Here is a 46,134-nt window from a genome sequence, read left to right on the forward strand (position 1 = left end):
CCGCCGGTGAAGACCACCGTGCGGGGCTCGGATGTACCATTAATAGTGAGATCCAATGCCACCTCGCCGCTGAAGCTTTCCGAAGCGGTAAGGCCGAAGCTTAGTGTGGTAGAGCCCTCGTCGCCGTTTTCGACCACCGGACCAGCATCTGTTATGCCAACCAGTACCTGAGGTGTGGCCTCTTCGGTCGAGGACACCTGGAGATAGTCGTAAGAAATGTCGAAAGTATCAGGCGACTGACCGCCGGTGGATGTTTGTATAAAGCCTACGCTGACGCCCTGAGCTTCATCCTTAATTGCTGAAGCCAACGGATCAGTCAGCGTTATTTCTCCCGAAGCACCGTCAATTATATTGGTATTATTCAACGTCAATACAGAGCGAGTGAGTGCCTTAACTTCGCCGGATGTAGTATCTACGACTATTTCAAGCATCAGCTTCACTGAAGCTATGTCGCTGTAGACAACACCACTCGGTAAGGCAAAGGTCGCGCCTGGAACAGCAGGTGTTGCTCCCTCTACCTGTTTATTTTCATGGGCGAGCTGGAAAGCAGCGGTACCGTTCGCACCGAAAATCCATTTCACTAGATTGTCTTCCGAAAGACTGACCGCAACACCACCAGCCTGGTAGTTAAGTGGTGCCTGCAGGCCCTCTTGCTGATCATCGAAGTCCGGCATAGCAAAACTTGTCTCAACGATAAAGCCACCAGGATTCTTCACCCCTACCGCATATGCATCCTTCTGAGAATTGTTGTTGGTATAGTGATCACCTGTATCGGCTACAATATTGAGTGTGCCATTCTCGACACTTGCTGTACCGCTCTCGACAGCTCCAGCAGAATTACTCTCATTTGCCCGGCCCATTAACCCCGTCAGGCCAGCCTCATAAGGACTCGCGGTGTCTTCTTCAAAGTCAAGCAAGAAGGTTTCGCCAGCCGCTAAAATCATGCCATTAGCAGCATCGTATGGGAAAAGGTCGTCATCATTATTAACGCCGTCTTCATCCAGGTCGTCCGGATTGGGCACAGAGCCCTCATCGTCTTCGGTCACACTACCCGTTGCTGTGGCCGCCGATGCATCAATTTCAAACAACCCTGTGCTATTGACTGCAACCAAAGTGACTGAAATTTCGCTAGTACCATTAGCCACATCGTCATTAGGCACATCAACCGACAGGATGGCGGTGCCGTCGCTGAAGTTCAACGTATCCGTCACGGTCGCGCCATCGATGCTCAGGGTCAATTCCACCTCGCCACTAAAGCCATCTGAAGCGGTGAGGCCGAAGTTCAGTGTCGTGAAGCCATCGTCTCCATTCTCGATGATGTCAGGAGCATTAACGATAGCCAGAGTAGTGGTGGGATCCGTTGGCTCTGAAATGAGATCCGGCGAGGTCACGTTGAGATAATCCCAACTAGCCATGAACGACTCTATGGGATCGTTGTAATCAGTTGAAGTGACCCCGACTGCCGTTGTTGAGTTCGGATCAGTAAGATTACTTAGCACTGCGGGTGGCAACACCTCAGGGGACGCCGTTGCGAAACCTTCGGTTGCCTCGGCACGCAAGCCCCCCAGAACATTTTCGTTAGTATCGAAGAAAGTAACGATAGGAGTCACAGTACCGGCTGTCTTGTTGACGACTAGCGTCAGTTCTACAGAGGCAATATCATTCAGGGTTGTTGAGGCATTACTCAGCATACTCGCAAGCGGAATGACTGTATCAATGGCGCTTTTCGACCAGATTTGCACCCCGTTACCGCCATTACCACCGAACACTAGCTTGACGAGCTCATTATTGCCCTGACTGCCAAGACCGAAGACTATGCCTTGCTGGGCATAGTTCGGGACAATATCAGTTGGTAACTCTTGGGCTGCGAGCGCGGCAGGGAAGGGATTATCAAAGCGCGAGGTAATGTTTATCGTCTCTAACGCTGGATCGCCCAGTGCCACATACTTGATAAAGTCATTCGCACTCGGGGCAGCCGCTTGTGAAATGTCGCCATTGGATGTCCAGACGACCAGTTCGCCCCCCTCCACAGTCGTGAAGACCGTATCATCTACAACGTCACCCAGCGTGCCATCAAAACCGCCTTCCTCAAGTGGCGATCCGGGATTCTCGAAATCAAGTTCGAGAATGACTCCATCGCTCGAGTAATTCACATAAACCGAACTAGCCGTTGCGCTGTTGCCATTGTTATCGCTATCGAGTACTGCATTGGCGGCGACTGAAGCGGTGATTGTCCCGGTTTGCCAGCCGCTCTCAGGGGCGTCAAAGGTATAGGTGGCAATGCCACTGGCGCTATCATAAGCCACCAGCGAAGGAGTAACTAACGCACCAGCGGCAGAGGAAACAGTGACATCGGTAGCACCGATCTGTGTGCCAGAAATGTTGCCATCGTCAGTGTACTGGACAGTGACAATAACCTGTCCATCGCTCGATTCCGGCGCTTCAATCGAAAGAATGCTGGCAATCGGTATACCGCTGTCGACTGCCTGATAAATAGCTATGGCGTTGAAGCCCGGCTCGCCGTTATCCGCATTGACATCAATAACGATCTTGCCATCTGTCACTATAACGTTTTTGGTAAGAACGGTTGGCTTGTCGGCTCCTCCCGCTGCTGTAAAGGCATCGAAGTTCTCGGCAAACAACTCGCCTTGTATCGTATAGTCCCCCTGGCGCTGGCCGGCCTGGGTTTGATAAAGCTCAGCAAAATGCAGCTCCACCACATATAAACCATTGGGCACTTCATAGGTTGCTGTGTATGAGCCAGCGGCAGAGTCACGATAGGTGTGGTAGGCAGAACCATCCAGATCGACCCCACCACTGTTGCTACCGGTTGCTCCGGCTTTACCATCAATATTGCTGCCTGTTTTTGTACTCGGCGAGTAATACGCGGGGTCATCCGCCTCAAGATCGATACCCAGGATCGGATCATTGGTGATGGCACCTCCATAAGTATTTTTATCATCACCTTCGAGACTATTATCGATAGTGTTGCTGGTTGGTCCAACGTTTATCGCTCTTTGTAACGCTCCCTTGACGAGCTGTTCAAGGTTCCGGGCAATAATGACATCCGTTTCAAAAGCAGCGATACCAAGGCCTGCAGTATCAGTAAAGCTACCTGCAGCAACACCAACCTTGAAAGCACCATTTTCCCAAGCATTAGAACCTGCCGGCGGAGAAATGGTGTACTGGATAGTAGCGGTCTTGCCATCATTGCTGAGTGTAATAGCATCGTTATCAGCCAGGGAGACGGCACCAGGCTCATAACCGGTAAAAATCAGCTCATCACCATTGATAGAATCAACATTAATTCCAGCGTTATCGGTAACCACTACTGTGGCCAAGATGTCACTGTCGTTATCGAAAGGTTGATCGATCATTATCGACACGACTTCCGGTGGTGTTACATCTTCAGGTGGCACATAGGTTCCACCAACTTGCCAGACCACCAAACCGCTGATTTTGGCCTGGTTGATCGAGGCATCGAAGCCAATGTTGAGAACACCATCAGTGACGGTAACGGCGTAGGTCTTGATCACTTCGGTTGCTGCGCTACCAACATCGCCAATAATGTCATAGTCATCTTCCACCAGCGCATCTTCAATGCTGATGTCAAAGACACGCGCTCCGGTACCACTGCTGTTTTCCACACCATGGTAAATTTCGGCGAAGTACATATCGATCAGGTATTCACCGTTCTCGACCGGAATCGAGTAGCCCCATTCGCCGGCATCTTCTGCCGAGCGCTCAGACTGATGCAGCTCATCGGGGACACTGCCGTCGATGTCGACTACGTTGACATAATCTTTGGAGGTGACACCGCTAACCCAGCCATTAACCTCAGCGTTGGTCATGTCTGAGAGGAAATCAATTGTCTGGTCACGTACGGTGACGTTGTTAATATCGGGGCCCCCCGAGCTGATCGCAGCAACCGCGGTCAACGCAGGTACAGTGGTAATGCGCGTCCCGTTGGCGGTGGACGTGAAGCTGAATACTGACTCGCCAGTACTGGGATCGAAGTCGTCAAAACCTTCACCACTAAAAGTGATTGCTGTTTCGTTATTGATAGTAATGATCGCGGATCCAGCTTGATAGGTTACGTCGCTGGCATCGAACGAAGCACCCTGAACAACGACTTCATCGTCGGGTGTGAAGTCGGTGATTTCAGTACCGTTTATAGTATCGAGCGTACCTTGGAAGCTGTCGGCTCCACCGCCCCCTGTAAACGTATTATTGCCACTCCCGGCGATCATCACGTTGTCGCCGCCATTACCAGTGGCATGAAAATCTGCCATGGTGCCGGAGCCATCGAAGTTCTCGACGCTGTCATCCAGCGGCGACAGTACGGTATCGGTTCCGGTATAGATAATAGTGTCAATACCATTAGAGCCTTCGGCCCCCACACCGCCAGCCGAATCTGCCTCAATCTCATTACCGAAGCCATTTATTTTGAGGTTTTCGAAGTTAACCGGTGCAAGAGGCGCACCTTCACTGGTTTCAGCTAGGAAGCCAAAAGCAGCTCCAGAGGGGGCCTGGGAATCACCATCGCTGATGGTATGATTACCTGTCAGGACGTCACGTAAAACACCCTCAGGCAGCGTAAAACCATTCAGAGGCAGTTCGGTAAAGGCATCCTCGCTATTGAAACGGTAGCCCGCGTAGAGGGCGAAGCCGTCAGCCATATCAATCTCTAGGTATAATTCAACCTGCGTCACAGCAGTATCTGTGAGTGCTGGCACCGCCACTTGAGCCAACGCCTGATAATTGTTGTCGTTGATTTCATAACCAACTTCAAAGCCAGCTCCTCCGTTTACCTCTCCAAACACAAGGCGTACGAAGTTGGCCTGAGTACCATCGCCAAACATGAGCCCGGTCAGTTGGCCATCTGCAACACCGCCATTATCGGCAACCCAGTTGAGCACCTGTGTTGTTGCCACCAGACGCTGAACATCACTGCTGGGATTGACACCTACATGCATAGCATCACGAACGCTATTTGCAGGACCGACCACACTGCCCGGCACAACCTCCTTGATTTGGAACAGCGCGGCATTGGCACCGGGAATGATATTACCGCCGATATCATAAAGGCCGGGAAGCCCCTGATCCGGGTTGGCATCCTGGTTCGGCGTCGCACCATCAAGTGCTGCGCCCATCAAACCAGTATCACCAATGGTGCCGGGATAGGGAGCCTCGGTAGGCTGAAAATTCATGACGATGGCTTCGCCTGGCGTCAGCGCGAGACCATTTGCAGCGCTGTACTCAAATGGATCATGAATATGGTTAATGCCGTCAAGATCATGATCAGTCGGATCAGCGGCTTCACTGCCGGCGAGAGGAACAGCGCCATTATTGGGCTGTAGGATTTCGATTTTGGTACCACTTCCGCTGTAAACAGTTGCCCAAACAGAACCACGAAACGCTGCCTGGTTATCCCATGCAGATAGGTCATCGCCAATAGAAGCCAGCCCAAGAGGACTACCTGACAACGTCAATGTGATCCTCTCAGCAGCTTTTACCCCGCCGCTACCGCTTGCGGTTTGCATGACGCCATTCTCATCCCGCCCCATCACGATGAGGTTGCCACCGCCCAACTGTACTGCCATAAGAGCGCCGGACATCTTCGTCTCACCATCATCAAAAACGGTCGACGTATATTCGGTCAAGCCATTGATCGACCCTGTACCTGAGTCAATTGCGCCATCGTTATATCCTCCTTCGAGATAGTTGCCTTCGATAGCGTTAAGTGTGGCCACCACGTCATCAATATCTGCCGGCACCCCAGCGGTTCCGAGTACATCGGATCCTCCGATACTCGGCGGCGTCTGGGTATAGTCGCTAGTCAGGTACGCCTCACCATTTTCGGTAATGTAATACAGCTCTCCAGGAACTAAGCTAATAACGCGGCTTGTAAGATCCCCAGAAGACACGCCGTTAGACTCATCCTCAACGGTAACCAGCCAGTCGATAACACTGTCGTAGTGCTCTTCAGATACCAGCAGGAAAGCGTCCTCAACCCCATTTTTGGGCGTAAAGAGGAGCCCAGCTTCACCGCCACTGGCACGTGTCGGGTTCGGGTGGCCGCCGTAAACCAGGGTTAAAGGATCGTCAAAGTCAGGATGCGCCATTACGTAGGTGGCGGCGCCCGCCTGACCAGCGGAAAGAACCCGGCCAGCGAGATCGTCTGATCGAGTGATTTCGTGAAACTGATCGAGGTTTTTAGGATTCCAAGCTTCAGTATTGATGCTGTCACTACCACTACCATCACCGTTATTAAGATTGGTAGCTATATAGTTTTCATCTTGTTCAGCATCGATATTGCCACCATTATCCCCCGCCTCCCCAACAGGGCGACCGCCCCAGCTATTATTAGCGCCGTTATCATAAGTCCAGACGCGTCCATCTTCGGTAACTTCTACATCATAGGCATTACGATACCCCGCAGAATAAATCTGCACTGGGCCGTTAGGGTCTATTTTTCCCCCGTTGAAGCCATCATTACCACCAAAGGGGTCAGTGAGCGCTTCTTCGCTCGGGGAGCGTGAGGGGTCGTTTAAGGTAGGAATGTCATAGACGTAATTGCGGCCATCATCGTTTTTGATCTCCATGGATTTAAGTTGATCAAGATCGACCTCTAAAATCGCCGCACTATAGGCCGTTTCCTGCTGTCCAGAAAAATTATTCGAAGGTGCACCAGCATTGGCATTCCCCCCGTTAGCAACGATGAGCCTCTCACTTAGTAAACGACCGTTATCGTCAAACTCTTGTATGACTTCCAAACCATTAAGAGAGTGATTCTCTTCGGAACGAGCAAGTCCCCGGACAAGATCTAGTGCTTCCCATCCATCTACTGTCTGCGTTAGGCGCGTAATGATGCCAGAGTTTGTATCGAGACCTGTGTCAGAGCCACTACTCCCAGCACCAATGCGATTATCACTAGATGTCACATAGATATTGACTGCCGGCTTTCCATTAATTATGACCGGGTCACCGTTTTCATCATATTGCGGGGTTACATCAATACCCGTAACTTGACGATTGTTAGATCCCCCCTCGGTACCATCATCGTTATGGTTAGGTAATTCCTTTACTAAAAAAACAGTTTCAGCTTCAACAACATAGAAACTTGCCGTACTGTCACTATCTGCTGTATTAGGATCTCCAAATGCTACGGTTAAAACCTTGACATCACCACTCTGCTCAGTGATATAGAGGCGACCATCTGCCCCCCACACCAGTGCGGTAGGTTGGGACAAGGTAATTTTTCCGTTGAGATCTAAACTGCTTTGAGAAAAATTATTCGTAACCATGATGGGAGGATCCTTTTAACTGATTATTTTAAAACAGCTTTCGGGCAACAAATTAACTAAAAATTACTAAAACAGAACGCAAGCCCTACTTCGCATCATGAACTTTAATCTGCAAGCAATTTTCAGCTTCATTAGTTTTATCAACAATGCTAAAGCTACGCGGCAACAAACGCTGCTGCATAGCTTCCACGCAAAGCCACGCACTGGTTAAAAAATAGTTCGGATAAAAAAAACATCAACAGACTTATTATAAAAATCAGGCCAACTAACCAAGAAAACAAAGTTTAGGTTTTATTTTTTACTGTTACCAAGCAAAAGAAACATTAAAAATAATACATTTTCCGTTTAAAAAATGACGCCAACTAATGCTTTTTTACAGTAGAAACCTAACTATCAAGGACTAAAAACATACCATTCCAGGCCACATCCAGAAGCTAATGCACTGATTTCTTATTAACAAAATCAATCAAGAAAGCTTCCCTTACTTTATTTTAAACAACTGAATAACCGAGGAAATACATTTGACCACCTCGTTTGAACAAAGCATTGTTTAAGCGAGTGTATGCATTAGCCCTTTTAAATGACTGGGAACTTATTCGTGCAAGAAAAAATCAAGTGGTGGAAATCGTCTCTAATAAAATCGTAAGTTGGTAGCTATAGTTTTCGTGACGTACAGCTATCCAGCCGTGCCACTCAGCAGCAAAGACGACCAAATAAACGATAAGCATTTAAAGGCAGTCACTGTATTTCATCCGCTGGTATAGAAGGCGGTCTCAATAATCAAGCGCACACGACGTGACTTCCACTCCAGTTCGATCTACATCGTCCAGGCGTGATGGATGTCAATGGCATCTAATTAGCAGATAGAGTTTGGCGTCCCTGGCGGGAGTCAAATCAACCGCCCGCCCTGCCTAACACGCCAACGCCCCGCACAAAGGCGGGGCGTTGGCCATACGCTGTAGAATGGTTAGTTAATGCTTAAGCGTCGCGAAATTGTATTGCGGTTCGATCCAGTTAGTGGAATCAAAGCACCATGGCAGCAACCCAGCCGAACACAATCAACGGGATGTTGTAGTGCAGAAAGGTAGGCACCACGCTATCCCAGATATGGTCATGCTGCCCATCGGCGTTAAGGCCTGCGGTGGGGCCTAGGGTGGAGTCTGAAGCGGGTGAGCCTGCGTCGCCCAGGGCGGCGGCCGTGCCTACCAATGCCACTGTCGCCATAGGCGAAAAGCCAAAGCTCAGTGCCAAAGGCACATAGAGCGAAGCAATAATGGGAATGGTCGAAAACGAAGAGCCAATGCCCATGGTGATAAAGAGACCGACCAGCAGCATAATCAATGCGGCCAGCCCTTTGTTGTCACCGATAAGCTCGGCAGAGCTCGCCACCAGCCCTTCCACCTCACCACTGGCCTGCATCACACTGGCAAAACCTGCCGCTGAAATCATGATAAAGCCGACCAGGGCCATCATGCGCATCCCCTCGGTAAAGATACCGTCCTGCTCGTGCCAGCGGAAAACGCCACTCATGGAGAGCAAGGCAAACCCAAAGATGCCGCCAAGTACCATAGAGCCCGTCATCAGTTGCACGGTGACCGTACCTACCAGGGAAATAACCAACATGGCCTTTTGCCACCCGGCTAGAGAAAGCGCGGCCTCTTGGGGCGATTTGTCACCATGGGCCAGCTCACGGTCTTCGTAGTCACGCCCCTTGCGATAACTCCAAAACACCGCCACCGCCAACCCTAATGCCATTCCACCAATGGGAATCGCCATCGCCAGTGGCACCATTTGACGGGTCACTTCCAACCCCAGCGCCGCGCCGCTTTCGTTGAGGTTCGCGAGCAGTATGTCATTCAGAAATATCGCCCCAAACCCCACGGGCAATAACATATACGGCGCCGTGATACCGAAGGTAATCACGCAAGCCACCAGTCGCCGGTCAAGCTTCAGATGATTCATCAGCTTTAGCAGCGGCGGCACCAGCACTGGAATAAAAGCAATATGGACAGGAATCAAGTTCTGCGAGCTGACTGCCGCGGCTAAAAGCGCCGCCAGCAGTGTATAGGTGACCGTTCGGCGGCTACCCCCGGACTCGTCTAACTGGAAACGTCCAATCGCCCGGCTGGCCAGCAGCTCGGTGATACCTGAACGGGATAAAGCAACGGCAAACGCCCCTAACACTGCATAAGAGAGCGCGATGGTGGCGCCATTACCCAACCCCTCATTAAAGGCGTCAAGGATCTCACCAATAGGCATACCCGCATATAACCCACCTACCAGCGTGGCGACGATAAGGGCAAACACAACTGAAACGCGAGCAAGACTCAAGCCGACCATCACTAGGATAGCCAGAACGATAGCATTCATGAAAAACCTACTTTGTTGTTAGATGGTAATAATGCGTTCCCTATGGCCTAGCGCCACAGGGAACGCATGAAACGCCTTAAAACTGGCTTGGCAACGTATGCGGATGCGCCAGCGGGCTTAACGTGCGCTCACGTATTAGTTCGCTAGCGGCTTCGATATCGGGCGCGAAGAAGCGATCCTGCTTGTAGTGGCTAACGCGCGCACGTAGCAGTTGCCTGGCTTGCTCTAGCGGCTGGGTAGTGGTCAAGCCCTGGCGCATGTCCAACCCTTGGCACGCCCCCAGCCATTCGATGGCTAAAATGCCGCACACATTCTCCGCCATTTCCCACAACCGCTTACCGGCGGCAGGCGCCATTGAGACATGGTCTTCCTGATTAGCCGAGGTAGGCAGGCTGTCGACACTATGGGGGTGCGCCAAGGCTTTATTTTCACTCGCCAGCGCCGCGGCGGTGACCTGGGCAATCATAAACCCGGAATTGACCCCTCCGTTCTCGACCAGGAATGGCGGTAGCTGCGACATGTGCTTGTCCATCATCAAAGAGACACGACGCTCGGCCAGAGAACCGATCTCGGCGATGGCTAACGCCAGGTTGTCAGCGGCCATGGCTACCGGTTCAGCATGAAAATTACCGCCGGAAATAATGTCATCCTGCTCGGCAAATACCAGCGGGTTATCAGAGACCGCGTTGATTTCCGCCGCGAGCACCTCGGCTGTCTGACGAATCTGGGTTAATACCGCACCCATCACCTGTGGCTGGCAGCGCAACGAGTAGGGATCCTGGACTTTATCGCAGTTAGCATGGGAGTCACCGATGGCACTCTTTTCGCCGAGGAGATGGCGGTAAGCGGCGGCCGCGTCAATCTGGCCGCGCTGGCCACGCACTTCATGAATCCGAGCGTCAAAGGGTGAACGTGACCCCAAAGTGGCTTCTACGGTTAGCGAACCGCATACCGTCGCCGCCGCAAACAGGTCTTCGGCGTCGAATAGCCCCCGCAGGGCATAGGCGGTCGATACCTGCGTGCCATTAAGCAGCGCCAGACCCTCTTTGGGTGCCAGCGTGATTGGCGCCAGGCCAGCGATTTCCAACGCCTTTTCGGCGGAGATCCACTCGCCTTTGTAGCGGGCTTTGCCCTCGCCTAGCAGCACAACGCTCATATGTGCCAGGGGCGCCAAATCACCGGATGCCCCCACCGATCCTTTAAGTGGAATATGTGGGTAAACCTCGGCATTGATCAGTGCCACCAGGGCATCCAATACCTCACGGCGGATGCCGGAGAAGCCTCTCGCCAGGCTATTGACCTTAAGCACCATAATCAAACGCACCAGGGCGTCGTCTATCGCCCTTCCCACACCAGTGGCATGAGAGAGCACCAGGGAACTCTGTAACGATTCAAGATCTTCGTTGGCAATGCGGGTCTGGGCCAATAAGCCGAACCCCGTATTAATGCCATAGACCGTGCGGTTTTCACTGACGACCCGGTTCACGCAATCGACGCTTCGCTGGATATCTGCATTGGCGCTTTCCGGTAACGTGACAGGCACATGCGCTTCGTGGATCTGGCGGGCCTGGGCAAGGGTCATTTTGCCAGGCTGAATTTCTAGATGTTTCATTTATTCGCCTTTAGAGACAGGAAGGTGGTCACCCCACCTTCTCAACTGTTGTATTTGTGCGGGCTTTACTGATTAAGCATCGGCAAATCAAGACCGTTTTCGCTGGCGCACTGTTTAGCAATGTCATAACCAGCATCGGCATGGCGCATCACGCCAGTGCCCGGGTCGTTGCGCAGCACACGGCCTAAGCGGGCGTGGGCATCATCGCTGCCGTCACACACGATCACCACACCAGAATGCTGGGAGTAGCCCATGCCAACCCCACCGCCATGATGTAACGACACCCATGTGGCACCGCCTGCGGTGTTTAGCAGCGCGTTGAGTAACGGCCAGTCGGAAACGGCGTCAGAACCATCCATCATCGCCTCGGTTTCGCGGTTGGGGCTGGCAACGGAACCCGAATCGAGATGGTCGCGGCCAATAACGATCGGTGCTTTTAGCTCGCCGTTCTTCACCATTTCGTTGAAGGCTTGCCCCAGGCGGGCACGGTCTTTAAGCCCCACCCAGCAAATGCGTGCTGGCAGCCCTTGGAAGCTAATCCGCTCGCGCGCCATGTCGAGCCAGTTGTGCAAGTGCGGGTCATCGGGAATGAGTTCTTTGACCTTCTGGTCGGTCTTATAAATGTCCTCAGGATCCCCGGAGAGCGCCACCCAGCGGAAGGGGCCGATGCCCTGGCAAAAGAGAGGACGAATATAGGCAGGCACAAAACCCGGAAAATCAAAGGCGTTAGCAACCCCTTCTTCCATTGCCATCTGCCGAATGTTATTGCCGTAATCAAACGTGGGCACGCCCATTTTCTGGAAGTCGAGCATCGCTTGCACATGCACCGCCATCGATTGCTTGGCCGCCGTCACGGTGGCTTCAGGCTCAGACTTGCCCCGCGCCACGTACTCTTCCCATGTCCAGCCGGAAGGCAGGTAGCCATGCAATGGGTCGTGGGCACTAGTCTGATCCGTGACCATATCTGGTTTGATACCGCGTTTAATCAGTTCCGGCAGCACATCGGCGGCGTTACCACACAGGCCGATAGAGATAGCCTTACCTTCGGTGGTATAGCGCTCAATACGCGCCAGGGCGTCATCAAGGTTGTCAGCCTGTTCATCCAGGTAGCGGGTACGCAAGCGGAAGTCGAGGCTCGCCTGCCGACACTCAATATTCAGTGAACAGGCACCGGCCAACGTAGCCGCCAGCGGCTGAGCGCCGCCCATACCACCCAGCCCGGCGGTCAGAATCCAACGCCCCTTAAGCTCACCGTCATAGTGCTGGCGACCCGCCTCAACAAAGGTTTCGTAGGTACCTTGCACAATGCCCTGGGAGCCGATATAGATCCAAGAACCCGCCGTCATCTGGCCGTACATCATCAAGCCTTTGCGATCCAGTTCGTTGAAGTGCTCCCAGTTAGCCCAGGCGGGTACCAAGTTGGAGTTAGCGATCAATACCCGGGGCGCATCCTTATGGGTTTCAAAAACACCGACGGGTTTACCAGACTGCACTAGTAGCGTCTGGGTATCTTCCAAGCGCTGTAACGTTTCGACGATTTTGTCGTAGCACGCCCAGTCACGGGCAGCGCGGCCGATGCCGCCGTACACCACTAAATCCTCGGGGCTTTCGGCTACATCCGGATGAAGGTTGTTCATCAGCATGCGAAGCGGCGCTTCGGTCAGCCAGCTTTTGCAGCTGAGCTCGGTGCCGGTCGGCGCAATGATCTTACGTGAAGCATCGTGACGTTTATCGTTGGTTGGCATGGCGTCATTCCTTGTGTTTCTGTTCGTTATTCGTTGGTCTAGAGCGGTGCCCTGGTCAGTCATTCAGGGTTAACTTTCTAAATTCAGTTATCTAAGGTCAGCAAATGCACAAGACGAGCCGCCGCTCTGGCGGTACGGCTGTCGATATCCAGGCTGGGGTTGAGCTCTGCCAAGTCCGCCAGGCGAAGCTTGCCGCTGTCACGCACTGCTTCAATCAGCGGCTCAATCAAGGCAAGCGAAACACCGCGTGCGGCAGGCGCACTGACGCCAGGGGCTTCGGCAGCAGGGAGCACATCCAGGTCAATGGTTAGGTAAAGGTGGTCGCATTTGGCGATGAAGCGCTGCATGTCTCTAACGATAGAATCAAGGCGTAGCGCATCGATCTCGCGATCTTCCCGAACCAGTGTTCCGAGCGCGGTGGCGCGGGTAAATAAGGCGCGCGTATTAGCAGCGCGGCTTACCCCCAGGCAGGCATAGCGAAACGACCAATCCCACTCTTGGCACTTATCGGCCATCTGGGCGAAGGGGGTGCCTGAGGAGCGAATATGCGCTGGATCGCGCAAATCAAAGTGCGCGTCCAGGTTTATGATGCCAATCCGCGGTGGCGCCGTTTTTGGCATAAAAAACTGCGCCAGACCCAGCCAGCTGGCATAGGCCACTTCATGCCCGCCACCCAGCACAATGGGCAGATGGCCAGCGGTTAATAATGACGTCAGCCGATCAGCAAGCGTCTGTTGCGCTGCCTCTAACCCATCATCAACACAGCGCACATTGCCAGCATCGTAAGCAGGCGCTGTGCGATGCCAAGCCAACGGCGCCAGCGCACGGCGTAACGCATTAGGGCCTTCAGCAGCGCCGGTGCGTCCCTGATTGCGCGCAACACCTGCATCACTTTCGAAGCCCAGCAGTGCACACCCCGGCACGGCGTTATTGGCTAACGGCTCAATACGCTGGTGCCAACGGTCACTATCGGGTTCAGGATCAGTGCGCCCCTGCCAGAGCGACATATCAATGGGCGTATCAGCGGCCATGGGTCAACTCCCCCTGATAGACGCGCTGCCGTAGGCGGCCTGGCTGCACCGCGTATGCCAGCTCAGCGGGTGTCTCAATATCCCAGATACACAAATCAGCCACCGCGCCTTCGTGAAGCTGCCCCTGCCCTTTCAGCCCTAGCGCGGCAGCTCCATTGGCGGTCATCCCCGCCAACGCTTCCTGGGGCGTCATGCGGAACAGCGTACAAGCCAGGTTGAGCATTAACGTGGGCATAAATATCGGCGAGCTGCCTGGGTTAGCGTCGGTAGCCACAGCCATCGGCACACCCGCTTCGCGCAGCCCCGCAATGGGCGGCTGCTGCGTTTCACGCAGGGTGTGGAAAGCACCGGGGAGAATGACGGCCACGCTGCCTGCTTCGCGCATGGCAGCAATACCGGCGTCATCGAGATACTCAATGTGGTCAGCTGACAATGCGCCGTGGCGGGCTGCCATCGCGGCCCCCCCCAAGTTTGAGAGCTGCTCGGCATGCGCTTTGATGGGTAAACCATGAGCTTGGGCGGCTTTGAAAACCCGCTCACACTGCGCTACTGAAAAGGCGATTTTTTCACAAAAGACATCGACGGCATCGGCCAGCCCCTCGGCCGCTGCGGCAGGAATCATTTCATTGCAGACCAGCTCGATATAGCCGTCGCTATCGTTCTGATACTCCGGCGGCAAGGCATGGGCACCTAACAGTGTCGTAAACACGCGTACTGGCAACTCTTCACCTAGACGCCGGGCCACCCGCAGCATTTTCAGTTCATTAGCCACGTCTAACCCATAGCCCGACTTGATCTCGACCGTAGTGACGCCTTCCTCAACCAGCGCTTTAAGACGTGGCAAAGCGGCATTGAAGAGCGTTTGTTCACTCGCTTCCCGCGTCGCCAAAACGGTACTCAGAATGCCCCCGCCACGGCGGGCAATGTCTTCATAGCTTGCGCCTTCCAAACGCGCCTCGAACTCGTCCGCGCGGGCGCCGCCAAAAACCAAGTGCGTATGGCAATCCACCAGACCGGGCGTCATCACGCCGCCCCGCCCCATATCATGACAACCCTCGGCCTGTGACTCATCGAAGCCACCCATGGGCGTCATGGTGACAACACGCTCACCTTGAGTAATGACAGCCATGGACTCAGGCAACGTTTTCAGACCATCGAAGACACTGATATCGCGCCAAATGTAGCGTCGTTTGTTATTAGCCATGGAGGTCTCCTTGGAGCAAACATAATGTATATACAATTAAGCCCATGCCGGATTACTTCGTCAAGCCATGAAATATGCAAATAAGCAGCTGCAAAGTTCAAAAGAAACATCTAAAAATAAGAACAATAACTTAAAAACAATCACTTAAATTAAATAACCATCAAACAGGAGATCATATCACGCCCACCACACTAGACTAATGTCTATTGCCAAGTGCTATGCGCAAATGCTGTATGAGGTTAGCTTATTGTATATACATAAAAGAAACCCAAATCACCGGAACGATAACCACACAATTAGAGGCCTCCCCATGCAGCCCATAAACCCGCCCACCAAGCAGCGAACTAGCGCTGCCACTATCTTTAAACTGTTTGTGCCTAGCGCTCTGGGCATCCTGATCTTCTTTGTTCCCATCGAAATAGCGGGGCGGAGCACTATCCTGCTCGATCATATGGTCACCGGACTGCGCTCGTTGATGGGGGAATACAGCGGCATTTATGCGTTAGTAATGATCGTCGCGGGCGCTGCCTACCCTCTGTACAAAGGCTATTGGCGGCGAACAGTAACCGAAAGCATTTTTACCGTGCTGAAAATCATTGGCGTCGTTGTTGCCGTCATGGCGTTAACGGGTTGGGGTCCTGCGTTTCTGCACGAACCGGACATGTTGCCCTTCCTGTTCGAGAAACTGGTGATTCCGGTAGGTTTGATTGTGCCAATCGGCGCTATTTTCCTGGCACTGTTGATCAGCTATGGGTTGCTGGAATTGATTGGCGTACTGGTTCAGCCGGTCATGCGGCCCATTTGGCGAACCCCTGGGCGCTCGGCAATCGATGCCGTGGCTTCGTTTGTAGGTAGTTACTCGATCGGGCTATTGATTACCAACCGGGTTTATCAAGCGGGGCAGTATTCCGCCCGGGAAGCCGCCATCATTGCCACTGGTTTTTCCACGGTGTCGGCAACATTCATGATCATCGTGGCCCGTACGCTGGACCTGATGAGCATTTGGAATTTGTACTTCTGGCTCACCCTGGTGATTACGTTCATCGTCACGGCTATCACGGTGCGGCTGCCGCCTCTGGCAAACATGGATGACCATAAGCGTGACGGAGAACCGGAGGCCATCGCGGGGAAACGCTTGAGCACTGCCTGGCAAGCAGGCACGGAGATTGCCGCCAACGCGCCCAGCCTTCATCGCAGCGTAGCGCTCAACTTTAAAGAAGGGTTGATAATGGCCATCAGCATCTTACCCTCGATCATGTCGGTAGGCCTGCTCGGGCTTCTCATCGCCAAATACACGCCTTTATTTGAATGGTTGGGATGGTTGTTTTACCCCTTTGTCGCCATTTGGGGGCTGGATGACGCTGCGGCGCTAGCGCAAGCATCTGCTTCCGGGTTGGCAGAAATGTTCTTACCGGCGCTACTGATGGCCGAGGCCGAATTCGTCGCCCGTTTCGCTGCAGGCGTGGTGTCAGTCTCCGCCGTGCTGTTCTTTTCTGCTTCCATACCCTGCATTCTTTCGACCAGCATTCCGCTTTCAGTAGGCCGCATGCTAATCGTATGGTTTATTCGCGTTGCCTTGAGCTTGCTACTTGCGGTGCCCTCAGGCTACCTGGTGCAGTCACTGACCAGTTGAATCCCAGTCCAGTTGAATACCCCCATTAACGAGATGCCACGAGGTCGAACAAATCGGCCTCGCTGGTCTCTTGCTTAACTTCAATTTAAGTGCTTTTACTTTGCAGGGAGGAGCGTAATTTATAGCGGTCTCCAGGATGGATCAGGCGGGCATAACTTATCAAATGCTCTTCCGACCAGGTACGCCGCACCATGCTCAAGCAAGGCGTCTGGGTATCGATACTTAGCCATTTGGCGGTTTGTTCATCCACGAGCACCGCTTCAACAATGTGTTCCATATCCGTCATGGGACAAGCGGCGACCAGCACCTCGTTAGGCGTATGGCGTGAAAAATCGGTATCAAGATAATCCGGCACCCAGCGTGGGTTAACGTAGCGGTTCTCAAGCTGAATCGGAATGTCATTCTCATAGTGCACCAAGAGGGTATGAAACACCCGGCTCCCAAGCCTCACGCCTAACCGCAGTGCAACTTCATCGTCTGCTTCAATCGCCTCTTGGGTGATGACTTTATTGCTGTACCGATGCCCACGCGAAAGCACTTCTTCGGCAATGTTGTATACCTCCACCAAAGAGGACTCAACCTTACGGTCGGTAACGAAGGTGCCGACACCGGGTTGACGCACGAGGTATCCCTGCTGCACTAAATCTCTAATGGCTTTATTGGCCGTCATTCGGCTCACGCCAAAGTCTTTCGCCAGCCGCTCTTCCGTAGGTATCTGATGATTCAGTTGCCAATCACCGCACTGAATCTTATCCAACAGATGTTGACGGATCTGCTGGTAGAGAGGAGGACTAGTCATGAAACTCCTTTGCAATGAAGAGCGTTTGTCTATACAGACATCTTACTAGCCTTGGTTAACAAAGCACACTGCCGCCAGGTCAACGCCATTGACCAATCATGTGTGTAGCGCAAACGCCACCCACGGCTGCTTGTGCTGCATCACAATGAAGCTGGTTCATTTCGCTATCCTGTACGTGTTCTCGCGGTCTGGAGGAAATCGTTGATAGCTTCGAGTCATTCATTTATTTTGAATGGGGGAAAAGCACATTATCTGCGCGTCTGAACCTTTTCAGCTTTTACGCCAAATAATAAAAAGCGACCTGAACAAAGCTCAGGTCGCTATCTCCATCATTTAGCATGAATAACCAAAACCTTTGGACATGTGGAGCTTGATCTACCAACCTCACTCACCTTTTTTCTTGCTTGCCTCCAGGTGGCGCAACTCCCGATCAAGCTGACTCATTGCAGCCTCTAGCTGACGCTTCACTTCGCTGAGGTTTCTATAATCGCTGTTCGGCATGGCTTCCTTCTCCTCATACCCCACCCTTTCGAGTGCTTTTTCTCGACCATCTAGCTCAACCGTACGGAGCAGTCTGGCGACTATCTCAGCATTCATGGATCGATGGTTAGTGTCGGCAGCCTCTTTCAACCAGTCCCGTAACTCGGGCGGCATACGGAGTTTGTACTGTGTGTGGGTATCGTGAGTTGTCATTTCTTAATGATGAACCAGACCGGTTCTTTACAGCAATGGCACCCATCGGGTACCATACGGGACCCATTGGGTTCCTTTGGCAAATCCAGTAGGTTACACAATTCAAAAGACAGCTTGAGACAGAGCTAAAACCACGGTTTTAGAGCAAAGCTCAGAACACGTGCTTCGCCTGAAATGGCTAGTGAGTCAGGTGGAACGAGAAATGAAGCAGCTTAAGGAAAAAAGCTATGCATAATGCCAGCTATATTCATGACCTAGAGAATATGTGTGAGTTAATTCAAAACGGAATGTCTACCGATGAAGAGGCGGTATACCTAACTTTATCCATTTCACATATAGCCATTAGCTTTGCCCCAATGGATAACAAATCCACATCAGAAAAAGAAGTAGAAGTAAAAATCAAAAATATTGATAAAGCAATGGCATTAATTGCCAAAGCTTACAACGTGCTTGGTAATTATCCAGAATTACAGTTGCAACTAGGAAAGCTACACAGCCTTTTCAAGGTATTACTAATACAACAGCTAAGTTGTGGCATAAAACTTAACGACATAACGCGCAAGGCTAAGCACAGCAGACATACTACTAACCTACCACTCGGAGGTCACATAGAAGACAACACCGTAAAACTGGAAAATACCACGGAATCGATTTGCTACATCACTGGCGACTTGAGACCTAAGGAATAATTTTCTGTTACTACCTCCCTGAGTCATATGGGGTTGTCGTTGCCATTAGCCGAAGGAGGTCAGTGAAAAAAGGTAAGCTCCAGCCCCCCTCAAGCTCAAGCTCTGGCATGCAGCTAGCCGCAACTCCACAGGCCAACATCCATCCAAGCAATAGATCCCCTGCCCTGATTCAATGAACCGGTCAACATCACACCTAAAGCTGGTAAACCCCCGCCGGCCGAGAACTACCGTATCAAATGCATCGGCAAAGGCTCGCCTGATCCTGGGTAAAAACTTTTGTCTTGCATAAGCAAAAAAGCCGCTACGGGAGCAGCGACTTTCAATTAAAAATAAAAACACCATAAAATCATCATTTTCTATTACTACAATAAATATCACTCAAACACGGACTAGCTTCAGCAAAGGTTCAAAGGAATACATTGCTGGCCGCCGTCCTGATGCTTCTTCGACTGTACGTATAATGTCATTATCTAGCATAATCCTAGTAAATCTTGCAGCAGTAGCAGCCGGAATACCGCTTTGTGAAGTAAACTTATTATTACGAAAAACAGGATTCGTGAACACAAAATCTAGAGCAGTGACGCTCCATTTTGAAGACAACAGCTCAGCAAATAAAATCTTCATTTCTTCATATAAATTCCTTATATTTTCAGCAATAGTTAAATTTCTTATTGCCTGTTGCTCTACCGCTTCTAAAAAGAACGAGCACCATTCATCCCAATCCCCTGTCTCTGATACTCGCCTCATCGTATCAATGTACTCATCCTTATTTTCTTCAAAATATCCGCTGATATAAAAGTGAGGTGCTGAAATAGTTCCGTATTTCCATAACATTAACGTTATCAACATCCTCCCAATTCTTCCATTACCGTCCTTAAACGGATGTAAGGCCTCAAACTCTATGTGCGTCAATGCTGCTTTAACGAGAGAGGGGCTGGGGTCTTCATTGATATACTTGAACAAAACATCTAAACCATCCTGCAGTCGCTCTGGACTAACGGGAATAAAAAGTATTTTATTTTTATTCCTATCAGCCAAGTAATTTTGCTCAACCTTAAACTCTCCTGGTGACTTTGATGCTCCTCTACCAAATGATAAAAGACGCTGATGTATCCCTTTAAGCAATGATTGAGAAACTGGATACCCATCATTCAGTGCTTTTTGGGCGGCTTTTAATGCCCTCTGATAAAGTATTGTTTCAATAACCTCAGATCTTACACTTGATGTATTAGCTGTCTCATTTTCATGATCAGCCTCATATTGCAAGATCTCATCCATCGTACTAACAGTACCCTCCATCCTAGAAGAGATAACTGCTTCTTGATTTCTTAAAGGGGCAAGTAATATTTCACTATTATGCATATTTTTCAGCATTTGATCATAGCGTGCAACTGCGTCAGTCGCTTTTATAAGCTTGTCCACAAACCTACTATAATCTATTTTTCGAGGTGGAAATTTATCGTAGTGATAATTCACAGCTTCGTCTAAATTTAAATCCATATCACTTGCCTCTCATATTCACACTTTTTTTAACGCCAAACATAGTACATCATATTTATCAATTTTTGAGAGTCAACATTTTTCAATAACTCTATGCATTACAGCTTATGAGGCACAGCTTAGATTAGAATCTCACTTTTAGAATCTTATGAGATTGTAGCTATTTTGACGTGCATCTGCGCAAACCTACGACGCTAGCTTCTCACTTTTAGAAAATTATGAGACTGTAACTATCTTGACGTGCATCTGTGCAAACCTACGACGCTAGCTTCTCACTTTTTGTAGATTATGAGACTGTAACTATCTTGACGTGTATCTGTGCAAGCCTATGACGCTAGCTTCTCACATTTAGACACTTATGAGACTGTAGCTATCTTGACGTGCATCTGTGCAAGCCTACGACGCTAGCTTCTCACTTTTAGAAACTTATGAGGCTGTAGCTATACTGACGTGTAACTGCGCAAACCTACGGAACTAGCTGAATTTTTAAGCTTCTAGAGACAGTAGACTTTTTATTTATCAAGCATTACGCCCGGCGAATCCGCTGAAAGCACCAATAGAGGACTGCATCAAAAATAACGGAATATTGCTGCTTACGTTTATCATCCTGCTTCTGCTCGACAGGGACGATACCTTGGGATGCTATCTTATCTGCCCGCTTCTCTCGCGCTTGAGCAAGGCTCACCTCGGGATAAAAATACCCTGGCTGATCATGTTGCGCTTGCCATTGGGACGTGTGTAGCGCAAACGCCATCCACGACTGCCATTGGTTGAGATCCTAAGTTCTAATCCCATGCCATCTGAGAGGGTAATAATTTTCGTGCCGGGCTTAGTTGCGTTTATTTGTCGGATAGTTAGCACCATGGAGGTATACCGAGTATTTCCGAATGAAGGCATATACCGGAATGTATACCGTTTAGCAGCGGGATTTGGAAGGAATGGAGAGGAGCTAAAAACCTTGTCTTTCAGAGTATTGTACTCTTTTTTAGGCCTTCTCAGGACGTCTCAAGAATGGCCGTTGGCGTCCCTGGCAGGAGTCGAACCTGCGACCTGCCGCTTAGGAGGCGGCTGCTCTATCCTACTGAGCTACAGGGACTAACGTCGTCCAAACTTGCGGGCGCGTAGTATAACGCGTCAGCTTAGGCAGGGCCAACCGAGTTGCGCTATTCAACTCTATATCCAGCCGAGTAAACGCAGCGCAAAGACGCCCAGCGTAACGGTAATGCTCGCCATCAGGGTGGTAATGGCGATGATATTGGCGGCCAGAGCCACATTGCCGCCTATTGCTTTGACCATTACAAAACTTGCGGCAGCGGTGGGGCTGGCAAAGAACAGAAACAGTAAGCCCAGCTGTTCGCCGGAAAAGCCCACCAACCAGGCCGCCACGGTGGAGAGCACCGGTAGTGTTACCATCTTCATCAAACTAGCGCCAAGTGCCACTTGGCTGCTGTCACGCATGCTCGACACGGAGAGCGTCGCACCAATACAAATCAGCGCCAACGGTAGTGTTAACGAGGCAAAATAGTTTCCTGAGGTAATCACCCAACTGGGCAGTGGGATCGACAGCGCGGTAAAGGGTAATGCTGCAAATACGGAAATAATGAGTGGGTTTTTCGCTACATGTTTGAGCAGGCTGCGCCAATCAGTGGATTGACCAGGTTGGTAAAATGCCAGCACGATGACCGAAAGCGCGTTATACATCACGATGACCACGCCCAGCAAAAGACTGCCCGCTGACAGGCCATAGTTACCGTACATGCCCGCCGCTAGCGCCAAACCCACTATCCCACAATTGCCGCGAAACGCGCCTTGAACGTAAATACCACGATCCTGAGGTGCTACACGGTAGCGCGCCCAGCCCCAACTGAATAAAAACTGCCCCAGCGTTGCCACAGCAAAAAACAGCATCAGCGAAACGTCCAGCGCAACGCTTAGGTCAGCTTTAATCAAACTAAGGAAGATCAGCGTGGGGAGTGTTGCTTTGAATACCAGCGCAGAAGCGGTCGAGACGAAGGCACTATCAATCCATTTCAAGCGCTTAAGGCCCAGGCCTACAAACACCATCGCAAAGACAGGCAGCGTGACATCCAGCGTGCGGGCAAACAGTTCAAGTAGGTTCACAACAGTATCTCAGTCAGCCTTGATTTTAAAAAACTGGCTTCTAACGACAAGTTCAGCATCTGCTTATACTCTACTGCTGGACATGTTTTGTCGACTGCTAAGCACGCCAAGCCGCTGCACAGGCTTAGAGTGCTTTTATGAGAAACTATTTGGGCGAATCGAAAAGCGCCATTACGTCATCGTTATTGTGAGGCATATTGACAACTACCCCATCGCGCCCCATCCCTTTGGCTTTGTAACTACCGGCATCGGCCCGTGCCAGAACGTCAGACACATTAGAATCCTCTTCATCAAAGGTGGTAACGCCAATACTGAGTGTAACCATGTACTCTTTGCCTTCATGGGTAACAGAGATTTCCCCTACCGACTGACGCAGGGATTCAGCGATTCTCCTTGCCTGAGCCAGGGTGCAGCTGGGGAGCAGCACACCAAACTCATCTCCCCCTTGGCGCGCCACATGGTCGCTACGGCGGACTTCCCAGGCAACCACCTGAGCAATGCGGCGCAACATCTCATCGCCTAGAGCGTGGCCACCTTCATCATTGATGGGTTTGAAGTGATCCAAATCAAACAACAAAAGAGCTGAAGGCGTGCTGGTTTTTTGGAAATCGGCAAAGGCTTCTTCTAGGCGGCGCTCAAAGCCTCTGCGATTCAACAGGCCGGTTAACGGATCATGTTCTGCTTCCCAGCGCTGTATGGCTTCCTGCTCCCGGCGCTCAGTAATATCCTTAACTACGCCCACTAAACCAAGAGTCTGTCCATCTTGAGAAAGCGTGACTACCCGAGCATGTATATCTAGCCAAAGAAGTTCGTTATCGCTGCGCAAAAAACGCAGTTGGCGAACAAAATCACTACCGGTGCGCAGGCTATGTAGCCACATGTCTTTAGCTCCATCACGATCAGACATGTGGATCTGCTTAAGCCAAGACTCCATAGGCGAGCCTGGAAAGATGCCCAGCATCTCTAGTAGCGCAGGGTTCATGTAAGTAATGTCACCTTTAATATTAGCGACAAACATACCCTGCGGCGCTGCATTCAGTACCGAGTCAAGAAACGCCTCGCGCTCTTGAAGATTGCCTAACAACAGCTGCCGTTCATCTTCCACTCGGTTAAAGGTGCTCGCCACCTGCTGTAGCTCTTGCATCTTGGTAGCCAAACTGACGCTCTCACGGTGCCCTAAACCCACCTCGCCAATCTGCTTCTCCAAATGCCTCAAAGGTGTAAGCACTCGGCCCAACATCCACCACAGCAAAGGGAACATAAGCAAAATAAGTAGAACCCATGTCCACCAAAGCTGCTTGATAAAATCTGCTAAGGGTAGCTGTGCTTGGGTAATAGGCATATAGAGGCCAACGACCCAGCCAGCAGGCCAAATCTGCGCATAAGATTGCAGCCCCATTTCCCCACTCACAAGCGGACCTACGGCATCACCTTCCCAGCCATCCAGCGCCAAATCCAGCCATGGGTTCAATGCCTTACTGGGTACAGAAGCATTAATTAATGAATTTTCAGGATGGTATAAGACTTTACCCGAAGCAGTAGCAACACCAGCATAACCTTTTTCACCCAAGCGCACTTTAGCTAAACGGCTAAATATCCCTCCTGAATCCAAGCTAAGGATACCTCCAATAAAACCGTCAAACACGCCTTGCTCGGTAAAGCGCGGCACGCCCACTAGCACCATTGGCATGCCGCTCGCACGACCGACAAAGGGCTCACTAACATAGGGACGGCGAATACCGCGAAGCATACGAAAATACTCAAGTTCAGCGGTTTCGAGCCCTACGCGACCAACGATTGCAGGCCAATCAGCAATAATCTCGCCATCACTGTTGGCAACCACAATCCCCTCAAACCAAGCTAGCAGGCTATCGTTCTGCTGCAGTTGATAGCTGATCCAACTCGCATCCTCGGTGGTGCCGATCATTTCGTTTAAGCGCTCTAATGCCTGGAAGCGCATTTCGATTTGTTGGGTTACCTCATCAGCAAGTAGAGTGGCTTCATAACGCAAGTGCGACATATTAGTCTCTTGCACCATAGTCTTTCCGACTTGCCACGCCATACCCAGCACCAACGCGATCAGCAACAGCAAAGTAAAGGAGAGCCCCAGTAAAAGGCGCCCCTTTAAGGAACTGAAAGAAAATAGATTTTTTAGCAGATAGGCAAAGCGCACCGATTATCCTTTTTTATGCATACTTTACTTAATTCCAGATCCTGCAGAGCGGTATCAAGGGTACATAGAGTGGGCGAATCTACCAAAAAAGTGACGATCATGCGCGTTGAATAAATCAAACTTAAGGTAATTTTTTTTATCATGCAAATAGTTGCTATGCATCGAAAAAATAGTGAGTACTCACAACGCCTGAATTGATAACCCCCTCCAATTGACGTATGTTCGCCCGCCTACCCCTGTTACCTCAAGCGGCCTTATGTATGGCGAAACGAACGGCAGGTTACACATCCCAAGGTATTCGCAAGCTGGCTACCTTGCCTGCACTGCTGCCCGAATTTGACCAATTCGTCCGAATAAGCTCCCTTAAGAAAATGCCCGAGGCGGTGATTGGCTGGGGGCTAAAACCCACTAGTGTAAGCGCTAGGCAGTATGCCCAACGCCATCAACTGATCTATATCGCATTAGAAGATGGCTTTTTACGCTCGTTAGGGCTAGGCGTAAATGGCTTTCAGCCGCACAGTTTGGTAGTCGATGAGACCGGCATTTATTACGACGCCTCACGCCCTTCTGATTTGGAAAACTGGCTCAACACAGCCAGTTTCAACAATGAAGAGTTAGAGCAGGCTGAACGATGCATGGCATTGATCGCTCGCTATCGGCTCTCCAAATATAACCACTCCCCCGATCAGCCGATTAACGATGCCAGCCGGGCGAGTGTATTAGTGGTCGACCAAACCGCTGGGGATGCTTCAATTCACTATGGGGGCGCTAGCGCTAGTAGCTTCAACCAGATGCTTGAGGCGGCATTAGCAGAGCACCCCGACGCCGAGATATTAGTCAAGATCCATCCTGACGTTATCGCGGGTAAAAAACAGGGCCACCTACTTAACGCCGCAGACCACCCGCGCTGCAGGGTCATCGGTGAAGACCTCAACCCCTGGGCGCTATTTGACCAGGTTGACCACGTTTACGTCGTGACCAGCCAGCTCGGCTTTGAAGCACTGCTGGCCGGAAAGCAGGTGCACTGCTTTGGTATTCCGTTTTATGCAGGTTGGGGGCTTACCCATGATCAACTGCCCTGCCACCGCCGTCGTGTAAAGCGCACCTTAGTTGAGGTCTTTGCCGCCGCCTATTTACGCTATTGCCGCTACGCTAACCCTTACACTCAGCAGCCTGCCACGCTGGAAGAGACCATTGCCTTGATCGCCGATCAAAGGCGCCAGCAGGAGCGCTATCGGGGAAGCTGGCGAGCATGCGGGTTCTCTACTTGGAAGCGTCGCTTTATTGGCGACTTTCTAGGCGCCTTCGCACGCGTGAACTATCAAGCGAAGCTTCCCGAGAGCGAGCAGCCCGATGAACGGCTGCTGGTATGGTCAAGCCGTATTGATGCAGACTTTAAATGCCAGCACGCCCAACACATGGGGAAGCTATGGCGCATGGAAGATGGGTTCATTCGTTCAGTGGGGCTGGGAGTCGATCTTACTCAGCCGTTGTCGCTGGTGATTGATTCACAGGGTATCTACTACGACCCCAGCCAACCCAGTGATTTAGAGACGCTGCTCAATAGCGCCCCCTTTAGCGACGACCTGCTGCAACGTGCGCTGCAGTTACGTAAGCGATTAGTGGCGCTCAAACTCTCCAAGTACAACGTACGTGGAAAGTCGGGGATCGAACTGCCCAAAGGGCGTTACACCATACTGGTGCCTGGCCAAGTAGAGAGCGACGCCTCAATTGCCACCGGCTCGCCGCACATTAACACCAATAGCGGGCTGTTAAGGGCAGTGCGGGAAGCACATCCAGATGCCTTTATTGTCTATAAAGCCCATCCCGATGTATTGAGCGGTGCGCGTGTCGGAGCACTCGATACCGATGCCAAACGCCTGTATGATCTAGACGCCAGCGATATCGACATCGCAACCCTTTTAGAGCGTGTCGATGCAGTGCATACGATGAGCTCTTTAACCGGCTTTGAAGCACTTTTGCGCAAACGAGAAGTCAGCACCTACGGCCTACCGTTTTATGCTGGCTGGGGCTTAACTCAGGATGCGCTTAGCTGCCCACGCCGTACGCGTTCACTCTCGCTGGATGCCTTGGTCGCCGGCACCCTGATTCTCTATCCCGGCTATGTAGACCCAACGACTCGCCAGCTATGCAATGCTGAAACCGTCGTCAGCCTGTTGGAACAGGCAAGAGCACACAAAAACACCCTTACATGGAAACAGCATCTCTACCGCTGTTATCGTAATTTGTTGATCGGAAGGCATTGAGTTGAAGCATCAGAAGCGTGCATTCTTATTTTTGCAGGGCGTTTGCTCACCTTTTTACCAGCGCTTAGCCAAGCGCCTGGTGAACGATGGGCACCGTGTCGTTAAGGTCAACTTCAATGCGGGCGATATCGCCTACTGGCAGCGCACCCACGGCCAAAGCCATCTGTTTCGTGGCCCTACCGCTGAACTACCTGGCTATATCAAGTCACTCTGGCAGCGGTACGCGATCACCGACCAAGTAGTATTTGGTGATCGTCGCCCGATTCATCGCCCAGCAGTGGATAACGCCGCCGCGGCCGGTATACGCACCCACGTATTTGAAGAGGGCTACTTTCGCCCGTTCTGGATCACACTGGAGCGCGAAGGCGTTAACGGCCACTCGCTACTGCCCCGTGACCCAAGTTGGTTTTATGAAACCGGCAAAGCACTGCCCGAACTACCCGCCCCTGTGCGTTTTCGCTCCTCGTTTAAAATTCGCGCCATGCACGATGTGGGCTACCACTTGGCCGGGCTAGCCAATCCGCTGGTTGCGCCGCACTACCGCAATCACGCGCCGATCACCGCGCCGGTCGAGTACGCGGGCTACCTGAAGCGCTTTGCTCAGTTAAAAGCCGCTTGGAAAAAACGCGACGCCGAACGCATCAAAGCGTTGATCGAAAGTGGCCGCCCCTATTTTATGCTGCCGCTGCAGCTAAATAGCGATGCGCAAATTCGCGATCACTCTCCCTACGCCAATATGCAGGAAGTGATGGACGATGTGATGGCCTCGTTCGCCAAGCACGCGCCCAGCGATTCTCAGCTGTGTATTAAGAACCATCCTTTGGATATGGGCTTGGTCAATTACCCCAAGATCATCAAGCAGCTTGCCGAACGCCATGGTCTGCAAGGGCGCATCGTCTATCTAGAGTCTGGGGATCTCAACGCCCTGCTCAAACACGCCAAGGGCAATGTCACCGTTAACAGCACCGTGGGCATCGTTTCACTGGAGAAGAACTGCCCCACCTACGCGCTTAGCGACCCGATCTATAATCTGGATGGGCTAACCTATCAAGGTGACTTAGCGGATTTTTGGCAGCAGCCGCAGCCGCCTAACAGCGAGCTATTTGGTTATTTTCAAAAGACCGTGATGCATGCCGTTCAAGTTAACGGTGGCTACTACTGCCAGCCCGGTATCGATTTAGCCGTGGATAACGCCGCCCGCATACTAGAAGCCTGCCCATCGCCGTTGGAGAAGCTTCTGTGAACGTTGTTGTGAAAGAAGCTGCAAAAGAGGCTGTGAGCCCATCTCTACACTCACGCTGCGTGCTGATCACTGGCGCCACCGGCGCGATTGGGGGCGCCTTGGCAAACGCCTATGCCGATCCCAGCACCCACCTGGTATTGCACGGACGCCAGCAGGAGAAGCTAGAGGCGCTTGCCACCACTTGCCGCCAAAAAGGTGCCCAGGTCACTCTCTCAACCATCAATCTAACCGATGACCACGCCCTGAAAAGCTGGCTAGCCGAAGTCTGCGCCCAACAGGTACCGGACATTTTGATTGCCAATGCGGGCAAAAACACCCACCCCCAAGGGCCTGATATCTTAGAGCCCTGGGCAGACGTGCAGGCGCTGTTGGATATCAACCTGAAAACCCCCATCGCCATGGTGCAACACCTAGTGCCAGCCATGCAGACCCGCGGCAGCGGTCAATTGGTGCTGATCAGCTCGCTTGCCGCATGGCACGGTTTACCGACCACCCCCAGCTATAGCGCCAGCAAAGCAGGCATCAAAGCCTATGGCGAAGGGCTGCGCGGGCTACTCGCGCCTCACGGTATCGGCGTCACTGTGGTCATGCCCGGCTATGTTACCTCACCGATGTGCGAGGCCATGCCCGGCCCCAAACCCTGGGAGTGGCCGCCCGAGCGCGCGGCCAAGGTAATTAAACGCGGTATCGCCGCAAACCGTGCGCGCATCAGCTTCCCCTTCCCACTTAATTTTGGCACCTGGTGGCTGGCGGTACTGCCCGCAGGGGTTTCGCAATGGTTGATCGAGCGACTGGGCTTCAACCACTCAGGAGACACACCCCATGATTAGCGCGCTGATATGGCCGCTACTCGTGGGGCTATTGATCAGTGGTCTGTTTGAAGCCCTGCTTAGCCCTCGGCCGCGCCCATTTTGGCAGCGTGGAGCAGCGGCCAATAGTGTCCACCTTGGCTCATGGCTTCTACTTTTCGGGCTGCTGGTATTGTTACTCCAGCGCCCCTGGTTTGCGGTGATGGTGTGTCTCTCGCTGCAACTAGTCGTAGTGCAGTCGAGCAACGCCAAATCGCATACGCTCAACGAGCCGTTTATCTGCCATGACTTTGAATACTTCTGGGACGCTATCCTGCACCCGCGCCTTTACGTGCCCTTTTTCGGCGTAGGTTTGGCGATTGCCGCCAGCAGCGCCGCCGTAGTGGCAATTGGTGGATTCTTTTACTGGGAAGGGTCGCTGGTCACTAGCGAGGGCGCCAACCGCTTTCTAACCAATGCGCTGGGATTAATAGCCTTGGGCTCGCTGCTGCTTGCTGTTAGTGTCCGCAGGCTGCCCGCCATCGTCTTACAGCCCATAGACGACATGCACCGTTTAGGGCTTTTCGCTAGCCTATGGGCCTACGGCGTGGCGCTAATGCGCGCTCCCGTTCCGACGCCAGAGCAATCGCCCTTCCACGCTTTAACACCGGTAGCGAGCGCGCATCAGGGCAAACAGCCACTGCCCAACGTGGTGCTGGTGCAGAGTGAATCGTTTTTCGACCCTCGGCCCTGGTGTGAAGAGGTCGATGCCAGCCTGCTTCACCATTTCGACATCACTCGCGCAAACGCCACTCTGCATGGCGCATTAAACGTGCCCGCCTGGGGTGCCAATACAGTGCGTACCGAGTGCGCGGTATTAACGGGCATTGCACCCGGCCTCTGGGGCATTCGCCAGTTCAACCCTTACCGCACGCTTGCCCGCCATCCAATGCCCAGTTTAGCGAGCGCGCTAAAAGCGGCAGGCTATCGCACGGTTTGTGTGCATCCGTACCTGGCGAGCTTCTATTTTCGTCACAAGGTGATCCCCCAATTAGGCTTTGACCACTTTATAGATATCAATGCCTTCCAGAGCAGCGACAAAAACGGTCAATACGTTAGTGACCAGGCAGTGGCACGAAAAATTGGACGGCTGCTTGAAGATGACGATAATAGACCGCTATTTGTATTTGTTATCACCATGGAAAATCACGGCCCGCTACATTTAGAAGCACCGAACCAAGCAACGTTAGCCGATACGCTGCCCGGCGCTCCTTGGCCGTTACCCGACCATCTGCGTGACTTAGCGGTCTATTTGCAGCATTTAAGTGAATCCGACAAGATGTTGGCAAGCGTTAAAAATTCGCTGAATACTGCAAAGCGACCGGGCCTGCTAGGCTGGTATGGGGATCATGTTCCCATTCTGCCTGAGGCGTATGCACACTTCACACCGCCTGATGGCCGCACTCCCTACATGGTATGGTCAACAGAGAGTTGGGTAACAGCAGGGGTAGGGGCAGCGAACGCTTACGAGCCATTTGAGCTAGCCGCAAACGAACTTGGTGTCCAGTTATTCAAACAGGTGTTTGGACACGATATAAGTAGCGATGTGATCAAGGTAGAACCAGAACCTCAGGAGCAAGAATGACTAAACGCGTTGCCATCATCGGCGCCGCCCATCGTTTCCCCGGCACCACCCCTGAAACGTTCTGGCAGGATCTGCAAGCCGAAAAAGATTTAGTGACTGAAGTGGCCGCTGACCGCTGGAGCCACGACGTTTTTATGCACCCGGATAAGCGCCACCCGGGTACCAGCGTGACTTTTGCCGCCGGTAGCCTGGGCGATATCAGCGGGTTTGACGCTGAGTTTTTTGGTATTTCGCCCCGTGAAGCGGCCAATATGGATCCTCAGCAGCGCATGCTTCTAGAGCTCGCCTGGGAAGCCATGGAAGATGCCAGCATTCTGCCCAGCTCCCTGCGCGGCAGCCAGTGCGGGGTATTTTTGGGCGTGGCCAGCCTCGACTACTCTTATCGCATCGCGGACGATATGGCAGCGATTGATGCCTCCACCGCTACTGGCAACACCTCCAGCATCGCCTCGAATCGATTGTCTTACGTGTTTGACCTGCACGGCCCCAGCATGTCGCTGGATACTGCCTGCTCGTCCTCCATGGTGGCCTTTCACCAGGCCTGCCAATCGATTCGCAGTGGCGAAACCAGTATGGCGCTGGCGGGCGGCATCAGCCTGCACCTGCACCCCTATGGCTTTATCATCTTCTCTAAAGCCAGCATGCTTTCACCCACTGGCCGCTGTCAGGTATTCGATGAAGCGGGTAACGGCTATGTGCGCTCGGAAGGCGGTGGCATTTTCCTGCTTAAGGATTACGACCAAGCGGTAGCCGACGGCGACAATATTATTGCCGTAGTAGCAGGCTCCGCGGTGAACACAGACGGTCACAAATCTGGCCTAACGGTGCCTAACCCAAGCGCCCAAATTGATCTAATGAAGCGCGCCTATGAACAGGCGGGCATCTCGCCGGATGAAATCGACTACCTGGAAGCCCACGGCACCGGCACCGCCGTTGGCGACCCGATTGAAACCCGTGCGATTGGTGAAGCACTCGGCCAGCAGCGCAAAACGCCGCTGCTGATTGGCTCGGTAAAGAGCAACCTGGGCCACCTGGAAACCGCTTCCGGCGTAGCGGGTCTGGCCAAGGCGCTCTACAGCATTCAGCACCGCGAAGTCCCGGCCACGATTGGCATCCGCAAACTCAATCCGCGCATCAAGTTTGATGAGTGGAACATCTCAGTGGTCACCAAAGGCCAGCCGCTGAAAAAACAAGGCCGTCTGGTTATCGGCGTGAACTCCTTTGGTTTTGGCGGGGCCAACGCCCACGTTATTTTGGAAAGCCCTCCTGAACGGGTCAAACCTGAAACGCAGGCGCCAGACTCACCGCTACCGATTCACCTTAGCGCCCGCAGTGAAGCCGCGCTCAGCCAAAGCGCCGAAACGCTCGCCAACTACCTGCGCGAGAACGACTTACGCGAAAGTAGCGACATCAGCCTGTATGACATCGCTTACACGCTGTTCCACCACCGTGACCGGCATAGTCATGGCGCACTGCTGTTTGCACAAACGGCTGAAGAAGCCGCCACGCAACTCAGCGAGTTTGCCGCGGGTGAAACCAACAGCGTTACCACACTCGAGCGCTTGCCCGACGCAGTAGGCCCAGTGTTTGTTTATGATGGCAACGGCTGCCAGTGGGAAACCATGGGGCACGATCTGCTCAGCGATTCGCCGGTTTTCGCCGCGGCGATTGATCGAGTCGACGCACTCTTTCAGCAGCACGGGGATTTCTCGTTACGCGCCGAACTGGAAGGCCGCAATGGGGAGAACCGTTTCCCGCTAACTGAAATCGCCCAGCCAGCGCTGTTTGCACTGCAGGTGGCATTAACTGAGTGGCTGCACGACCAAGGCATTACGCCCACGGCAGTATTCGGTCACAGCGTAGGTGAAGTGGCCGCCGCCTGGGCCTGCGGTGCGTTGAGTCTGGAAGATGCGGTCAAAGTGATTTACTACCGCAGCGACTACCAGGGTAAAACCCGTGGCCTTGGCGAAATGACCGCGGTGGCCATGAGCGCTGACGACATCGCCGCGTGGCTAGAAAAGCCCGAGTTCAATCAGGTATGCCTGGCAGGTATTAACAGCCCGAAAGGCATTACGCTGGCGGGAGATAGCCAACAGCTCAGCGCTTTGGAAGCCGCTCTGGGCGAGCAGGATGTTTTTGCCAAACGCCTGCCCCTGGACTATGCCTTCCACAGCCCCGCGATGGACAGCATTCAAGCTGGGGTCATTGACGCGCTGGCCGATATTACCCCGAGTGCCACGCAGATTCCCTACTACTCCACCGTTACCGGTACGCTGAGTGACGGGCTTGAGCTGGATGCCACCTACTGGTGGAAAAACATTCGTGAGCCGGTGCTGTTTGAAGCCGTCGCTAGCGCGCTGATCGAACAAGGCAATAACGTCTTTGTAGAGATTGGCGCCCACCCCATTCTACGCCGCTACCTCAATGAGTCACTGCGCCAACTGGAGCGACCAGGGTTGGTATTCGGCACCATTGAGCGCCACAAGCCCGGCCTTGAAGGTTTGCAACGTAGCCTAAGCCAACTACTGCTGAGTGGTCTTAGCCTGGCTAGCCGCCACTTCCCGGTGGTCGGTCAGCGTGTGCCGCTACCGCGCTATGCCTGGCAGCACAGCCACCATTGGGTACACGGCACCAATGACGGCCAAGGCCTGCTGTCACGCTATTATCAGCACCCACTGCTGGGCTACCCGCTAGCGCAGCACGAACACACCTGGGAGAGCCAACTCGACACCCAACGCCAGCCCTGGTTAGCCGACCATGTGGTGGGCGAAGGCGCGGTGTTCCCCGGTGCCGGTTTTGTGGAACTGACGCTGGCGGCGGCGCTGCAGCTAAAAGACAGCCCGTTGCTGGATATCGAAGAGTTGGAAATCCGTGCCCCGCTGCTGCTGGACGGCCCCTATGGCCGCACCATGCGGCTTAGCTACCTACCGGAAGATGGCCGCCTGGAGATCCACTCTCGCGAACCTGCCACCGGGGTAGAGTGGCAGTTGAATGCCGTGGCCCGCACCATGCGTGAAAGCCGTGGTTTCCTACTCAACCGCACAGCGCCGGTGATACCTACTCGTGCCCCGGACTACACGCTGGAAGATCACCTGCAGATGGCTGAGCGTATTGGCCTTCACTATGGCCCCGCCTTTCAGGCCATCTCCAGGGGCTGGATTGAAGGCGATGCGGTGATTGGTGAAATAGCTCTGTCGGATGAAGTCCAGGCGCAGCTCAGCACATTGCACGTGCACCCCGGCATTCTGGATAGCGCCTTCCAGATGTTTATCCCACTGCTCGCGCAACATAGTGAGTTTGCCACCCAGCTCGCCTTTGTGCCGGTTCGCGTGGAACGTATTCAAGTGAATACCCAGGCAGGCGTGCCGGTTCTCGCCCGCGCCGTGATGGGTAAGCGCGCACCGCACTCCTTTACCGCCGATTTCGAGCTGTATGACGCCGCCGGTAACGCCGTTGCAGTACTGAGCAAAACCCGCTTCAAAGCGATTCGACTCAACCGCGCCCATCATCAGCACTTCAGCTATTTGGATGTGGAACTGACGCCAGCGCCGCTACACGCAGAACCGCTGGCACTACCTGCCGATGCGCTTGCTCGTCTTGCAGATATCGCCAGCGTTTACGGCGAAAGCACCGGCCAGCGTTACGGCAACGAAGTCGCCCCGCTGCTCGATAGCCTTAGCGAAGCCTTTGCTCAGCAGGGTCTCGGCGTCGATAGCGAAGAAGCACAGCACTCGCCGGACGTTATCTGGCAACTGCTGGTGCAAGACTACCCTGACTACTTTGCGCCCATTCACCTGGTGGGCCGGTTAGGGCTTCACCAACAGGCGCTGCGTAGCGGCACAAGTGACCTGGAAACCCTGGGCATTAGCCACGACCACTTGGCGCGATTAAACCGTGTGTTAGTGGGCGAAAGCGGCTGGCAAGCGTTGGCAGGCGAGTTAGCCGAGTTAATAGATGCGCTGATCGCAGAGCTCCCCGCCGGGCAGCGTTTGCAACTGCTCGAAGCAGGCCCCAGCGCGCCAGCGTTGGGCGAACGCCTACTGGAACGCAGCGCTCAAGCGCTGTATCACGACCTTACCCATTACCGCGTGATCACCACCCTCGACAGCACGCGCCATCAGGCAGAACAGCTGCAAGAGCGTTTCCCGCTGATGGATATGCAGCACCTTGGCCAAAACGAGGTTGCTGCGCTAACCGCCCCCATCGGTGTTGAAAAGGCTCAATTGGCGTTTGTAAGCGTGGATATCACCCACCCGGCCGCCACGCGTCAGTTAATCGAAGCATTACCTGAGCAACTCGCCCCTGGCGCCCAGGTCATGCTGATTGGTATCGCCCCAAGTCGCTGGCTGGATGATCTGCTGGCCACGCCCGGCATCGATCAAACCGCCTTGGAGCAAGATACGCTCATTAGCTGGCTAAACGACCAAGGCTTTGTGGTCTCCGCGCCCATGGCGCTGGAAGAGAGCGACAGCGGCGCCTACCTGCTCCACGCCCACTACCCGTTAGCAGCGGCAGACAACGAGTCCAATACGGCCCAACGGCGTCACTTGGTGGTCGCCGACCACAACAGTGAAGCGCTGGCGGCCAATCTGGTCGAGGCACTGCAATCGCAAGGCGCTTCCGCGCTGCTCAGCGTTAGTCAGAGCGCGCCTGCTGAGCTGCTGGCTCATGCACTGTCTCAACCTGCATTGGCTCAACCTGAAATGGCCCAAGCCGCACCTGATAATCAGGGCGAGCTAACCCTCAATGTGGTTGACCTGCGTGGCCTGGGCGCGAATAGCACTGAAGCGCAAACCGCCCGCTGTAATCACGCTCTGCAGTGGACGCTGGCCTTAGAGCAGCACTCACTTGCTGCCTCTTTATGGTTGGTGACCAACGGGGTAAGCGATTTATGGCAGACAACGTCACCCGCCAGCGCGACAGACGCCCCTGGTGATGCCGTGCTGTGGGGCTTTGGCCGCTCGCTAGCCAACGAAGCCGTCGGCCATAGCGTCTACCTGCTGGATATACCGGCAGCCGTCAGCGAGCCTGCGTTACACGCCTGGGCCACCCTACTGACTCAACCAGATAGCGAAAACGAAGCGCTGATCGATAACCAGGGCCATCGCTTTGCGACGAGGCTGCGCACCCTGCCCGCGCCGCACCCAGCTGCGGAAGGGCAAACCAATGAACAGACCAAGCAGCCGCATCAGGCGATGTCACTGGGCTTTGCCATGCCCGGCCAGCTGCGCCAATTAACCTGGCGTCCGCGCCCGTTGCCACAAGCCAGTGCCGACGAGGTGGAAATCAGTGTTAAGGCCACCGGACTTAACTTCCGCGATGTGATGTACACCCTGGGCTTGCTCTCCGATGAAGCGATAGAGAACGGCTTCGCCGGCCCCACCCTGGGCCTTGAGTTTTCAGGCGTGGTAAAGGCCGTGGGCAGCAACGTCACCCACGTGGCGCCGGGGCAAGCCGTGGTCGGCTTCGGCCCTGCCAGCTTTAGCGACAAGGTCATTGCCAACCAGCACGCCGTTGCAGCGCTGCCGGAAGGCATTAGCTTTGCCGCCGCGGCGACGATTCCGACGACCTTCTTCACGGTCTACTACGCGCTCAAGCATCTGGCGCGAGTCGAACCTGGCGAAAAAATCCTGATTCACGGCGCCGCGGGCGGCGTGGGCATTGCAGCGCTGCAAATCGCCCAGTGGTTGGGAGCGGAAATTTACGCCACGGTGGGCTCCGAAGAGAAGCGCGACTTCCTGCGTCTGATGGGCATCGAGCGACTCTATGACTCGCGCTCACTCACCTTCGCCGAAGAGATCCTGGAAGACACCCAGGGCGAAGGCGTGGATGTGGTGCTCAACTCCCTGGCCGGGGAAGCGATCAACCAGAACCTGCGCGCCCTGCGCCCGTTCGGCCGCTTCCTGGAGCTGGGCAAACGCGATTTCTACGAAAACACTCATATTGGCCTGCGCCCGTTCCGCAATAACCTCAGCTACTTCGGTATCGACTCCGACCAGCTAATGAAGGTGCAGCCTGCGCTGACACAACGCCTGTTTGGCGAGATGATGGCGCTATTTAACGACGGTACCTTAAGCCCGCTGCCGTTTACCTCGTTTAGCCACACCCAGGTAATCGACGCCTTCCGCTATATGCAGCAGGCGCGCCAGATCGGCAAAGTGGTAGTGACCTATGAACAACCCATAGCGCCACCCAAGAACGAGGTGTTGGGCACGGCAGCGATGCAGCTCTCCGCAGATGCCAGCTACCTGGTCACCGGCGGCCTGGGTGGCTTTGGGTTAAGAACTGCTCAGTGGCTGGTAGAGAAAGGCGCGCGGCAGTTGATCCTACTCAGCCGCAGCGGCCCCACCAGTGAAGAGGCTCAGGCAGCCATTGCGTCGTTTGAACAGCAAGGCGTTACGATACTCGCCGCCGCCTGCGATATTACCGACCGCACTGCGCTGGCCGATGTGCTGGAGCGCGCCAAGGGTGAACTAGCACCGCTGCGAGGCATTGTGCACGCCGCCACGGTGATCGACGACGGTTTGATTCGCAATCTGGATGCCGAGCGCATTCAGAAAGTGTTAGCGCCCAAAATCGATGGCGCCCGCCACCTGGACGCACTCACCCGCGAGGCGGAACTGGAGTTCTTCGTGCTCTACTCATCGGCCACCACCCTGTTCGGCAACCCCGGTCAGGCCAACTATGTGGCCGCCAACCACTGGCTGGAGGCGTTCGCCGCCAATCGCCGTGCCGCGGGTTTACCAGCCACCTGCGTACGCTGGGGCGCCATTGAAGATGTCGGCTTCCTGGCTCGTAACACCCGCACCCGTGATGCGCTGCAAGAGCGCTTGGGCGGTTCCGCGCTACGCTCGGATGACGCGCTGAAAGTGCTCGAACAGATGCTGCTGGCCCCTGGGCCAAGCCTTGGTGTACTGGAACTAGAGTGGGGCGCGCTTGCTCGCTTCCTCCCCACTGCCGAAGCGCCGCGCTTTAACGAAATTGCCCGCGCCAGCGACGACGACGGCAGCGCGGATGCAGATGACGACATCAGCGCCCTGCTCGCCGACCTCTCACCCGAGGAGCTGCACAGCACCGTCACCGATCTACTGCGCGCCGAGCTGGCCAGCATTCTGCTGATTGATGAAGAGAAGCTCGATATTCACCGCTCGGTCTACGATATGGGCTTCGACTCCCTGATGGGCGTTGAGCTAATGACCGCTATCGAGAACCGCTTGGGCGTTCAGGTGTCAGTGATGGTGCTCAGTGAAGCATCGACACTCGACAAACTGGCGGGCGTGCTGATTCAGAAAATGCATCAGCACGACGATGTTGAAGACGCTCCGCAAGATGCGATAGCCTCACTGGCCGCACAACATGGCACTGAAGATTTAGGCCCTGAAGGGTTCACCACTGAGCCTACGTCCGCTTCCTCATCACCCGCGACTGAGACTCCATGACCGCCAAGCGCTCTGAACTGAAACAGCAATTGTTGGAACAAGCACGCCGGCGTACTACGCCGCGTGCTGCCAGCGCCACGCCCTCTTCCAATGGGCAAGGCGGAGAACAACGCACGGTGCCCGAGCGCTTCACGCGCTTTGATGCCCAGCCGGGCTATCAGCAAATCGCCATGATGCGCCAGGCCGCCGATCAGCTGGGCCTGGTCGACCCATTCTTCAAGGTCCACGAAGGCACCGCCGGGGCGACCAGCGTGATCAATGGGCAGACCTGCATCAACTTTGCCAGCTACAACTACCTCGGCTTCTCAGGCGACCCGCGCATTAATCAAGCCGCCTGCGATGCCGTGGCGCGTTACGGCACCTCGGTTTCCGCCAGCCGCGTGGTCTCCGGCGAACGGCCTATCCACCAAGAGTTGGAGCAGGCCCTCGCCACTGCCTACGACGTTGAAGATGCAGTGGTATTTGTGAGCGGTCACGCCACCAATGTCTCCACGCTGGGACACCTGCTGGGCCCTAAAGATTTAGTGCTCCACGACGAGTATATCCATAACAGCTCGTTGGTTGGCGCGCAGCTTTCCGGCGCCAAGCGCATGTCGTTTAGCCATAACGACCCCGCCGCGCTGGAAGCCCTGTTGGCCCGGCATCGGCATCAGTTCGAACGCGTTCTGGTAGTGATCGAAGGGCTCTACAGCATGGATGGCGACATCCCTGAGCTGCCGCGTTTTATCGAACTGAAGCAACGCTATCAAGCCTGGCTGATGGTCGATGAAGCCCACTCCTTTGGGGTCATGGGCGACACCGGCCTGGGGCTGCGCGAGTATTTCGATATCGACCCGCGCGACGTGGATATCTGGATGGGCACCATGAGCAAAACCATGGCAGGCTGCGGCGGCTATATCGCAGGCAGCAAGCCGCTGGTGGAAACACTACGCTACCTGGCCCCCGGTTTTCTCTACAGCGTGGGCATGCCCGCCCAAGTCGCCGCCCCCTCGCTAGCCGCGCTGCAGCTGATGCAGCAAGAACCCGAACGGGTTCAGCGCCTGCATGCTATTTCGCGCTACTTTCTTGAACAGGCCACTGCCCGCGGCTTGGATACCGGCAAAAGCATCGGTGCCGCGGTCGTACCGGTGATTATTGGCAGCTCCGCGGCGGCTGCCCGGCTTTCTAACGCATTGTTAGAACAGCACATCAACGTACAGCCGATTCTGCACCCAGCGGTACCCGAAAAAAGCGCACGGCTGCGCTTCTTTCTCTCCTGTGAGCATACCCAGGCGCACATTGACCAAACGCTTGATGCACTCACCGCGCTACTGCCATAATTTTGTAACGCTTTTCCAGACGCAAGGATGATGGCATGGATGTTTACAATGACCAGGAGGGCGCAGCAACGCCCGCCTGGTACGTTATTCAGTGCAAAGGGGGCGAATCATTTCGCGCTGCCGAACACCTCGCCAACCAAGGTTATGAGGTATTTCACCCTGTCCTGAAGAGCCAACGCAAGCGCCAGGGAAAGCTCACCACGGTGACCGAGCCGCTCTTCCCCTACTACCTGTTTATCTGTTTGGATCAGTTGGTCAGCAACTGGCGTCCGATTCGCTCTACTCGCGGGGTGCTACGCCTGCTGACCTTCGGTGACAGGCCCGTCGCCGTGCCCTCACAGCTTGTCGAGACCCTACGCGCTCAGCCGCACAGCAAGGAAGGGATTCACACCTACTTCAGCGCTGGCGAGAAAGTCACCATCACCGACGGCCCCTTCAAAGACCTGGAAGCCATCTTCACCCGCCTTAAAGGCGAAGAGCGCGCCATCGTCCTGCTCAACGTGCTCAATCGGCCACAGTATTTGGAAGTACCGCTAGACACCCTAAGCAAGCCGTAGGCTGCCCCACCGCTAATAACAATGCGCTACAATGGGCCTTTATAAGCCAATTATTTTGCATGGAGGCACGGGTGGCAACCTATCGACGCGCGCATGTTCCTGGCGGCTGCTACTTTTTTACAGTCGTCACCTACGCACGACAACCCCTGTTGGCGGATCGTCTCAATATTGAAGCCCTTGGTCGTGCCTTCCGCACAGTTCGAGAAGAGCGCCCCTTCGTAATGGATGCGTTTGTACTGCTCCCCGACCACCTCCACTGCCTCTGGAGACTGCCTGAAGGCGACGCGGACTACTCCTCACGCTGGCGGGATATCAAAAAATACGCCTCACAGGAATTCTTCTTCCCGCCCGGTACCCATAACGTCTGGCAGCGCGGCTTCTGGGAACACGTCATTCGTGATGAAAACGACTGGCAACGCCATATGGATTACATCCATTACAACCCCGTCAAACACGGCTGGTCTAGAGCACCCCGCGACTGGGAATGGTCAAGCTTTCAACAATGCGTACAAAAAGGCTGGTACACCCCCGACTGGGGCACCCAACAAGCCCCCAACGTCGCCGATATGGATTGGGAGTGATGGCGAAAACTCCGGCACCGCTTCGCGCTGCTTCCGCGGGTGCGCTTCGCTTACCACGCGCTACTAAATCTCGCATGCACATTGAGGTGGGGATGCCACCGGAATCGAGTGATTGTCGTAGCGCGTGGTAACGAGAAAGCGAGTTCAGCGAGCGTTTCGAGGCACCCGCGGGAGGCGGCGGAACGACGCCCAGTGGCACCCCAACCTTCCTACATGGGCCAACCCCGGCACCGCTTCGCTCTACGCTACCTTTTGAGAGTGAGTTTCCAGCATTGCAGCAATGCTCAAGTGGTAATCAATATCCGGCCATTCAATACCGGTGGCGTCACAAATAAACAGGTAATGCCGCAAGACCTTCACAGAGGCCTGCTCAAGTTCTGGATACCAGCTCATAGGCGTTGAAATGCGCCGCCCATCACTCAATTCGACATGAAGATAATGGTCGTCAAAATGGACTTCTTTACCTGATAAACCAGTCATTCCACACCTCCAAAAATTCCTGTCTATGCAAACTTACTAGCTCAAGACACTCCTTGAGCTCTTGCTTCTTTAGTGACGAATAAATTACCACACTAGTCTCAGTCTCAATTTTAGCCCAGCCTCCTGCCTTCATCACATGCACATGTGGCGGAGGATGTTCATTTGCATAGAAAAAGAATTTGAAACCTTTTTCATTAAGTAGAGTTGGCACTTCATTATCTCTTGCAGTGATGCTAGAAGCATACCAACCCCCTTGCACATCGTCACTTATAAGCCTAAGCGAATACGGCTCTCCAACACATTCACAGCCAACTACATTATTGCTTCAACATCACCATCTCACCAACCCCGGCACCGCTGCGCGATGCATCCGCGGGTGCGCTTCGCTTACCACGCGCTACTAAATCTCGCATACACATGAGGGTGGGGATTCCAAGGATGTGTGCACATGGCCATGGCACGTCATCACGCCACCGAAGCCAAACCGTAGCGCGTGGTAACGAAGAACGCGAGCTGAGCGAGCGTAAAGCCACCTTCTCAATCACTGCCAAACAAATCGCGGGTGTATACCTTGGATTCCACATCGCTAAGCTCAGTGACCATGCGATTAGCCAGGATGACATCACACTTGTCTTTAAACGCCGCTAAATCGCGCATAACGGTTGAGCCAAAGAATTTATCTTCTTCCAACACCGGCTCGTAAACGACCACTTCCACACCTTTCGCTTTGATGCGCTTCATAACACCTTGCATGGCACTGGCGCGGAAGTTATCCGAGCCCGTTTTCATGATGAGACGGTAAACCCCAACCACAGTCGGATTGCGGCGCAGTACGGACTCGGCAATAAAGTCTTTACGCGTGCGGTTGGCATCTACAATTGCCTGAACCATATTACTCGGCACATCAGCATAGTTGGCGAGCAGTTGCTTGGTATCCTTCGGCAGGCAATAGCCGCCATACCCAAAGCTGGGGTTGTTGTAGTGCTTACCAATACGCGGGTCTAGGCCAACGCCTTGAATGATCTGCTTGGCATCAAGACCATGGGTTTCCGCATAGGTATCTAATTCATTAAAGTAAGCGACCCGCATTGCCAGATATGTATTCGCAAACAGCTTGATTGCCTCGGCCTCGGTGCTGTTCGTCAACAATACCTCTATTTCTTCGGCAATCGCCCCCTGCTTGAGGAGTTCAGCAAAGGTCTCACCCCGCTCGGAACGCTCCCCGACAATAATGCGTGAAGGGTAAAGATTATCGTAAAGCGCCTTTCCTTCTCGTAAGAATTCAGGCGAGAAAATAAGGTTTTGCGTGTTAAAGCGTTCAGCGGCACCTTTGGTGTACCCCACTGGCACGGTGGATTTTATGACCATCACCGCCTCAGGGTTAATCTGCATGACCTGCTCAATAACAGCTTCAACGCTTTTAGTATTGAAATAGTTGGTTTGAGGATCGTAATCAGTGGGAGTGGCAATAATCACGAACTGCGCGCCAGCGTAAGCCTGCTCGGCATCCAGCGTCGCAGTAAAATTCAGGTCAGTACGATTTAAAAAAGCCGCTATTTCAGCATCCTCAATCGGAGAAAGGCGATTGTTCAACAGCGCTACTTTCTCGGGGACGATATCCACCGCGACCACTTCGTGGTGCTGCGCTAACAACATCGCATTGGAAAGCCCCACATAGCCGGTTCCTGCAACGGCAATTTTCATCCAAATAATTCCTAAAATTAATATAAAACAACAACTTGAAGCAAATTCAAAAAGCATAGCAGGCACCACTAAAGGTGCCCGCCGAAGGATGAAACGGCCTCAAAGAATCTATTTCAACACACCAGCCAGCAATGCCTGGGCGTTCCCAATCAATTCATCCAAGTGCTGTGCGCCTTTGAAGCTTTCGGCATACACCTTGTAAAGCGATTCAGTGCCGCTTGGCCGAGCGGCAAACCAGCCGTTTTCGGTGGTGACTTTGATGCCGCCAATAGCAGCGCCATTGCCCGGCGCGTCTACCAATACAGCGGTGATAGCGTCGCCTGCCAGAGTTTTCTCAGTCACGCTCTCAGCACTCAGCTTTTTAAACGCCGCTTTCTCTTCGGGTGAACAGGCGGTATCGACGCGCTTGTAAAAAGGCTCACCAAAGCGCTCGGTAAGCGTGCGGTAATACTCGCTGGGCGTTTTGCCGGTGACCGCCATAATTTCCGCTGCCAACAAACACAGCACGATGCCGTCTTTATCGGTGGACCACGCCTTACCGTCGCGGGTTAGCAAGCTGGCGCCTGCACTCTCTTCCCCGCCGAAGGCAAGCCAGCCCTCGTGCAGGCCATCCACGAACCACTTGAAGCCTACCGGCACTTCGTAAAGCTCGCGCTGGTGGGAAGCCACCACTCGGTCGATCATGGAAGAGGACACCAACGTCTTGCCGATCTTCAGGCTAGCCGCCCACTCTGGGCGGTGGGTGATCAGGTAATCGATGCACACGGCCAAAAAGTGGTTCGGGTTCATCAGGCCACTGGCATCAACTATACCGTGGCGATCGGCATCGGGGTCGTTGCCAAAAGCTATATCAAAGCGGTCTTTAACCTTGAGTAGGTTAGCCATTGCTGCCGGGCTAGAGCAATCCATACGAATTTTGCCGTCGTGATCCGGCGGCATAAACGCAAACTCAGGATCAACTATAGTATTCACGACATCAAGATTCAGGTCGTAGTGCGCCGCTATCGCCTGCCATACCGGCAACGCGGTGCCGCCCATGGGGTCAGCACCTAACGCTAAGTTGGCGCCCTGAATAGCGGCCATATCCACTACGCTGCCAAGCTTGGCAACGTAATGCGCAGTGAAATCGTACTCCTGGGCGTGGGCAATCGCCTCATCCACCGGCACGGCGGGTATATCTTCCAACTGGCGCAGCAGGTAAGCGTTTGCACGCAGTTCAATCCAGCCGGTGGCATCAGTATCCGCGGGGCCACCATGGTGCGGATTATACTTAATACCGCCATCTTCCGGCGGATTGTGCGAAGGCGTGATGATTAAGCCATCCGCAAGCGCCACATCGGGCGCCGCCAGGTCATGGGGATTATTATGGTGCAGGATCGCCTGGCTAATCAGCGGCGTCGCGGTGTAGCCGTGATCTTTCTCGACAAATACCGGCACCTTGTTGGCAGCCAACACTTGCAGCGCGCACTCCCAGGCAGGGCGAGAAAGCGCGTGGGTATCGAAACCTAAAAACAGCGGCCCCTGATAGCCCGCCTCACGCCGGTAGTCAACCACCGCCTGGGTGATGGCATAAATATGCGAAGCATTAAACGTACGCTCAATGGAGCGGCCACGATGGCCAGAGGTACCAAACGACACGCGCTCCCCAACGACGTTAGCGCTGGGTCGCTCTTCATAAAAAGCTTTAACAGTAGATTCCATGGTTCCCTCTCCCTGTTTATCTTATTGCGGCACGGCACCACTACGTTTTAGCCAAAACTGCACAGCTGCTTCTACGTTACCGATACGTTTTGCATCAACAGCGGCTTGCTTAGCCATGTTGGCAGCCGCTATGGGGTTTTCTAACAAGTGTTCTAACGCACTTCGCCATTCAACGGGCGCATCATTGACTAGCAAACCATTTTTTCCGTGCTGGACAATCTCAGTGTACGGGTAACGATTTGAGTATATTCCTACCCCGCCCATGGCGGTAATATCAAAAAATTTGATGAAAGATTTGCCATGGTTAAACGGGGTATTTAACAACGGGGCTAGGCCTATATGGCAGCGGTGCTCTCGTTGATAAACCTTAAACGTCTCCCAGGCTAAGGGGCAAGGCGCGTTTAAGCGTGGCAGCGTGATTAAACTTTCTGGAGTGTGTGGCCCCAGCATAATTTCCACCTGGGTATCCATACGCTGGGACTGCATGCCTTCTATGGCCGGGGCGATGTGCATAAGGTCAGCTAAATGCGCCCGCGTGCCGTAAAAGCCGATTTTCCAGTTAGCGCTGGAAGATGGCGGTTGCGAGAAATGCTGAAGTGAAGGCAGAGGAGTAATCAGAGGTGGCGTGAGCACTTGAACATTATCGTGCTCGCTAAAAAAACAGCGCGCCAATTGCTCGCTAGAGGCCACCACTTCATCAGCCAGTGACACTAAGCGAGGTTGATGTTTAGCAATCCCACCCATTCGCTTACGGTAGGCAGCCGGTAAGGTTGGGTCATTGGACGCCGCAAAAATATCATCATCGATTAAATAGGCAATATAGCCAAAAGCATCGCGGTGACGTTCTAGCCAGCGCAGCCAACCTAACGGTAGCGAGCGGCAAAGCAGCAGATTAGCCCCCGCGTAACGGCGCAGCAGAGAACGGCCATGTACCCAACTGGCTCCTAAAGAGCGGGAAGCGACAAAACGTTCGACCGTCATGCCCCGACTGCGCAGACCAGGGGCAGCAGATGCCAAGAAATAGATATCCTCGGTAGGCCGCGCCCCTTCGCTTAGAACAACCCAGGTGGTGTGGCTACTCACGGTACATCCTTGATTAAGATAGTTCTTCTCCTTCTCACTAGCCCCTATTCAGCACTGCTGCGCGGGAGACGCCCAACTCCTGCACAGGCAAACCCCGGCAACGCTGCGCGCTGCTTTCGCGGGTGCGCTTACGCTTACGCCGCGCTACGAAAATCCACCCTTCAGCTTTGTGCACGAACCCGTAGCGCGTGGTAACGAGAATGCGAGCTCAGCGAGCGTTTGAGGCACCCGCGGGAGGCGGCGGAACGACGCCCCGTGGCACAGAACCAAACCCCGGCAACGCTTCGCGCTGCTTTCGCGGGTGCGCTGACGCTTACGCCGCGCTACGAAACCCACAAAGCCAGATATGTGCTCATATCGTAGCGCGTGTTAACGAGAACGCGAGCTCCGCGAGCGTTTCGAGGCACCCGCGAGAGGCGGCGGAACGGCGCCCCGTGGCACAGAACCAAA

27 protein-coding genes and 1 tRNA gene are annotated in these 46,134 nt (G+C 53.7%); 10 read left to right on the forward strand and 18 right to left on the reverse strand.

Annotation, left to right across the window (positions count from 1 at the left end):
- The 6 genes from HALA3H3_RS24005 to hutI all read right to left on the reverse strand — a co-directional run.
- Positions 1–7,307, reverse strand: a 7,307-nt coding sequence (locus HALA3H3_RS24005; RefSeq protein WP_053857089.1) for a malectin domain-containing carbohydrate-binding protein, incomplete at its 3' end; no start/stop codon positions are given.
- Positions 7,308–8,330: 1,023 nt separating this feature from the next.
- The gene (locus HALA3H3_RS24010; protein ID WP_022524079.1) at positions 8,331–9,677 is read right to left on the reverse strand and encodes a Na+/H+ antiporter family protein; all 1,347 of its coding nucleotides are present in this window, start codon (positions 9,675–9,677) and stop codon (positions 8,331–8,333) included.
- Positions 9,678–9,753: 76 nt separating this feature from the next.
- On the reverse strand, positions 9,754–11,289 hold the full coding sequence (gene hutH / locus HALA3H3_RS24015; protein ID WP_022524080.1) for a histidine ammonia-lyase: 1,536 nt from the start codon (positions 11,287–11,289) through the stop codon (positions 9,754–9,756).
- A 65-nt stretch (positions 11,290–11,354) separates the two neighbouring features.
- Positions 11,355–13,034 (reverse strand): urocanate hydratase, encoded by a 1,680-nt coding sequence (gene hutU / locus HALA3H3_RS24020; RefSeq protein ID WP_022524081.1) that lies wholly within the window; start codon positions 13,032–13,034, stop codon positions 11,355–11,357.
- 83 nt (positions 13,035–13,117) lie between these two features.
- On the reverse strand, positions 13,118–14,065 hold the full coding sequence (hutG, locus tag HALA3H3_RS24025; RefSeq protein WP_022524082.1) for a formimidoylglutamase: 948 nt from the start codon (positions 14,063–14,065) through the stop codon (positions 13,118–13,120).
- Positions 14,055–15,269, reverse strand: coding sequence for an imidazolonepropionase (gene hutI / locus HALA3H3_RS24030; protein ID WP_022524083.1), 1,215 nt, complete (start codon positions 15,267–15,269; stop codon positions 14,055–14,057). Before hutI ends, hutG begins: the two co-directional genes overlap by 11 nt.
- A 310-nt stretch (positions 15,270–15,579) precedes the next feature.
- Here hutI and HALA3H3_RS24035 point away from each other — a divergent pair, with 310 nt between their 5' ends.
- A complete protein-coding gene (locus HALA3H3_RS24035; protein ID WP_022524084.1) occupies positions 15,580–16,902 on the forward strand; it encodes a YjiH family protein in 1,323 nt (440 codons plus the stop codon).
- Positions 16,903–16,987: 85 nt separating this feature from the next.
- On the opposite strand, the gene hutC is transcribed toward HALA3H3_RS24035, so the two are convergent.
- Positions 16,988–17,701 carry a histidine utilization repressor gene (hutC, locus tag HALA3H3_RS24040; RefSeq protein WP_022524085.1) on the reverse strand — a complete coding sequence of 238 codons (714 nt, stop codon included), beginning with the start codon at positions 17,699–17,701 and terminating at the stop codon, positions 16,988–16,990.
- Between the two features lie 384 nt (positions 17,702–18,085).
- Positions 18,086–18,394, reverse strand: a complete 309-nt coding sequence (locus HALA3H3_RS24045) for an Arc family DNA-binding protein (RefSeq protein WP_022524086.1) — start codon at positions 18,392–18,394, stop codon at positions 18,086–18,088.
- A gap of 227 nt (positions 18,395–18,621) precedes the next feature.
- On the opposite strand from HALA3H3_RS24045, the gene HALA3H3_RS24050 reads away from it, so the two are divergent.
- Positions 18,622–19,083 (forward strand): hypothetical protein, encoded by a 462-nt coding sequence (locus tag HALA3H3_RS24050; protein WP_022524087.1) that lies wholly within the window; start codon positions 18,622–18,624, stop codon positions 19,081–19,083.
- A gap of 378 nt (positions 19,084–19,461) precedes the next feature.
- Here HALA3H3_RS24050 and HALA3H3_RS24055 read toward each other — a convergent pair whose 3' ends face one another.
- The 5 genes from HALA3H3_RS24055 to HALA3H3_RS24075 all read right to left on the reverse strand — a co-directional run bounded on the left by HALA3H3_RS24055 (position 19,462) and on the right by HALA3H3_RS24075 (position 24,877).
- Positions 19,462–20,583 (reverse strand): Fic family protein, encoded by a 1,122-nt coding sequence (locus HALA3H3_RS24055; protein WP_022524088.1) that lies wholly within the window; start codon positions 20,581–20,583, stop codon positions 19,462–19,464.
- A 681-nt stretch (positions 20,584–21,264) separates the two neighbouring features.
- Positions 21,265–21,480: an Arm DNA-binding domain-containing protein gene (locus HALA3H3_RS27885; protein WP_022524090.1), complete on the reverse strand. Its 216-nt coding sequence runs from the start codon at positions 21,478–21,480 to the stop codon at positions 21,265–21,267.
- 122 nt (positions 21,481–21,602) lie between these two features.
- Positions 21,603–21,679 (reverse strand) — tRNA-Arg (locus tag HALA3H3_RS24065).
- 77 nt (positions 21,680–21,756) lie between these two features.
- Positions 21,757–22,704 carry an AEC family transporter gene (locus tag HALA3H3_RS24070; protein ID WP_009288312.1) on the reverse strand — a complete coding sequence of 316 codons (948 nt, stop codon included), beginning with the start codon at positions 22,702–22,704 and terminating at the stop codon, positions 21,757–21,759.
- A gap of 145 nt (positions 22,705–22,849) precedes the next feature.
- Positions 22,850–24,877, reverse strand: a complete 2,028-nt coding sequence (locus tag HALA3H3_RS24075) for a sensor domain-containing diguanylate cyclase (RefSeq protein WP_022524091.1) — start codon at positions 24,875–24,877, stop codon at positions 22,850–22,852.
- Between the two features lie 260 nt (positions 24,878–25,137).
- Here HALA3H3_RS24075 and HALA3H3_RS24080 point away from each other — a divergent pair, with 260 nt between their 5' ends.
- The 8 genes from HALA3H3_RS24080 (at position 25,138) to HALA3H3_RS24115 (ending at position 40,716) form a co-directional block, all read left to right on the forward strand.
- On the forward strand, positions 25,138–27,144 hold the full coding sequence (locus tag HALA3H3_RS24080) for a capsular polysaccharide biosynthesis protein (protein ID WP_053857090.1): 2,007 nt from the start codon (positions 25,138–25,140) through the stop codon (positions 27,142–27,144).
- 1 nt (position 27,145) lies between these two features.
- Positions 27,146–28,387: a capsule biosynthesis protein gene (locus HALA3H3_RS24085; protein ID WP_022524093.1), complete on the forward strand. Its 1,242-nt coding sequence runs from the start codon at positions 27,146–27,148 to the stop codon at positions 28,385–28,387.
- A complete protein-coding gene (locus tag HALA3H3_RS24090) occupies positions 28,384–29,217 on the forward strand; it encodes an SDR family NAD(P)-dependent oxidoreductase (RefSeq protein ID WP_022524094.1) in 834 nt (277 codons plus the stop codon). The genes HALA3H3_RS24085 and HALA3H3_RS24090 overlap by 4 nt, the downstream gene beginning before the upstream one ends.
- Complete coding sequence (locus tag HALA3H3_RS24095) at positions 29,210–30,820, forward strand: LTA synthase family protein (protein ID WP_022524095.1); 1,611 nt, start codon at positions 29,210–29,212, stop codon at positions 30,818–30,820. Before HALA3H3_RS24090 ends, HALA3H3_RS24095 begins: the two co-directional genes overlap by 8 nt.
- A complete protein-coding gene (locus tag HALA3H3_RS24100) occupies positions 30,817–38,259 on the forward strand; it encodes a type I polyketide synthase (RefSeq protein WP_022524096.1) in 7,443 nt (2,480 codons plus the stop codon). Before HALA3H3_RS24095 ends, HALA3H3_RS24100 begins: the two co-directional genes overlap by 4 nt.
- The gene (locus HALA3H3_RS24105) at positions 38,256–39,578 is read left to right on the forward strand and encodes an aminotransferase class I/II-fold pyridoxal phosphate-dependent enzyme (protein WP_022524097.1); all 1,323 of its coding nucleotides are present in this window, start codon (positions 38,256–38,258) and stop codon (positions 39,576–39,578) included. Before HALA3H3_RS24100 ends, HALA3H3_RS24105 begins: the two co-directional genes overlap by 4 nt.
- Before the next feature lie 35 nt (positions 39,579–39,613).
- Positions 39,614–40,135 carry a transcription/translation regulatory transformer protein RfaH gene (rfaH, locus tag HALA3H3_RS24110; protein WP_022524098.1) on the forward strand — a complete coding sequence of 174 codons (522 nt, stop codon included), beginning with the start codon at positions 39,614–39,616 and terminating at the stop codon, positions 40,133–40,135.
- Positions 40,136–40,206: 71 nt separating this feature from the next.
- Positions 40,207–40,716 (forward strand): REP-associated tyrosine transposase, encoded by a 510-nt coding sequence (locus HALA3H3_RS24115; protein WP_022524099.1) that lies wholly within the window; start codon positions 40,207–40,209, stop codon positions 40,714–40,716.
- Positions 40,717–40,956: 240 nt separating this feature from the next.
- On the opposite strand, the gene HALA3H3_RS24120 is transcribed toward HALA3H3_RS24115, so the two are convergent.
- The 5 genes from HALA3H3_RS24120 to HALA3H3_RS24140 form a co-directional block, all read right to left on the reverse strand.
- The gene (locus HALA3H3_RS24120) at positions 40,957–41,196 is read right to left on the reverse strand and encodes a DUF2442 domain-containing protein (RefSeq protein ID WP_022524100.1); all 240 of its coding nucleotides are present in this window, start codon (positions 41,194–41,196) and stop codon (positions 40,957–40,959) included.
- A complete protein-coding gene (locus HALA3H3_RS27890; RefSeq protein ID WP_350340067.1) occupies positions 41,177–41,329 on the reverse strand; it encodes a DUF4160 domain-containing protein in 153 nt (50 codons plus the stop codon). Before HALA3H3_RS27890 ends, HALA3H3_RS24120 begins: the two co-directional genes overlap by 20 nt.
- A 404-nt stretch (positions 41,330–41,733) precedes the next feature.
- Positions 41,734–42,900 (reverse strand): nucleotide sugar dehydrogenase, encoded by a 1,167-nt coding sequence (locus HALA3H3_RS24130; RefSeq protein ID WP_022524102.1) that lies wholly within the window; start codon positions 42,898–42,900, stop codon positions 41,734–41,736.
- Between the two features lie 108 nt (positions 42,901–43,008).
- Positions 43,009–44,601, reverse strand: coding sequence for a phosphoglucomutase (alpha-D-glucose-1,6-bisphosphate-dependent) (gene pgm / locus HALA3H3_RS24135; RefSeq protein ID WP_022524103.1), 1,593 nt, complete (start codon positions 44,599–44,601; stop codon positions 43,009–43,011).
- A 21-nt stretch (positions 44,602–44,622) separates the two neighbouring features.
- Positions 44,623–45,684, reverse strand: a complete 1,062-nt coding sequence (locus HALA3H3_RS24140; RefSeq protein WP_022524104.1) for a glycosyltransferase family protein — start codon at positions 45,682–45,684, stop codon at positions 44,623–44,625.
- Between the last annotated feature and the right edge of the window lie 450 nt (positions 45,685–46,134).

The organism is Halomonas sp. A3H3 (assembly GCF_000982975.1).
Taxonomy (GTDB): domain Bacteria; phylum Pseudomonadota; class Gammaproteobacteria; order Pseudomonadales; family Halomonadaceae; genus Vreelandella; species Vreelandella titanicae.

Coding starts and splice junctions, on each gene's coding strand:
- HALA3H3_RS24010 (WP_022524079.1), bottom strand. CDS start 9,677: ATGAATGCTATCGTTCTGGCTATCCTAGTGATGGTCGGCTTGAGTCTT.
- hutH (WP_022524080.1), bottom strand. CDS start 11,289: ATGAAACATCTAGAAATTCAGCCTGGCAAAATGACCCTTGCCCAGGCC.
- hutU (WP_022524081.1), bottom strand. CDS start 13,034: ATGCCAACCAACGATAAACGTCACGATGCTTCACGTAAGATCATTGCG.
- hutG (WP_022524082.1), bottom strand. CDS start 14,065: ATGGCCGCTGATACGCCCATTGATATGTCGCTCTGGCAGGGGCGCACT.
- hutI (WP_022524083.1), bottom strand. CDS start 15,269: ATGGCTAATAACAAACGACGCTACATTTGGCGCGATATCAGTGTCTTC.
- HALA3H3_RS24035 (WP_022524084.1), top strand. CDS start 15,580: ATGCAGCCCATAAACCCGCCCACCAAGCAGCGAACTAGCGCTGCCACT.
- hutC (WP_022524085.1), bottom strand. CDS start 17,701: ATGACTAGTCCTCCTCTCTACCAGCAGATCCGTCAACATCTGTTGGAT.
- HALA3H3_RS24045 (WP_022524086.1), bottom strand. CDS start 18,394: ATGACAACTCACGATACCCACACACAGTACAAACTCCGTATGCCGCCC.
- HALA3H3_RS24050 (WP_022524087.1), top strand. CDS start 18,622: ATGCATAATGCCAGCTATATTCATGACCTAGAGAATATGTGTGAGTTA.
- HALA3H3_RS24055 (WP_022524088.1), bottom strand. CDS start 20,583: ATGGATTTAAATTTAGACGAAGCTGTGAATTATCACTACGATAAATTT.
- HALA3H3_RS27885 (WP_022524090.1), bottom strand. CDS start 21,480: ATGCCTTCATTCGGAAATACTCGGTATACCTCCATGGTGCTAACTATC.
- HALA3H3_RS24080 (WP_053857090.1), top strand. CDS start 25,138: ATGGCGAAACGAACGGCAGGTTACACATCCCAAGGTATTCGCAAGCTG.
- HALA3H3_RS24095 (WP_022524095.1), top strand. CDS start 29,210: ATGATTAGCGCGCTGATATGGCCGCTACTCGTGGGGCTATTGATCAGT.
- HALA3H3_RS24100 (WP_022524096.1), top strand. CDS start 30,817: ATGACTAAACGCGTTGCCATCATCGGCGCCGCCCATCGTTTCCCCGGC.
- HALA3H3_RS24105 (WP_022524097.1), top strand. CDS start 38,256: ATGACCGCCAAGCGCTCTGAACTGAAACAGCAATTGTTGGAACAAGCA.
- rfaH (WP_022524098.1), top strand. CDS start 39,614: ATGGATGTTTACAATGACCAGGAGGGCGCAGCAACGCCCGCCTGGTAC.
- HALA3H3_RS24120 (WP_022524100.1), bottom strand. CDS start 41,196: ATGACTGGTTTATCAGGTAAAGAAGTCCATTTTGACGACCATTATCTT.
- HALA3H3_RS27890 (WP_350340067.1), bottom strand. CDS start 41,329: ATGAAGGCAGGAGGCTGGGCTAAAATTGAGACTGAGACTAGTGTGGTA.
- HALA3H3_RS24130 (WP_022524102.1), bottom strand. CDS start 42,900: ATGAAAATTGCCGTTGCAGGAACCGGCTATGTGGGGCTTTCCAATGCG.
- pgm (WP_022524103.1), bottom strand. CDS start 44,601: ATGGAATCTACTGTTAAAGCTTTTTATGAAGAGCGACCCAGCGCTAAC.